Below are 48,659 nucleotides of genomic sequence, written 5' to 3' on the forward strand. Positions count from 1 at the left end.
GCTCGAAGCTCGTGTCGAAAAGGCTGTCGCTCGCGCGGGTCTTCGCGCCGAACCTTGGACCGAAGGCGGTACCAGCGAAGCCGCGCAGGCCGAAGAGCGCCGCAAGCGAACGCAGATGTGGCTGACAACCGCAAGCGGCGCATTGACGGCGCTCGGCTTTGCAGTCCACGCTTGGCTTGGGGGAGGTGTTGTCGCGGCTTTCGAGGCAGGCGAACATGCTTTGGGCTCGACTCCGTTGCCGAGCATGCTCCTTTACGCGGTCGCGGTGCTTTGTGCCGCGCGCTACGTCGCGCCCAAGGCTTGGCTCGCGGCCAAGCGATTTCGTCCCGACATGAATCTGCTGATGATGGTTGCTGTCGCGGGCGCGATCGGCATCGGCGCGTGGTTCGAGGCCGCTACTGTTTCGTTCTTTTTTGCGTTGGCGCTGGCTCTCGAGGCCTGGAGTCTTGGTCGCGCGCGCCGGGCGGTTGCTGCGCTCATGGAACTCGCGCCGCCCACAGCGCGTGTCAAGCTCGAAGACGGTTCCGAGCGCGACGCCCCCGCGGCCCAGGTTCGTGTCGGCGCGCATATCATCGTCCGGCCAGGAGACAAGGTGCCGCTCGACGGGAGGGTTGTCACCGGCGAGAGCGAGGTCAACCAAGCACCCATCACCGGTGAAAGCGTCCCCGTATTTAAGGCAGAGGGCGACGAAGTCTTTGCCGGCACCATCAATGGCGAGGGGGCGATTGAGGTCGTGACTACCAAGGCGGCGAACGACACGACACTCGCCCAGATCATCCGCATGGTCGGTTCGGCGCAGAGCCGCCGCGCGCCCAGTGAGCAATGGGTGGAGAAGTTCGCGCGCGTCTACACGCCCGTCGTCATGGGTCTCGCCATTGCGATCTTCCTCGCTCCGCCATTGCTCTTGGGGAGCGCCTGGGACGTCTGGTTCTACCGGGCTCTCGTGCTCCTCGTGATCGCTTGCCCCTGCGCGCTCGTGATTTCGACGCCTGTGACGATCGTGGCGGCACTCGCCGGCGCGGCGAAGCAGGGCGTGCTGGTGAAGGGCGGCACACACCTCGAAACACCTGCGCACCTCAAGGCAATTGCCATGGACAAGACGGGCACACTCACCGAAGGGCGGCCGCAGGTCGTCGAGATCGTGCCTCTTGGATCCCGCAGCGAAACGGAGCTTCTCGGCTTGGCCGCGGCGCTGGAGTCGCGCAGCGGGCACCCGATCGCTCGCGCCATCCTGGCGAAAGCCGCTGAGCTGAAGATTGCCGCCGAACCTGCCGAGGCTGTCCAAGCCATCACTGGGCGGGGCGTGACTGGTCAGGTAGCCGGCCGCGAGATGTGGCTCGGCTCGCGCCGCTACATCGAGGAGCAGGTCAACTCACCAGAAGTGCTGCAGAGGGCAGATGAGCTTTCGAGTGCCGGTCGTACCATCGTCGCGGTCGGAGATGGTCAGGATGTTTGGGGACTTTTCGCCGTTGCCGATGCTGTCAGGCCGGAAGCGAAGGACATTGTCTCGGCCCTTCACCGCTCCGGGATCGAGCACGTCGTGATGCTCACTGGGGACAACCGCGCGACGGCAGAGGCGATTGCGAAGCAGACGGGCATCGACGAGGTCCGGGCGGAGCTTCTGCCGGGCGACAAGGTGGCGGCGGTCGAGGATTTGGTGCGGCGCTACGGATCGGTGGCGATGGTCGGCGACGGAGTCAATGACGCTCCCGCGATGGGGCGTGCCAATCTTGGCATCGCTATGGGTGCGATAGGCAGCGATGCCGCCATCGAAACGGCCGATGTCGCCCTCATGTCCGACGATCTGTCGAAGCTTTCGTGGCTGGTGCGCCATTCGCGTGCCACGCTCGCTGTCGTCCGACAGAACGTTGCCTTTTCGATCGCCGTGAAGCTGCTGTTCACAGCGCTGACGGTGATTGGTCTCGCATCCCTTTGGGGCGCTATCGCAGCGGACGTCGGTGCGTCTCTCTTAGTTGTTCTCAATGGCCTGCGCCTGCTCAATCGCGGGCAGACTAGCACTCAGAAGGGCGGGTCCATCCGGCGGCGTTGGCGTTCCAGCGTACCAGCATAGAGCCTCGGCCATCGCCGGGCCGGCTGCAGCGTAAACTCGACATCGCCCGGATGCAACCGAGCAGAAAACGCAAAGATCCCGAAGAGTGGCCGAAGAGAAGGACTGTTTGACCGTGGCTTACCTGAAGCTGAGTCGACGAGCCACTTTGGCATCAGCTGTTTTAGGTGCGGCACTTGCATTGGATTTTGTCACGAAATGGCTGATCCTAAACGTCGTGATGGTGCCGCCGCGCATGATCGAGATCGCGCCATTTTTCAACCTGACGCTTGGCTTCAACACGGGTGTTAGCTTCGGCATGTTCCGCGAGTTCTTCCTCGATCGTCCATTGGTGCTCGCCGGGATCAAGATGGTGATCGTGGCCGGACTTCTGGTCTGGGCTGTGAGGACGCCAAAGCTATCGGAGACGATTGGTCTCAGCCTGATCGCAGGCGGCGCTCTAGGCAATGTCGTGGACCGAATAGGTCAAGGTGCCGTGACCGATTTCCTCGATTTCATGTCGGCGGCTGGCACTGGCCGGCCTTCAACATGGCGGACACGATGATAAGCATGGGCGTCGCCCTGCTGATCGCAAGTGCCATTTGGCCGGCGAGGCCAATGACTTCCGTTCAGACGAAGCTGTCGGGCGGCGTGGAGCGCTAGCGATGGTGCTCATCGATGTGTCTTTGCTTGGATTGGCGACGGCTGTGATGGCCGGAGCCATTTCCTTCCTTTCACCCTGCGTGCTGCCGCTCGTTCCTGGCTATCTGTCCTACGTTGCGGGCGGAGCTGACGGGATGGTTGGTGATGCGAAGGCACGGCAGCTTCGCGTTCTCGGGCCAGCGCTCTTCTTCGTGCTCGGCTTTACCACGGTATTTGTTCTGCTCGGCCTTAGTGCGATGGCCCTCGGCGGATTTCTACAACGTTATCAGATCGAGGCGAATCTCATCGGCGGCGGGCTGGTCGTTGTGTTCGGCCTCGCCATGACCGGGTTCGTACGCTTGCCAGTCGTGTTGATGACAGAGCGGCGCTGGCGCGGGCCTGCGCAGATTGCTGGGCCCTATGGAGCCTTCCTCCTCGGCAATGCCTTTGCCTTTGGCTGGACGCCCTGCATCGGCCCGGTACTCGCTTCTATTCTCACCGTCACGGCAACCTCCGCCGGGAATGGCGCGGTACTGCTCGGCGCTTATGGCCTCGGGCTTGGGATCCCGTTTCTCTTAACGGCGCTGTTCCTCGGCAGTGCGGCCGTGGCCTTGAAGCGCATGCGGCGCGCCGGCGCCGCGCTCAACGTGGGTGCAGGAGCGGTGATGGTTGGCTTCGGCATTTTGATGATGACCGGCCGCCTGCAGGAGATCGCTATCTGGACGCTGACGACATTTCCGGTGCTCGGCAGAATCGGTTGAGACGCAGATGCATTGGATCGCGGTTGCGATCAGTCGCCTCAGGACGGCTGACCGTGCCCAGCGTTAGCGCCAGTCTGAATGTCGCGGACATCGGCCCGATCTCGATCATATTCAGCTTGATTCTGTAGTGGCTACAGGAGGTAGGCTGACGCACGTTTGCGGACTACTCCAAGGTGCCGGGCGCTCTCCGGTGCGTCGTCGGCAGCCTTCAATTTTCTGATGCGGCCGGCCCCTGCGGCCACATCGGTGCAGGGAGCCCGGACCTAAGGAGGGAGGCAGCTTTCTGAGAATCGAACTCCGCCATCTTCGTTATGCTATTGCAGCAGCCGAGTGTGGCAGTTTCCGCCGTGCGGCGAAGGCGCTGAATATTCAGGAATCTGCCATAAGCCGCCGCATTCGAGATTTGGAAGATGAGATCGGTGCCGCGCTCTTTATCCGTCATCATGGTGGTGTTCGTCTCACGCACGCCGGCGAACGGTTCCTCGTGCGTGCACGCCGAGCATTGAGTCAGATTGGGCGCGCGGCCATCGACGCGGGTTCGTGCGGCCGTGGTGAAACAGGCATCGTCCGCATTGGGATATTTTCTTCGCTAGCTTCGGGTTTCCTTGCGGATCTACTCCGCACATACGTCGAAGCGAATCCGGCCGTCCGGCCCGATCTTATCGAGGGAGGCCCAACCGCCCACATTGCTTCTATCCAAACACATCAGCTTGATATTGCCTTTCTCACAGGCCAGCCGATTGCGGACGGGTGCGATGTCGCCCATCTGTGGAGTGAGCGGGTGTATGTGGCGCTGCCTGATGGGCACGAGCTTGCATCAAGGCCGGAGATCTCGTGGGCTGATCTGGTAGACAAGCACTTCATCATCAGCGAGACAGACCCGGGACCGGAAATACACGACTACCTGATCAAGCATCTCGCTGACCTAGGTCGCCATCCTAGCGTGGAGTCCCACCGGGTCGGCAGAGACAACCTGATGCATTTAGTGGCGATGGGGCAAGGCCTTACTCTTACGAGCGAGGCGACGACGGCAACATGCTTTCCCGACGTCGTCTATCGGCCTTTATCTGAGGAAATCCTGCCGTTCTGCGCAATATGGTCTCCGCAGAACGACAATCCAGCACTCCGCCGACTTCTTAGTCTGGCGAGGACTATGGCAAAAGCCGTATTGCCGTGCTTACTCGCGTTCGTCGGGCTACCGGACTACGAATGGTCCACCCTTTTTTCAATCAGTCGCTGAGATTAACTCACGGTTCGTCGAGCCTTGGCGAAGACACGATCCGTCGCCATGAAGCGTGCAATCATTGGAGCAATCAGTTTGACGGGGTCGCCCACAGACCGTCCCGTCTCTCTGGCGAGCACCTCGGCGTAGGCGACCAAGTCGCGGTGGACGGCAGCTGGCAATTCGAGCGTAACCTTCACCGGCTTGTCGTCGTCGAGTGCGCCAAGTTTGAGCTTCGCCATCGGTCAACCTCCATAGGGTTCGAGGACAAGATCTCGCGTGACGATGACGCGCACGGGGAATCCCGGACGGATCGTGAGTGTCGGTGCGACGTTCAGCTGGCGGCGAACGATCTGCTGGCCCGCATCGTTGATGGTGTCTTGCCCACCGTTGCGGATCGCCTGGATGAGGCGGTCGTCGTCGTTCGTGGCGAGCTCGGCCCCGATGCTCAGCAGCGTCGAGAGACCCGCTGCTTTGGCCAGATCCCACCAGTGATAATCGACGCCGTCCTGAAGCCCGGCGTAACCTTCGGAATCGGCACCGGGCTGGCGCTCAAGTACGATCGAACGGCCATTGGGGAAGATCAGCCGGTTCCAGACCAGCAGCACGCGGCTTTGGCCGAACTGAACATTGTTGTCGTACTGGCCGATGATGCGGGTGCCCTGGGGCACAAGAAGAATCCGGCCCGTGGGGCTGTCATAGATGTTCTCCGTGACCTGTGCGGTGATTTGTCCGGGAAGATCGGAGCGGATGCCGGTGATGAGTGCGGCCGAGATCACCGCGCCCGCCTGGAGGACGTTCGGTGACGCCGGAGCCGTAACGCGATCCGGAGCGACGGTGCGCCGATCAGCGGCTGCATTGAGGAAGGCGAGCTGCCGCTCTTGAGCCGTTGGTGTCGCGGGGGGCGGCGCAAGTCCGAGGCTGGTAAGATCGGGTGCTGGTGGCGGCGCGATGGCTGCCGGTCCGGGGTTTGACGGCCCGGTCTGCCGGCTCTCGGTGCCGGCGAAGAGCCTGCTCGTGCGCGCCGTATCGATCTCCTGCAGGCGGCGCTGCTCTTCGGCGCTGAGGCCGGGGTTGGGTGGCGCGACGCCTGCGGGCACCGGCTGGCCGCGATTCTGTGCGCCCAGGATCGGCCGGCCGAGGTCGCCAGGCAGTGGCGGTCCGAGCTGAGGAATGCCGCTGTAGTCGCGCGGCAGCCCGGCCAAGCCATCGGCGGTCGACCGGTTTTCGGTCGAATAGAGTTCCTCGGCGGGCTTGCCGTCATCACGGGTCTGAAGGGCGTAGATCAGCGCGCCGCCGATGCCAACGCTCGCCACGAGACCGACGCCGGCGAGCACCTTGCGCGAGAGCCGCATGACGCGTGGCGCCTCGCCGCGGAGCCGCATGGGGGCGGCCGCGTCGCCGGCTGGTCCCAGCAGCGGCGCGTCTCCTTCCTCTTTCCGGGATTCAGGCTCGCTCACGATGTTGGCCTCCCGTCGGTACGCACGATCCGCACCCGCTTCTGGCGATCGCCCGCGCCGAAACGCAGTTCGGCGGCTGCGAAGAGACGATCGACCACCATGTAATTTCCGCGGACACGGTAGTTCACGAGCTCGGAGGTGTTGCCCTCGGGGCCGACCACGAAGAGCGGCGGCATTTCCCCCTGGGCGATGCCGCGCGGAAATTCGATGAAGACCTGCCGGCCGTCGTCATAGGCCCGTAGCGGCCGCCATGGCGCGCGGTCGCCCTCGATCGCGTAGCGGAAGTTGATGTTGGCCAGGTCGACGCCGGTGGCGACGGGCCGTGCAGCTTCGGCCTGCGCATTCTGGCGGCGCAGGGCGATGAGCTGATCCTGAGGGTACTGCCAGGAGACAGACGCCATGTAGGTGCGCTCGGTCGAGCGCAGCTCCATGTGGTAGGTGCGCAGATTGGTGTTGATGACCAGATTGGTCATCAGGTCCGCGCGGGTCGGCTTCACCAGGATGTGGACTTGCTGGGTCGCTCCCGAGCCGCTCAGCGTGTCGCCGATGATCCAGCGCACCGTGTCGCCGGCGGCGACCGGCCCGGAGCCGACGAGCTGCTCGCCGGGCTGGAGGGCGATGTCGGTGATCTGACCGACGGCGGTGTAGACCTGATAGAGCGCGCCGCTGGTGTAAGGGTAGACCTGCATGGCGTTGATGAAGCCATCGCGTACCGGCTGCACACGCGCGGCCGCATTGGCCTGGTTGACACGGGCGGTCGGATCGGCGGGCTCTGGGGTTCGGCGCGACGGCTCGACAGGCTTCATCTGCCCAGGAAGCGGCAGTGGACGCGGAAGCTCCACAACCTGCACCGGTCCCGGTGGATCAGCCGTCTGCACGGCAGGCGCCGCATCGTCGTATGAGATTTCCGGCGGCGGCTGAGTTGTCGCGCAACCAGCGAGCGCCGTCGCTGAAAGCAGCAGAGCCGCAAGTGTGGAAATGCGAGAAGCCGGGTCTCCGGCTTTACGGAAAGACGGCTTCATTGCCCAAGCTCCCGTGACCAGTTGATGGCGTTGACGTAGATGCCGAGCGGGTTCGCTCGCAGCCGATCGGCGTTGCGAGGGACCTGCACGACGATGGTGAGGATTGCGGTCCAACGGGTCGTCTCGGCGAGCTGGCCGTTCTCGTAGCGGCGCTCTGTCCAGGCGACGCGAAAGCTGTCCGGCGAAGCGCGGATCACGCTCGAGACATCGACGGCGATCTGCTGCCGGCCAACCTTCGTGAAGGGATCGTTCGAGCGCGCATAGTCATTGAGCGCCATCGCGCCGCGATCCGTCGTGAAGTCGTAGGCGCGCAGCCAGTTCTGGCGAACGATGATCGGGTCAGCGGGGATCGAGCGCACCTGCTCGATGAAGCGCGCGAGATGGAACGCGATCTGCGGATCGGTCGGGCGATAGTCGGCGACCGCGGGCGCGACGGCTTGCGCCTGGCCGAGCCTGTCAACCTGCACCACCCAGGGCACGATCGTCCCGCGCGCCGATTGCCAGAGGAGCGCGGCGGCGAAGCCGGCCGAGAGGATCAGCGATCCGAAGGCCATGAAGCGCCAGTTCTTCGCCTGGACGCGGGCTGAGCCGATGCGCTCGTCCCAGACCTGGGCGGCGCGCTGGTATGGCGTCTCTGGCTCGGGAGTCTTGCCGTAGTGGGTGGAAGGTCGTTTGAACATCAGCGGTCGCTTTCGGAGAGGTTGATGGAGGAGCCGCCGCCGTGACTGTCGCCGCTGCGCACCGCGTGGGCGGCCGCCGTCACGCCGTGGCTCATGGCCTGTGAGCGTTTCATCCGTCGGGCCCAGGCCGGCGGGCCGTCAGCGGCCGGAGGCGGTGCGGTCTCGGCCGTACCTCCACCGATCGAGCCCTTGGTCGACGTGCCGCCGGTGGCTTCGAACGCGGCCTTGGCGCCTTCGGAGAAGCTAGACCGCACGCTGTCGGCAGTCCGCGACGCGGCGCGACGAAGGGGCGAACTCACCGCGCCGCCGGCGGCGCGTGCGACGCCGCTCAGACCGGACGCCACGCCCGCCGCGCCCGTCTGTCCGGCGGCGCCGAGGCTGTAGGCGGTCGAAGCACCGCCCGCGAGCGCAGCGCCACCGCGCGCGGCGGCGGCGGCTCCGCCTGCCAGGCTGGCGCCGCCAGCAGCGACAGCGCCAACCGTCGCGGCGCCGGCGGCCACCATGCCGCCCGCCGCGAGTCCCGTTCCGACAGCCGCGCCGGCGCCGAGCTGGGGCCCGCCCGAGACGAGGCCGTTCGCGATGCCAGGTCCGAAGATGCCGAGGCCGAGCAGCGATAGCGCCGCGAGCACGATCGCCATCGCCTGGTCGATGGTCGGATTGGCCCCGCCGAAGCCGGCCGTGAATTCGGAAAACAGCGTGGAGCCGATTCCGATGATCACGGCCAGCACCAGCACCTTGATCCCCGAGGAGATCACGTTGCCGAGAACGCGCTCGGCCATGAAGGCGGACTTGCCGAACAGGCCGAAGGGAATGAGCACGAATCCGGCGAGCGTCGTCAGCTTGAACTCGATCAGGGTGACGAAGAGCTGGACGGCGAGGATGAAGAAGGCGAGCAGCACCAGCGCCCAGGCGAGGAACATGCACGCGATCTGGATGAAATTCTCGAAGAAGCTCCAATAGCCCATCAGGCTGGAGATGGACTCGAGGAGCGGCCTGCCGGCGTCGAGCCCTGTCTGCGCGACCTTGCCGGGGCGCAAGAGATCGGCCGTAGTGAAACCGGTGCCGGAGGCCTTCAGGCCGAGGCCGGCGAAGCTCTCGAAGACGATGCGCGCGAGATTGTTCCAGTTGCCGATGATGTAGGCGAATACGCCGACGAACAGGGTCTTCTTGACCAGGCGCGCCATGATGTCGTCATCGGCGCCCCAGCTCCAGAACAGGGCGGCCAGCGTCACGTCGATGACAATCAGGGTGGTCGCGATGAACGCGACCTCGCCCCCGAGCAGGCCGAAGCCGGAATCGATGTACCGGGTGAAGACCTCGAGGAAATGGTCGATGACGCCGGTGCCGCCCATGATTTATCGGGCCTCATCCAGCTGCGGCGCCATCTCCTTGCGGATCGGGTCATCAAGTGTGGCGTCTTGGGCGGACGCTTCGGGCGGAGCCTCCGGCGCCTCAGGCGAGCGCGCCGTCGGCCGAGCGCCGAGCGCCAGGAACCGCTCGCGGCTCTCCGCCCAGGCGCGAAGGCAGGCTGCGTCGCGCGGTCCGGCCTCTCCGAGGCGCTGGCAGCGGATCAGCTCGGCGCGATGCGGGTCGGCCGCCGCGGCGACGGCGGGGACCGCTGACGGCCTCGCATCCCCTTGCTCCTCCCGGGTCAATTCGATCGCGGTCGCGGTGATCGCGATGGCCACGAAGGCGATGGCCCCGATCCGAGCGAGAAGCTTGCCGTCCATCACACCGCCCCTCAGTTGCCGTTCGGGAACATCCGGGCGTTGCCGGGCTGGTAGCCGACACCCGGGGTCAGGAAGCGGCGGCGCTGCTCGCGGCCTTGCTCGGCGGCGGCTGCCCGTTCGGCGTCGGAAAGCGCCTGCGCGCGGCCGTTGGCGGCGACGACAGCCGTGAGATCGGCGAGCTGTTGGGCCTGGAGCGCGAGGAGCTGGTTGCCGGCCTGTGCTGCCTGCAAAGCGCCTGTAGCGCCTTGGCTTTGGCCGATGAGGGCCGACATCTCCGCGCGGTTGGTGTCGATATTGCCGACGACGCCGGCCTGCACGCGCATGGCGTCCTGCAGGCCGCCGACGGTGTTCTGCCATCGCTCGCGCGCCTGCGACACAAGCTGCTGGTCGGTGGCGGAGAGTGACACATTGCCATAGGTGGTCGTGAACGCCTGATCGATCTGCTGGACGTCGTACGCGATGCGCTGCGCTTGGCCGAGGAGCTGCTGTGTACGCTGGACGGACTGCTGGAGCCTCTGGAGCGAAGAATAAGGCAGGCTCGCCAGATTGCGCGCCTGGTTGATCAGCATCGTCGCTTCGTTCTGAAGCGAGGTGATCTGGTTGTTGATCTGCTCGAGCGCGCGAGCGGCAGAGAGGACATTCTGCACGTAATTCGTGGGGTCGTAGACGATCCACTGCGCGGCGGCAGGCTGGACCATCACAGGCGACAGAGCCACCGGGATGGAAAGAATGGACGCGGCGAACAGCGCCGCGCGGGAACGACGGAAGATCATGGCTTGCTCTCCAGGTTGGTGAGGTCGGGGATGAGGTCGGCTGCCCAGGCGACGCCGCGAAGCCGCAGCCAGGCCGGCAGGAATCCTTCGCCGCCATGTTCGGCGATGACGCGCTCGATCGCGGCCTGGTCGGTCTTCGATGACGCCGCGCAGAGCGCGAGCGCGACGTCGGAAAGACCGAGCTCGAACAGCCGGTTTCCGCGGCGCGACTGGCAGTAATAGTCGCGCTTAGGCATCGCGCGTGCGAGGATCTCGATCTGGCGGTCGTTGAGTCCGAACCGGCGATAGATCGCGGTGATCTGCGGTTCGATCGCGCGCTCGTTCGGCAGCAGCAGCCGGGTCGGGCAGCTCTCGATGATGGCGGGCGCAATGGCTGAGCCGTCGATGTCAGACAGCGATTGGGTGGCGAAGACGACTGAGGCGTTCTTCTTGCGCAGTGTCTTCAGCCATTCGCGGAGCTGGCCGGCGAAACCCTCGTCGTCGAGCGCGAGCCAGCCTTCGTCGACGATCAGCAGCGTGGGGCGGCCATCGAGACGGTCCTCGATGCGGTGGAACAGATAGGCAAGCACGGCCGGCGCCGCGTCTGTGCCGATCAGCCCCTCGGTCTCGAACACTTGCACCGAGCCCGCGCCGAGATGCTCGCTCTCAGCGTCGAGCAGGCGGCCATAGGCGCCGCCGACGCAGTATGGCCGCAGCGCCTGCTTGAGGTCGTTCGACTGGAGGAGGACGGCGAGCCCTGTGATGGTGCGTTCAGCGACGGGCGCGCTCGCAAGCGAGGTCAGCGCCGTCCAGATGTGCTCTTTCACCTCGGGTGAGATCGTCACGCCTTCGCGCATCAGGATGGCGACGATCCAATCGGCGGCCCAGGCGCGCTCCGGTATGTGCTGGATGCCGGAGAGTGGTTGCAGCGATACGCTGTCCGCCGCACCTTCGGTCAAGCCGCCGCCGAGATCGTGCCAGTCGCCGCCCATGGCGAGCGCGGCCGCGCGGATCGATCCGCCGAAGTCGAACGCGAAGACCTGTGAGCCCGGATAGCGCCGGAACTGCAGCGCCATGAGCGCCAGCAGCACGGATTTGCCGGCTCCGGTCGGTCCGACAACCAGGGTGTGGCCCACGTCGCCGACATGAAGGGAAAACCGGAACGGGGTGGACCCTTCGGTCTTGCCGAACAGCAAGGGGGGCGCACCAAAGTGCTCATCCCGTTCCGACCCCGCCCATACCGCCGACAGCGGGATCATATGGGCGAGATTGAGCGTCGAGATCGGCGGCTGCCGGACGTTGGCGTAGACATGGCCGGGCAAGCTGCCGAGCCAGGCGTCGACAGCGTTGATCGTCTCGACCATCGCGGTGAAATCGCGACCCTGAACGACCTTCTCGACCAGGCGCAGCTTTTCCGCCGCGATGCGAGGATCCATGTCCCAGACGGCGATCGTCCCCGTGACATAGGCCTGTCCGGCATAGTCTGCGCCGAGTTCCTGCAGCGCGAGATCGGCGTCGGCCGCTTTGTTAGCTGCGTCCGTATCGACAAGCACCGACGCCTCGTTGGTCATCACCTCCTTTAGGATCGCGGCGATTGACTTGCGTTTGGAAAACCATTGCCGCCGGATCTTGGTCAGCAGTTTGGTGGCGTCGGTCTTGTCGAGAAGGATGGCGCGCGTTGACCAGCGGTAGGGGAAGGCCAGGCGGTTGAGATCATCGAGAAGCCCGGGCGTCGTCGCAGTCGGGAAGCCGACAATCGTCAAGATGCGCAAATGGGCGTCGCCGAGCCGCGGCTCGAGGCCGCCGGTCAGCGGCTGGTCCGCAAGCAACGCGTCGAGATACATGGGGGTCTCGGGAACGCGCACGCGATGGCGTTTCGTCGAGACAGTGGAGTGGAGATACGTCAGGGTCTCGCCGTCATCGAGCCAGCCGCATTCGGGCATGAAGCTCTCGATGAGCTGGAGCACGCGATCGGTGCGATCGACGAAGCCACGCAAGGCTTCCCAGGCGTCGACGCCTTTGTCGGCCTTGCCCTCATAGAGCCAGCTCTCGGCGCGGGCCGCGTCCTCCGCTGGCGGCAGATAGACGAAGGTCACGAAATAGCTCGACTCGAAGTGCGACGCTTCTTCCTCGAAGTCGGCTTTCCGCTCTGCGTCCACCAGGGCGGAGGCCGCCTCGGGGAAGCGGCTCGACGGATAGGCGCCGACGGCGTGCCGCTGCGCTTCGACAAAGATCGCCCATCCTGAGCCGAGGCGGCGGAAGGCGTTGTTGAGCCGGCCGGCGACGGCGACCAGTTCTGCCGGTACGGCGGAGTCGAGATCCGGTCCGCGAAAGCGCGCCGTGCGCTGGAAGCTGCCATCCTTGTTGAGGACGACGCCTTCACCGGCGAGCGCGGCCCAGGGTAGGAAATCGGCGAGGCGGCTCGAGGCGCGGCGATACTCGGCGAGGTTCATCATGGCCGGTGCCTCAGACGCTCAGATGGCCGGGGATGCGCAGATGCCGGCGAACCACGTCCGCGAATAGCGGATCGCGCTTGGCCGCCCACACCGCGGCGAAGTGCCCGATGGCCCAGAGCCCCAGGCCGACCAGCCAAAGGCGCAGGCCGAGGCCGAGCGCTGCGGCCAGCGTGCCGTTGAGGATGGCGATCGAGCGCGGCGCGCCGCCGAGCAGGATGGGCTCGGTCAGCGCCCGGTGGACCGGGACGCTGAAGCCGGGCACTTCACCGGCGCTGTCGCCAACGCTTGCCATCAGACCAGCGCTCCGCCGCCGAAGGAGAAGAAGGACAGGAAGAAGCTCGACGCTGCGAACGCGATCGAGAGGCCGAAGACGATCTGGATGAGGCGCCGGAATCCGCCGCTCGTGTCGCCGAAGGCGAGCGTCAGGCCGGTGATGATGATGATGATCACCGCGATGATCTTGGCGACCGGCCCCTCGATGGATTCGAGGATGGACTGTAGCGGCGCCTCCCACGGCATGGAGGAACCAGAGGCGTGGGCGGCGGGCGCCATCATCATGCTGACCAACGCGACGGCTGCGGCCGTGGAGAGATGGCGGCGGATGCGAAGGCAACGACGGATCATGCGGGATCTCCTGAGAGGGGCTGGGTTGCGAGGGTGACGCGATAGTCGCCATCGGGCTTGAGGCCTTGGACGCGCGCGAGCTCGGCGAGGCGGCGATTGGCGCCGCGGCCGCTGAGCACGGCGACGAGATCGATGGTCTCGGCGATCAGCGCCCGCGGGACGGTGACGACGGCTTCCTGGATGAGTTGTTCGAGGCGGCGCAGCGCGCCGAGCGCGGTGCCGGCGTGGATCGTGCCGATGCCGCCCGGATGGCCGGTGCCCCAGGCCTTGAGGAGATCGAGTGCCTCCGACCCGCGGACCTCGCCGATCGGAATGCGATCGGGGCGCAGGCGGAGCGAGGAACGGACCAGATCGGAGAGCGAGGCGACGCCGTCCTTGGTGCGCATCGCGACAAGGTTCGGCGCGGCGCACTGCAGCTCGCGCGTGTCCTCGATCAGGACCACGCGATCGGACGTTTTCGACACCTCGGCGAGCAGCGCGTTGGTGAGCGTGGTCTTGCCGGTCGAGGTCCCGCCGGCGACGAGGATGTTGCGCCGCTCGGCGACGGCCTGACGCAGGATCACCGCCTGGTCGGCCGACATGATCTCGGCGGCGACGTAGTCCTGCAGCGTGAAGACGGCGACGGCCGGCTTGCGGATCGCGAAGGCCGGCGCCGCGACCACGGGCGGCAACAGGCCCTCGAACCGCTCCCCCGTCGCGGGCAGCTCGGCCGAGACGCGCGGGCTGCCCGAATGAACCTCGGCGCCGACATGGTGCGCGACCAGACGCACGATGCGCTCGCCGTCGGCGGCGGACAGGCGCTCGCCCGTGTCGGAAAGCCCTTCGGACAACCGGTCGATCCAGAGCCGCCCGTCGGGATTGAGCATCACCTCGACGATCGAGGGGTCTTCCAGGAATCCGGCGATGGCGGGGCCGAGGGCGGTGCGCAGCATGCGCGCGCCTCGAAGTATCGCCTCGGATTGCTGGTGAGAAACCGCCATGTCGTCCCCGTCCTGAGCGGGACCGCAGACGTGCGGCCCTGGATCGGGGACAAGTAGAAGAGGCAGAAATTAGGGCGTGGCAACAACCGGAATGAGGTCGTAGTGCTCTGGCGTACAAAGACAGGGAAACGGCGGAACTGAAGAATACTTGCGATGCCGCGTGTGATGATTATTCCGCGCCCGCGACGCCTGAGACGTCCTCCGAAATTTCCTGACGCAACTTCGGTCCCTTCGCGAGTCGGCGGCCGAGCGCAGCGACGAAGGCATCGTAACGCTCGCCCGCCTGCGCGCGCGCGGCGGCCTGCGCCGGTTCCGGCAATGGTGGGTTGGTGGTCAGCCAGAAGCGAACGAACACGGCGAGCATCTCGACGGAAATGCCGAGGTCGCGTTCCATGCGTGTCATGCGGCGATCGAGCTGATCGAGGCGCTTCGTCGTCGCCGCTTCCTGGCGCTCGGCCGCGTCGGGCGACAGGAATAGCGCGATGGCCGCTTCGGCGATCAGAGACCGCGATTGATCGCGGCGCGCGGCATAGTCGGCCAGCGCCTTCATCACGTCCGGATCGAGATAGACTGATAGCCGCTGCTTCTTCGCTGGTTTCGTCATCAGGCGCCCTTAGAGGTCCATGCCGTCGTTGGGGTCGAGGGAGACCTGCCGTGCGATGCCTTGCATGACTCGGTTCATCCGGTTCATGCGGGCGCTGTCGTCCGCCTCGTCGTCGCCGAAATCGGCCGCGAACTCGTTGTTGATCGGCGCTTTCTTCTCGACGGCGCCCATCGTGTTTAACTCGGGCTGACGACGACGTTCCGAGCCGGTCGGATCCTCGTCACCACCGACATCGTGTCGTGCGTCGGCTGGCTCAATCTGCGGCCGCGGCGGCAACGGCAGGCGGCTCCAATCGTCGGCCTTCGCCGCGATTGGCGGCGCGGGCTCGGGCGGTGGCAGCACGCGCTCCTGAAAGCGGCGATCCTCGAAGTAGCGGGCCTTCTTCGCCCGGATCGGCGGCGTGCCCGCCACCATCACGATCTCGTCGGCGGGCGCGAGCTGCATCACCTCGCCGGGCGTCAGCAGCGGCCGCGCGGTCTCGGAGCGCGAGACCATCAGGTGCCCGAGCCAGGGGCTGAGCCGGTGCCCGGCGTAGTTCCGCATCGCGCGCATCTCGGTCGCCGTGCCAAGCGCATCCGACACGCGTTTGGCGGTCCGCTCGTCGTTGGTGGCGAAGCTGACTCGGACATGGCAGTTGTCGAGGATCGAGTTGTTGGGACCATAGGCCTTCTCGATCTGGTTCAGCGACTGCGCGATCAGGAAGCTCTTCAGGCCGTAGCCGGCCATGAAGGCGAGAGCGGATTCGAAGAAGTCGAGGCGCCCGAGCGCGGGAAACTCATCCAGCATGAGGAGCAGCCGGTGGCGGCGGCCCTTCGCGTGCAGATCCTCGGTCAAACGCCGGCCGACCTGGTTGAGGATCAGCCGGATCAGGGGCTTGGTGCGCGCGATGTCGGAGGGCGGCACGACGAGATAGAGCGTCGATGGCCGCGCCCCGCCCACGATGTCGGTGATGCGCCAATCGCAGCGTCGTGTAACCGCGGCGACGACGGGATCGCGGTAGAGACCGAGAAATGACATGGCGGTCGAGAGCACGCCCGAGCGCTCGTTGTCCGATTTGTTCAGCAGCTCGCGGGCGGCGGAGGCGATGACGGGATGCGGTCCGGTCTCGCCGAGGTGCGCGGTCTTCATCATGGCGGCGAGCGTCGATTCGATCGGGCGTTTCGGGTCGGACAGGAAGGCGGCGACGCCGGCGAGCGTCTTGTCAGGCTCGGCGTAGAGCACGTGCAGGATGGCGCCGACGAGGAGCGCGTGGCTGGTCTTCTCCCAGTGATTCCGCTTCTCAAGGCTCCCTTCGGGATCGACCAGTATGTCGGCGATGTTCTGGACATCGCGGACCTCCCACTCGCCCCGGCGGACTTCGAGGAGCGGGTTGTAGGCGGCGGACTTCGCGTTGGTGGGATCGAAGAGCAGCACCCGGCCATGCCGCGCGCGGAAGCCCGCGGTGAGTTGCCAGTTCTCGCCTTTGATGTCGTGGACGATCGCGGAGCCCGGCCAGGTCAGCAGCGACGGCACGACGAGGCCGACGCCCTTGCCGGAGCGCGTCGGCGCGAAGCAGAGCACATGCTCGGGGCCGTCGTGGCGCAGAAAGGCGCCTTCGAACTTGCCTAGCACCACTCCGTCGGGCCCGAGCAGACCGGCGGCCTTCACTTCATCCGCTCGCGCCCATCGCGCCGAGCCGTAGGTCTCGACATCCTTGGCTTCGCGTGCTCGCCAGACCGACATGCCGATCGCGACCGCGATCGCGATGAAGCCGCCGGATGCGGCTATGTATGCGCCCTCGACGAAGATGTGTGGCGCATAGGCATCGTAGAAGTACCACCACCAGAAGAAGGCTGGCGGATAGTAGATCGGCCAGCCGAACAGCTCGAACCATGGGCGGCCAAGCTGCGGCTGGAAGCCGAGCTGCCACGCCGTCCACTGCGTCGCGGACCAGGTCGTGGTGAGCACGATCAGGAAGACGATGAAGATCTGGCCCCAGAGGATCTTGGTTGCGGACATCGCGGGGTTCCTTCGTGATGAGGATGTCTGATCACAGGCCGAGCCCCCGCTTGCGGCCAAAGCTCCAGTCAACACCCCCGTCGCTTCGCGCGAGGCCGGACACGTGGCGGCCGAGCTGCTTTTCGAGTGACGGCGACCAGGGCACGAGCTGGAAGCCGAGCCCGTCGTCGATCATCGCGAAACGGCCGGAGGCTAGCGCGAAACGCTGACGATAGGTGCCGGCCACATATTCGCCGGTTGAAGTACGGGTCAGCGGCCGCCCACTCTCCGCCGTGAGCTTCTCGGCGAGCGCATCCAGCTCGCGGCGGCGGAGCGTCTCGATGAGGTTTCGGCTGAAGCTGACGCCACGAGTCTGACGCTCCGCCAGGCCCTGCGCGATCAGGTGTTCGGCGCGGCGGTCCAGCGCGTCGCGGACCTCCGCGCCGAAGCCGCCGCCGCCGAGCGGCACCGTTTCGCGGGCGATCGCCTGGCGATCGAGCCAGGTTGCGCCGGTCGCGGTGATCTGCTGTTCGATCGAGAGGTCAGAGCGGACGGCCAGCGCCACGCGCCGTCGTCCCTGGGCGTCGTCGAACTTGCGCAGCTCGACGACGGAGCCCGGCGCGCCGTCGCCGGCGGCGTCGAGATCGGGGAGCTTGATATGATGGGTGCGCCCGTCGGCGCCGTCGACCACGGCATAGGCGGTGGCCTTCAGTTCGTCGTCGAGGCCGCGGGCGACCAGCCGGCCGACGACGGGGTCGTCCAGACTCTCACCGGCCAGCACATAGTTCGCCGCGCCTCGTTCGATGCCGCGCTCGGTCAGACCGCGATGGATGCGCTTGATGATGTCGCCGCGTTCGCCAAGCTCGCGCAACGTCGCCTCAGCGGTCTCGGACATGGCCCACTGGCCGGGGCCGATCTGGTCGGCGAGACCGAGGGACTCCAGCTTGCGCAGACGACCCACCTTGATGGCATGGAATTCGTCGGGCTGGCGGCTGGGATGCGGCGCCAGGTCGATGACGCCGGTGCGGTAGCTGTCGCGCGCGAGCTGCCGGTCGAGGCTGGTCCAGCGTTCCGCGCCGATCTGCCGTTCGAGCGTGCGGCGGATGTCCTGATCGGTGCGCGGCCCGAGCTCCTGGGTGATCAGGTCGCGCGCGCGATCGCGCATGCCTTCCTTGATGTAGTCGCGTGAGATGACGAGGTTCTCGCCATCGCCGCGCACGCCGCGGACGATGAGATGGACGTGGGGATGCTCGGTGTTCCAGTGGTCGACGCCGACCCAATCGAGCTTCGTGCCGAGGTCCTTCTCCATCTGCCCGACCAGATCGCGGGCGAAGGTCTTGAGGTCGGACATCTCCACGGCGTCATCGGGCGAGACGATGAAGCGGAAGTGATGCCGGTCGTCCTCGCACTGCTCCGCAAACGCCTTCGGGTCGGCGTCGTCGGTGCCGGGGCCGAACAGCCGGGCCTTCTCCCCGTCCCGGGTGACGCCCTCGCGGCGCAAATAATTGAGGTGGGTTGCGAGCGGCGCGCCACGTCCGCTGTGGCGGACCACGCGCGCCTTGACCACGGCGCCGCGCGAGCGGGCTGTGATGAGCCGATTGGCCTGGACCGAAGCGCGCTGGCCCCGGCCGAAGCGGGAGCGATGGTTCGGCCCGATCGCTCCCTTGCGGGAGACCGATCCACCGGCGCGCTGGGCGGCGGCTAGCGCCTGCGCGATGAAGGGCCTGGCGCGCTGCGCGCTGGTTGAGCGGATGCGGCCGGGCCGGATGCGGAAATCGTCCTCGGCGCTCATGGCGGCGAGTCCGCACATCGCACGATCATGCTGATTTGCTTAAGGATTTTCCAGAGCCGCAGGCCGCGCCGATCAGGCGCACCTCGCGAATTCTCAACGTAAGCCCTTGAAAAAGCACGACCGAACTCAGGCGCACATCGCGCCCCTTTATCCTGCCATCGTGCGGTCGTGTTGCCTGGCTCCCCCGTCGGCGTTCTCCATGATCCGCTGGGGCACGCCATAGCGCGATCCGGTCCAGGCGCCGTCATCGCGACTCTCCACCGTCCGATCGCGCGACGAACAGGCCGGAAGACTGCGGCAAGGTCGTGGGAACCTCGCGCTCCGGAGCCGCAGCCCGAGCGCTGTCCGGACGGGCCTCGGTCCGCACAAGATCGGCAGAAGGCGGACCTTCGGTGCGCGCGATGAACAGCGGCGCGCGCGTCCACGCTAGCGGGTCGGCGGCCGCAACGGTGACGGGACCGGTGATCTCGCCGCCGCCGACAAGGGGTGCGAGGGCCGCGACATAGGCCCGCGTTTCGGCCGGCAATGCTCGGCCGCCCGCGAGATATTCATCGTAGCGGCCGGGGCCGGCGTTATACGCCGCGAGGAAGCCCGGGGAACCGTATCGGTCGTGCATTTCCCGCAGATAGGCCGCGCCCGCTAGAATGTTGTCGCGCGGCTCATAGGGATCACTTCCGAGCCGGTGGCGAGCGCGCAGCTCGGCCCAAGTGTTGGGCATGATCTGCATCAGCCCCATGGCGCCGGCCCGCGAGATCGCGCGCACATCGCCCGCGCTCTCGGCGTTCATGACGGCGCGAATCCAGGCCTCTGGAATGCCAAAGCGTTGCGACGCCTCGGCGATGAAGGCGGCAAACGGATGGGCAGGATGCGGCTGCACGACCGGCGCGCTCTGCGCCAGCGTGGATCCAGTCGGTCCGGCGACGAACAGCAGGCCGGAAAGGAGGAGGATGGAGAGACGCTGGGCGGCGCGTGTCCGCCCGGTCTCCACGGATTGCCGGCGCGATGAGCGAAGCGTCCGCATCGCCTCAGTCCCGCTCGCCGGGCTTCGGCGGACGGCTCCAGTGCAGGCCCCAGGCCGATTTGTTGTCGCCGGACTGGAATAGATTGGCGCGCAGCGGCCGCGCGAACATGGGATCGTCGAGAAGCAGTGAGACATACTCGCCGGCTTTCTCGCCGGTGCGCTTCCAGCCGGCGCCGATCTCCGGACCATCCTCGCTGCCGAGATGCACGCGGAAGTCCGGCGCGTTCTCGGCATCGGAAAGTTCAGCCGGAAGGAGGGAGAGCGCGACATCGAGTGTGAGCGTCCGGACGTGGCCGGAATAGCCGGATTTCGTGCGCGTGAATTGACCGATCTGTGGCATGGGAAGGCTCCTTCTGGTGTTTGTGCGGGAGAGGTTCGGCGCGCCGTTCATCGTGTTGGGGCGCGCCATTCGAAGCGGCCGCTGCCGTCCTCGTCGGTCCACACCGGCGTCGCGCGGCCGATAATCGAGCCGGTGGAAATCGGACCGAAGTAGCGACCGTCCAGACTGTCGCGGACGGACCAGTTCATGAGGAAGATCTCGCCGTCCCCTATGCGGTGGCAGCCTTGCCAGACCGGCAGGAGACGGCCGAGCCGGTCGCGGTCGAGCGCCTCGCCCATGGCGATGCCGTCGACGGTGATGCGCGCGCCGATGCGGCAGACCTGTTGCCCCGGAAGCCCGGCGACGCGCTTCATGAGGGGTACGCCGCGCGGCAGGTAGCCGCGGTCGGCCAGGAACGACGCGAGCGGCTCCGGGGCGTCCACGGCGACGAGGTCGGTCACCTCAAGACGTGGCGACCGATCGATCGAATAGAGTCCGATCGGCGTGCTGGCCGAGGCGTTCCAGACGAGCTTGGGCGCGATGTGGACGAACGACAGGCCGCCGATCACCATCACGGTGAAGTAGGTCGTCATGACGTAGCCGAACCGCGTCATGGCTCGACCCTTCGACGCAGAAGGATCGCGCGATGCTGCTCGGCCGTGTAGCTGCGCGGCTCCTGGCCGGCAGCGAGACGATTGTGGACGTGCCGCCAATGATGCGGCGAGACTTCGGCGGGATTGATGCCGATCGACTCGATCGCGTCGACGATCTGCAAGACGCGCTCAACTTTCGGCCAGCTCTCAGCCTTCAGCAGGATGTCACCGCCGGGGCGAACGAACGGCAGCGTCTGATAGGGTTCGCCGGGCGAGATCGCGCGCACGATGTCGATGCGCGAGATGATCGTCCCAAAGTCATTGGCCGCCCACCGGACAAAGGCGAAAACGCTGTGAGGCGGGAAGCTGACGACGCGCCGACGTCGATCGAGGACCTGCTCGTGGACGTCTTGGCCGAACCGAATCCAATACTCGATCTTCTTTTCAATCCAAGTCAGTTCGACGTGGGTCAGACCAACGACCGTCGGCGTCGCAGCGCGACGCAAGTCGAGAGCGCCGTTCATGGCGTACCTCCTTCGGCTGGGGGAAATTCGCGGGCGAGCAGCTCGCGGAGCATGTCGGCGACGGTGACGCCGCGCTGGAACGCGGCGATCTTGATCCGGCCGCGCATGTCGGCAGTGACGTCTATCGTCAGCCGTGCCGTGAAGGCCGCGTCGTTGTCGCGTAGCGGTTGCGGATCGCACGCTTTGACCCAGCTCTCGGGATCGGCGGGACGCGCGGCGAAGGCGCGCTTCTGCGACCGTTCGGTCATGGCGCGATGCTTCCGATCTCGGCGCAGAAAGCGGCGATCTCGCGCGTCGCCGGGCTGTCCTCGTCAATTTCCGAGACGAGGCGTCCAGACCGCGCCGTGTCCGCGAAGACGACGCGCTGGCCGATGGTGGATGCGAGCACTGGCGGATCGTGATCGGGGAGCGACTCGGCCGTCTCGCGGGCGATGACAGTGCGCGCGCCGCATCGGTTGAGCAGGAAGCGGGCCGCGAGATTCGGGCGGTAAATCCGCGCTTCGCCGAGCAGCGACAGCATCTCCGCCGAGGCCCAGCCGTCGAACGGCGATGGCTGCACGGGGATCAGGACCAGGTCGGCGGCGAGCAAGGCGGACCGCATCAGCGAGGCGACGCGGGGCGGTCCGTCGATGACGATGTGATCGGCATCCCGCGCCAGCTCCGGCGCTTCGCGATGGAGCGTGTCCCGCGCCAGGCCGACGACTCCGAAGAGGCGCGGCAAGCACTCGCGTGCGCGTTGCTGCGACCAGTCGAGTGCAGAGCCTTGCGGGTCCGCGTCGATGACAGTGACGCGCTGGCCGTGGCGCGCCCATTCACCGGCGAGATGCAGCGCGAGCGTCGTCTTGCCGACGCCACCCTTCTGATTGAGGAGCGCGACGATCATGCCGCGCTCCCGGCCGCTGCCTGCCGGTTATTCGCAGGCAGGCAAGACGCGGCGCGCGTTAGAAAGATTCCGTAGGAATCTAGGTTAGAGAAGTTACGGGAGCCGCAAGCATCTGAGTTCGCGCGGCAAATCGACGATTCCGGTCCCCGATAGCACGAGGATGGGGTCCCCGATGGCACGATAGGGGCGGTCCCCGATAGCACGAGGCAATTCACAGCTTATCCCCAGTGCGAGTGTTGGAACGGCGACGTCGCGGCGCGCCGAGGGACGCGGGGTCGGTCGGAACGAAGGAAAGACGTTCGGGTCCGTTGGCCGGCTGCTCGATGGTCAGCCGGTAGCCCGGCAGCGCTTGGCGTCGGACGATGTCGCGTAGGTCGTAGGCGAAGTGCTTGAGGGGAGAGAGCGAACCGGACTTGGCGTGTAGATGGACGAAGTCGAAGCTCCAGCCGAACTCCTGCCGTCCGCCATGCTTGCGCACCAATCGGTAGAGCCAGCGTTCCAGGCCGCCGGTCAGATCGAAATACGCTCGGTCGATGGTGAGGACGAGCGCGTCGTCCAGCACGGCGGCGTAGAACCAGTCGGGCACGATCAGCTCGAGGCCGAGCGGCCGGCCGTGAGGATCGGCCTTCTCCTTCCACTCGTTGATCCAGGAGAAGCGATGCATCCGCCGCTCAGTGGGCTGGCGGATCGAGGTCGCGACGGTGGTGGATTGCAGCCGGTCGAGCGCGGCCTTGAGTCGGTCGTAGTCGCGCAGCGACACGCCGCGGCCAATGAAGTTTAGGATCTCGTACGGCGTTGCGCCCATGAGCCGGGATGGCTGCAGGCCGGCGTCACGCGCCTCGACGATCTGGCTGGCGGCCCAGATCAGCACGTCGGCATCCCAGATGGTGGCCATCCCATGCTCGGGCACGGCCTCGACGCGGATGACGATCGATCCTGCCTTGAAGTTAATCGGCGCCAGGCGCTTCGACTTGGCCAGGGAGAAGAATGGATAGGCCATCAGGTCCTGCGCATCTCGTGGCGCGAGATCGCCCGGCAGCGCTCGGAAGAGATCGAGCTGCTCGCGTTCGCTGCTGTGACGGCGGGACGACATGCGGCCACGTCTCAGCGCGCGTGGCGGAAGGGACGAGTCTGCGTCGTCCCGTCATGGCGCTTGGCGGGGAGGACCGCACCGCGCGGGTCGGAGGTGGAGGTGACGGCGCCGCGATCGGCCCAGGCCTGCAGATCATCGATGGCGTAGACCACGCGACCGCCCAGCTTGCGATAGGCCGGGCCGGTCCCGTAGGTCCGGTGCTTCTCAAGCGTTCGACCGGAAAGGCCTAGGAATCGTGCGGCTTCGGGGGTGCGAAGAAAGCGCGGCGGCAAGCCGGCTATGTTGGCGGACATGATGCGACCTCCGGGGCGTTCGTTGGGGCCGCTGGCGATCAGCGGCGGGCGAAGGCCACGGTGGCGAAGAGTTGCCGCGCGGAGGGATGGCGAAGATGAGAAGGCCTAAATCGCACCCCTAGCGAGATGCGAAGCCCGTTATGAGCGCCGGCGGTGGCGAAGCAGCTTGCGATAGCCGCCGGCGATCAGCGCGAAGCCGTCCTTGACGAGGTCGATCGTGCTGTCTCGAAGAGCCGAGGTCTTCCATGGACTTTCGGCGACACGAGACGCCCCGTAGATCGTGTCGGCGATCGCTCGATAGCTCGCCCCGTCCATGCGTCCGTCGACCGCTTGCAGCATGTGGCGCAGGCGGCGGCGTTGCTGGGCGGTGAGCCGGGAGTCCGGCGGCACGGGCCGATTGTTGAAAGCGCGCCAGAGCCTGGTGACGGCTTCGATGCGGTCGAGGCCGTCGGCGCCGAGCGGAACAAGTGCAGCGACAGGCTTATCAGGAGCGACGTCGCCGGTGAGGAGCAGGGGCACAATGCTGGCCCCGTGGCCGTGGATGATGCTCAGCCCATCGGGCGAATTGCGCGCGGTGTCGGGATCGAGGTCAGGCGGTGCAACACTCTCCAAGCCCGGGATCGGCGGGAGCGCCGTGAGGATGACGGTGCCCGGATCCGCCTCGGGTGCCCAGAAGACCGTGGTTTCGGCAGCGTTGAGCTCTGGAGGGACTTCGAAATTGCAACCCCCATCGAGCACGCACAGTATCTCTGTAAGTTTGCGGGTCGACTGCTCCGCGTTCGATGTCAGCGTAATCGCGCTGGTAGTCCGCATTCCGCCGCAGCCATTCCCATGCGAGGTCGGCAGCTGCGAGACCGTCGACGAAATCGTAGGTCGATGAAGATCGCCACTGGCCTGTGTCGAGAGTCATCCGCATCCTCCTGATCTCACCTCGCGTGCATGCGCGGGCGGACACGATTCCCGGTTGAGTGTGCTGCGTGAAGTACGGCCGACGGCAACGGGTGATGCCGGAGCGGCACCACAAACAGTCAGTGCTGGCTTTCGCGGACGAGGTGGCGGTAGCCGTGCTCGGTCATCCAGCGCGCGCGGGCGAGATGAGTGCGGTGAACGCGCTGGGCGCGTTCCGGCTCACGTTCCGGGTCGATGCCGAACAGCACGGAGACGGCCTCTCGCCAATCAGCGCCGTCGTTTTCAGCGTCGAGCAGTCGCAGGTAAAGCTTCATATGCGTGCGGTCGTAGCTGGTCAGCGCTGGGCTCTGCGGCGGCTCGTCGAGAAATTGTTCGTGAGTCATCTTGATCCCCCAGCAGCCGGTGTGACCGCCTCTGAATCAATTGTTAACCATACTCGTTTTGCGACGATGTGCGAGGGGGGCGGTGCGGCATCGCGTGATGTGGGGAGGCATCGCCGCCCAAGCGTGCAGCTGGACTAGGAAGCCGGAGAGGTAATCTTAGCTCGGACAAGCATGACTCCTTCGCCCTGGTCGGACGTCAGGAAGACGATGCCGTTTCGCTCAAGCGCCCGTCGGACTTGGTCGCGCGTGCTCTCATACACCTCGAGTCCATTTAGGGATTCGAGGCGCTTGAGCGCGGTCAGCGAGACCTGGGCCTTGTCAGCGAGCGTCTCCTGATTCCATCCAAGTAACGCGCGTGCGGCCCGTGATTGCCGGGCGGTGATCATGCATGACCACCTCCCACCGGCACGGGCGCACACACCAGAACTACGACTATAATAGTCGTTCTAGCGAGTTGGGGCCAGTATTTAGGGACCTGTGTAGCCGGGCAAACCGGATGCAAGCGTCGGACTGATTCGGTCGCCCTCTAGTCAGGCCGAAGGCCCCGCCCGGACCATCCGGGCGGGGCCTGGTCGGCCTCAGTCGCCATTGCGGCGGCTGGGCCGGGACCAGATCAGGCTGTAGCCGTCGCCATCCTCGTCGTCGAAGAGGTTGGCGAAGATCGGAGCAGTGAAGCTCGGGTCGTCGAGCTTGAGGCCCAGATAGTCGCGGCCCTCGTTGGAGCGCTTGGCCCAGGCGGCTCCGATCTCAGCCCGGCCCACGAAGACGCGGTGGCTGGGAGCGTTCTCGCTGGAGCGGCCGGCTTCGGGAACGATGCGGACGTTCTTGGCCTGAACCGAGAGTGTGACGATCTCGCCAGTGTACTCGTTGTTGCCGGACTTCTTGAAGGTGCCGATGGTCGCCATGATAGTTCTCCTTGAACTCTGTTCCGAGCCCGCACCATTGCGGCCTCGATGGCGATCGGCAGGGCGGAGGCGATCGACGCGGCATCGCTTGCGACCGCAGCGTCAGCGGAGGATGGCAGCCGGGCGACTTTCTTGTCTCGCGAGGAATGACGGCGCAGCCGGAAGGGGAAGAAAGTCGGTCGGCGCCATTGCGGCAAGGCGATCGAGGCGTAGCCGACCTTCGGCCAGATCAGCCCATGGAAGAGGCCGTTTGGAGCGGTCGACCGACAGACCAATCAAGGAGAAGGCAGCGAGCGTCGGCTGCCGCTCGGCCATCCCGGCAACAACGTTACGGCGAACGACACGGCGATAGCAGGCTGGCCGATTCCGATTCCGATGCCGCTCCCGCGACGAAAGCCGCCACCTTCGATGTATCGGTGGCTGGACCGAACGGCGCGGCCCTGATGCAGTTCGACGGCCGGTGAAGACATGCGGTTGGGCCGAGCCACGCGCATGCCGCGCCAACCCTCGGCTACCCCGATGATGAGAGCGGCGTTGCGGAGGGCAGCGGTTGGTCGCGCCCCAATGCGGATGGTATCATGCGCGCGCCATGTGCCGCCCGGATGGTCCGGGCGCGGTCATGGCCGCCACCCGCACGAACGCCGTGACGCCCACTGCGATCGCGCCGACTGCGGAAAAGATGATCTGCCATGTGTCGGATGGCATGGTGTGCTTCACGATGCCATGGGTCGCGTGATAGCCGGCGAGCGCCGCGGGAGCCACGAAGACGAGCGCAATCGCGAGGCGCAGCCAGAGTGGTCGCGCGAAGGCGAGCAGGAATTGGCCAATGCCGAGCGTCACCGCAGCCGCGACAAGGCCGATGATGATGCTGCCCGGCCAGCCCGCGCCAGTCTGAAACGCCCAAGCGCCGGCGGTCGCCCCCGCGAAGACCGGCAATGCGAAGACGGCAAGCGTGAACAGCAGCCAGCAGAGGACGCCGATGGCAGCGATGCTGAAGAGGATGCCGATGAACATCATGGTGGCAGTCTCCGTGAGAAAAGGTCTGACGGTCGCGCCTTCCACCACCACCACGGCGCTGATTGAGAATAGCTCAAGTTGAGCGAGAGTTGGAGCGGAAAACCGGCAAGGTCTCCGTCGGCGCGAGCGAGACGCTCGCCCCAGTCAAGGGGCGAAGGGATCGATTTCATGGACGATGTCGGCGTCGTCGCCGTCGTATTCGGCGGCGGGAACGACCGAGAGACTGCCGTCGCCGGCCTGGAAGATGACGATGGCGACCATCAGGGTCGCTGCGAGGCTGAAGGCGAAGGCGTGCGCGTCGTTGACGGACATTGTTCCGGCTCCTGTCTTGGAGGCGGGGGACCAACCCCCGCGTGACAGGCGCCCGACGTGTCCGGACGAAGGCTGCAATCACCGCGAGGCGTAGCCGGAGCGGCGGCATGCTCGCATAGCCGACCCTTTACGGGTTGATGGCATCAGGCCTGCGGCCGGACCAAGGATCAGCGCCAAGGAAGCGGGGTGGTGCTGCGCCTCTCGCAGGTGGTAGAGGACAAATTCCTTAGACAGCGCTGCCGCTCAGGACATTGAGCCGAGACCCGGCCCGCCTCGCGCAGCGGGGCGAGAACGAGAATGGCGGTGAGAGTGGCTGACGGATTTTACATACCGGACGGCAATGAGGCGTTGCGGGACGACATCCCGGCGGTCGTCGAGCTGATCGAGCGAACGGCGCGATGGGTGCATCCGGCGACCTTTCGGGCCTTGCCGGTATGGGCGCCGCATACCGCTCGCGGACGGCCACTTTATGATGCGGGATGGGCCCGTCGATACACGAACACACGGAAGGCGACTGGCGTCACTGCTGAGAAGTTTGAAGGCAATGTCGCTGCGCTCAACGCACTGGTGGCCGCGCTCGACGTGGCGTCGCCGAAGCCGAAGAATTGGACCGTCTGCCACATCTGGGGATATGACGATCCCTCCTTCGCGCAACAGAGCAGCGTCGTTCAGGATCCCCGCTACTTCTCCTGCGTGGCCAACATGGCGTGGCTGCCGACGCCACTGAAGGGCTTCACCGACACATTGCCCGAGATCAAAGCCATGCTGCGCGTGTGTGCGTTCCACCTTATGGATGGGCCTGCGAGCATCTTTAGGTTGCCGAGCAGGCGGCCAAGGTGAGGTCTGGCTGGATTCCGGATGGATATCCAAAGAGCTGGCCGAGCTCCGATCGGCCAGGTGTTCTCCGTCCAGGCACAGCCCCTTTCACCCCTCGCGTCGAGCGCGAGATCGCCAAGCGCAAGCGAAGGATCAAGGCCGACCTCGAGAACGCGGCTTTCCTCCATTATCCGAAGGGCGAGGTTCTCGACGTGTTGAGATTCTGGAAAGTTGAGCTGGGCTAGGCGGCGCTTACGCGCCGCCATTGCCGAACTTCCAGACGGGGATGCCAAGCTTACGGGCCTTGTCGGCGAGGTTGTCCTGAATGCCCGTTCCAGGAAAGTGCATGACGCCGATCGGCAGCACCTGAAGGATCTCGTCGTTTCGCTTGAACGGCGCGGCCTTGGCGTGCTTCGTCCAGTTCGGCTTGAAGGCTACCTGCGGGACCTTGCGATGATCGGCCCAGCGGGACGCGATGCGTTCGGCACCTTTGGGGCTTCCGCCGTGCAACAGCACCATGTCGGGATGCTTGGCGTGGACCTGATCGAGCTTTGCCCAGATCAGCCGATGATCGTTGAAATCGAGTCCACCCGTGAGGGCGATCCTCGAACCGCTGGGAAGCAGTACCTCGGTCTCGGCGCGTTTTTTTGCGGCGAGGAAATCGCGGCTGTCGATCATAGCCGAAGTCAGATTGCGATGATTGACCATTGATCCGTTGCGCGGCCGCCAGGGTGACCCGGTGTGTCGCTCGAAGTGTTCGGCAGCCTGGTCGCGCATCAGCTCGAAGGCGTCCCGCCGTTCGATCAGCGTCCGTCCCTCGGCGATGAGGGTTTCCAGCTCGACTGATTTCACCTCGCTGCCGTCCTGTTCTCGCTGGGCGCGGCGCTGCGCCTGCTCGTTGTCGTCGAGCTCGCGCTCGATCCGGTCGGTGGCGCGATGGAAGAGGTTGACGGCCGACCACAGGAGATCGTCGAGGTCGGGCTCGAGACGCGTATCTTCGAGCGTGGTGATCAGGGCATCGAAGATGTCGGAGATGGCGCCGGCGACGATGCGCCCTTCGGGCAGCGGCCGCGGATCGGGTTCGTCCTGGAACGGGCGATAGCCGTAGAGCTGGAGTTCAGCGAGGACGTGGTCAGTGGGCGATGAGCTGTGGTGCGGTTCGTAGCTTTCGTCATGATCGCTCGTCATGGGGTGCTCCTTCGTCGGTTCGACCGCGACCCTCGCGGCCTTCATGGCGACGAAAGCCGTCGGGCAGCCCGGACCTGCACCCGGAGCGGAGCGAGAGGGCCGGAGCGTCAGCGGAGGATGGCGGAGGCCGGCTATTTTGCTTCGCGATGGAAAGCGCTCCCTCAGGAGCGCGCCGGAAAATAGTCGGCCGCAGCCATTGCCGGTCCGGGCTGCTTGACGGCCGATCGCCCTCTCGAAGGCCGGGTCGCGGCTCTCGCCGGCGAGAATGGGAACCCGTGCGGCGCAAGACGGTGCTGCCGCCGCTGCCCCGCGCCGACGCAGTCAGGCGGCCTCCGGGCTCATGAAGCGGGCGACGTCGTCCGGTGCGAGCTGGATTCGAACCTGCGCCTGAAGTGCGATGAGACCCAAGGTGCGGAGATCCTCGTTGAAGTCCCCGAGCGCGGGCGACAGCACGATCGGCTCGATCCCCGCCGCATGCGCGCGTTCGGTCAGCCTATCCCGCGCTCCATCGCCGGCCGGATCGTCGTCGCGCACGATGTAGAGCCTCCCGACTGTCGCCGGAAAGAGGATGGCGGCGAGGTGAGCTGCTGAGAGCGCCGCGACCATGGGCATCGACGGAAGCGCGCATCGGAGCGACAGGATCGTCTCGATGCCTTCGCCGGCTGCCAGGACGTCATGTGCAACACCGAATCTGACGGCGTGGCCGAGGAGATAACCCATCGCCCGTCGCGGCGTGTCGATCGGCGCCTTGCATGATCCGTCCGGAGCGAGCCAGGTGCGGTGCGCGCCCGTGAGCCTGCCGCCGAGATCGGTGACGGAGGCGATCATCGCCGGCCAGGTCTCGGTCGGCGAATATTCGTCGGGCCGATAGTAGCAGCGAGGGTGGAAACGTAGCGAGCCGGTCCCGTGCAAAGTCGTGATCCCGCGTCTGCGGAGATACGTTTCCACGAGAGTGCCCGAAATCGGCTGTGACATGGCGAACAGCCGTCGCGCCGCCTCCGGCGATCCTGCCGGCGCTGCTGATGCTCGCGGCCGCGGCCGTTGCAGCTCCGGGCGTGGCAGGCTGAGGAAGGTGCGCGCCTCCTCGGTAATGTCCTTGAAGTCGGCGAGGCCGCAGCTTTCGCGGATGACGTCGAGCAGATCGCCATGTTCGCCGGTGGCGGCGTCGGTCCATTTCCCCGCGGCGCCCTTGCCGGATTCGCCGCCCTTGAGCCGCACGAACATGGAGCGGCCGGGCGTGTTTCGGACATCACCGACAAGCCAGTATCGGCCTTCACGATGACCGGCAGAAAGATAGTGCCGACAAACCGCTTCCGCCCGGTCGGCAAGGCGGCGCGCCAGATCATGCGGCGTTTCCGACATGATGGTCTCCTCAATGAAAAAGGCCCGCCGTCGCCGGCGGGCCAGTCTCGCAAGTCGATTGACGGTTACTCAGCCGCGATCGTGTGGAGTGCGTCGTCGGCTTCGTCATTCTCAGCCGGCGCGTCCTCCTCGACCATGGCCGTTTCGCCGCCGTTCTCCGCCGATACTTCGACGGCCGACTCCGACGCTGTCGCGCCGCCGCTCTCAGCGGTATCGCGAGCCACTGCCTGGCCGCGACCCGGCGTGCGCAACGGCTCCGGCAACCAGCCGGCATCCGCCAGCAGCGTCTCGGCCTCGGCGGCCATTTCGCCCTTCTTCAGATGCTCGATGCGATCGGCGGCTCGCTGACCTTTCGCCTCAGCGACCGCCTGGAGAATGCGAGCCTTGGTCACGCGACCGAGGAAAGCATCCACCGTCGGCCGCCAGCCTGCTGCCGCCATGTCGAGCTCGACGGCCTGCGCCAGCCGGTCGGCGTGAGCAAGCGCGCGTGGCCTCCGGTTCCAGGTTTCATGCACCGCGTTGACCGACAGGCTGACGACATGGGCGAAGAGCGCGGAACGGCTGTCGCCATCCCAGTCCTGGAGCGCATCCCAGAGGTCGGCGGACTCCTTCGGCAAGGCCTTGGTCCAGCCCTCATGCCGGACGCGGATCGCTTCGGCCGAGGCGCTGTCGTTCAATCCCACCGCCTGCGTGCCGAAGCCGACGCTCTTCAGGTCCAGCTCCAGGCAGCTGTCGGAGCCATAGTGATAGAAGACCTTGAGCGTCAGCGCGTGGAGCGCGGCGAGGAAAGCGATGTCGGGGTGCTCGCCGAGCGCCTGGCGCAGGCCGAGCGTCCGATGCGCGGTGAGCTCGGTCATGAGACGGTCGGAGATTGGCGACAGGCCTTCGTCTTCATCCGGCTCGGACGGCGCAGTGGGTGGCTCGATCGCGGAGGCGTCATCACCTTCCGCGCTCGCCGACGTGATACCGACCTGATCCGCCTCGTCGGGGTCGGCTTCTGGCTCGATCGGCAATTCGTCCTCGGGACGGACATAGCCGCGCTCGACGCGGACGCAGCCATCTTGGGCGATGCTGACGAAGGCGCCGGCACGGCTGATCTCTTCCGGATCGAACGACAGGGGCCGATCCTCGAATGCTTCGAGTGCCGTCTCAAGTTCGCCGAGGCGCTCGTCGACTTCATCCGGCAGCTCGTCAGCGTCGGCGTACTCCTCCGACAGACGGTCGAACTCCGCCTGGAAGGCATCGCGTGTCGCTTCTTCCTCGGCCGTCAGCGGCACGGGCTCGCCGCGAAGCTGGCGCAGGCCGAAGCTGTGGCCATAGGCGAAGTCAGGCGCGACCTCGATCCACTTCCAGCCCTCGGCCGCGATCTTCGCCGCTTCCTCCTTCAGTTTCTCGGCCACCATCAGGTCGACCAGGGCCACATCCTGCAGCCAGCCGCCATCGTCGCCCTGGAAAAGGTCGCGCAGCACGGTGCCACCGGCTTCGACATAGGCATCGACGCCGATGAACTGCGCCCGCTTGTCGGAGGCGCGGACTGCACCCTCGGTCAGCATCCGGCGGATGACATAGGGCTGCTTGTCATAGGAATGCTGCAGCCGGTCGAACACCTGCTCTTGGCGCTCGTGATCGCCTGAGACGGTGAAGGCCATGAGCTGATCGAGCGTCATGCCGTCGTCGGCATAGACGTCGAGCAGCTTCGGCGAGACGGACGCCAGCTTCAGCCGCTGTTTGACGACATTGACCGAGACGAAGAAGGCGGCAGCGATCTCCTCCTCGGACTGGCCCTTCTCGCGGAGCGCGAGGAAGGCCCGGAACTGATCGAGCGGATGTAGCGGCGCGCGCTGGACATTCTCGGCCAGCGAGTCCTCCTCCGCAATTCCGCCCTCGCGCACGACGCAGGGCACGGGCGCGGTCTTGGCAAGGCGCTTGCGCTTCACCAGCAGTTCCAGCGCCCGATAGCGCCGCCCCCCGGCCGGGATTTCGAACATACCGGTTTCGATGCCATCGGCATCGACAACGGCCCGAACGCTGAGACCCTGCAGCAGGCCGCGGCGAGCGATGTCCTCCGCCAGCTCGTCGATCGAGACGCCCGCCTTCACATGCCGGACGTTCGACTGGCTGAGCACGAGCTTGTTGAAGGGGATGTCGCGCGAGGACGACAGGGTGATCTTCTTAGCAGCAGTAGCCATGGGGGTGTACTCCGCGACGGGCGGCCGAAAGCCTCTCTCTCGGCCTCCAACCCGTCACGAAGATCCCCTCAGGCCTCTTCCTCTCTGGGTCTTCGCGCAGCAGTCGACGGCGAAGACGTAGCGGCGCGGACGTCGTCGAGGAGCCGCTCCGTCGCCTGCAATGTCCGCTCCGGCTCAAGCGGCTTGGGCGTCTGAGCCGCCAGCTCGGCTGTCGCATGGCTCCGGTAAAAGGGAGACAGGACGGCGACGATCCGCGCCAAGTCCGGATCGCTCGGGCGAAAGCCAAGCTTCCTTGCTGCGGTCAGTGCCTTCGCCAAGTCGTGCCGTAGCTCAACCCGGCATCGTTGGTCGCTCCAGCCATGGCATTGCAGGAACGACTTCAGCGAGAGTTCGATCGCGATCCCCAAATGCTGGAGCATGATCGCGTGGATGTCGCGGTGCCGGGAGGCGGCGCTGCGGGCGCCAGCGGCGAACTCGAGCGCGTTCTCGAGGAGGTGGCTACCGCGAGGGTGCGGTGTCATCACGCAGCCTCCCGTTCGTTGGCGGCCGGCGCGACTTCCGCCGGCAGGAAACCGAGAAGGAAATCGGCCGCCTTGCTCGCCTGACTGGCCGCGCGGACGATCGCGCGGTTATCCTCCCGCAGAACCTCCAACCAAGAGCCGATATAGTCGGCGTGGCGGACAGTCGGGATGATGCCGAGCGATGCGCAGCAGAACGCGGCGTTCATCTCCGCGACGAGCTCCTCGAAGGCATATTTCTTCGAGCCGAAGGAGCCGGACAGATCGCGGTTCAGCCGATGCGGCGCGCCGGAGGCGTGACCCAGCTCGTGCAGCGCGGTCCGATGCCAGTTGATGGGCTCGAAGTAGGCCTGGGGCGGCGGGACCTGCACGTAGTCATGGGTCGGCACATAGAAGGCGCGATTGCCTTCTATGCGGAAGTCGACCCCGGTCGCTTTGATCAGCGCCTCGACCTTCGGCTCGATCAGGCCAGGCGGCGGTGGTGGCGCGACGGCGGCAATCTGTTCAGGGAGGCCGTCGCATTGGGCGGCATTGAAGACGGTGAAGCGCTTGAGGAACGGGATGGCTTGAGCTTCTTCGCCGGTCTCGCGGGCGCGCTTCTTCTCGTCGTCCGGAATGAACCGGTCGGCATAGACAACGGTCGTGCCGCGCTCGCCCTTGCGCACATTGCCGCCGAGCGACAGCGCCTGGCGGAAGGTCAGCCAGCTCTGGCAAGGAAAGCCATGCTCGACAACGGCGCCCCATAGGATCAGCACGTTGATACCGGAATAGCCACGGCCGGTGGCGGCGTTCTTCGGCATGGCGAGCGGAGCCTTTGCCGCCGCCGTTCCCCAGGGCTGGACCCAGGGCACGCGTCCCGCCTCCAGCTCGGCGATGATTTTCGAGGTGATCTCGTCATAGAGGCTCGCTCTGTCGGAGCGGGCATTGGTGCGGTGTCTGGACATCGCGGTTCTCCGCGACGGGCGCCGGGAGCCTCTCTCCCGATCCTCAACCCGTCACGGCAAACCGGTCCGCACTCTCGCTCTCGGGGCGTTGCGGGGTGTCCCCGCAGAAGGGGTCGGCCGAGACCCCCGGGGGCTCGGCCGCAGGGGAAGGCGTTCCCCTTTCGACGATCAAATTGAGCGCAACAGCGTCTGAAGATTGGTCCGAACCGCCTTGACGATCGCATCGCCGGCCAGGTTCCGAGCGCGGGCAACGGCCTCGATCGCGATGCGCGCGTCCGCCGGTTCGGTGGGGCGTCCGTCAATCTGGGTGAAGGGGCCATCGGTTTCGGTGAGAAGTCGATCCATCGGCAGCTCGGCGACAAGCGCGCGGCCGCGGTCTGAACGTGTCATCTCGGCGTTGACTGAGAAGTAGCAGCCGAGAGCCGCTGCGCGCCGCGCCTCGGCCTTGCTTCCCGTAAACCAGTGCAACACGACGGCGCCACGATCGCGCGGCAGGTGGTGTTCGATCATGTCGAGCACCATCGGCACAGTGCGGATGCTGTGTACCGTGAGGATCTTGCCGCCGGCTTCCGCGCATCGTTCGAGCACGGTACGAAACACCCGCTTCTGAGTTTCGAGGGATTTGTAAAAGCGCGGACCGGCGTCGAGACCGACCTCGCCGACGTAGCGCGTTTCCGGCAGGTGGCGTTCCCATAGCGGCAATTCGCCGGCTCGCTCCGCAACCAGCTGCGGATGCAGGCCGAGCGCCGCCCGCACGTAACGGGTGCCCCGGGTGAGCTCATGGTTTCGCGGCCATGCCTTTGGAGTCGTGGTGACGGTCAACGTGTAGATGCGCGCCGCCTCCGCTCGTGCGATTGCGCCCTCCAGGTCCGGATAGAGATCGAGATGGCAATGAAAATCCACACCGCCGATCGGAAGATCATTGGTCATCCGGGACGCGTCCTGACTCCGGCCAGCAGCACGCCCACCTCCTCGAGGCCACGGCGATAGACCTCGGCGAGCGCGGCTTGGCGGGCCGGCGACTCATCGAAGAGCGGACCGGGCTTGTGGATCAGTATCGGCGCCAGTGCGGGCCGGGCGCGAAGCCGCTCGATCGCGAGCTGGAACGATCGGATCTGAACGCCCTCAGACTGGCGAGTATCAAGAGCACGCTCGGTGAGATCCTCGACGGTATAGACGGTCGGATCGGGATCGGGGCGCAATCCGGTGACGAGAGCCGCGCGTCGAATGAGGCATGGCAGGCAATAGCCGCAATGCTGGGTGCCGAGACCCTGCCAGCGGCCCTTGCTCGGGGACGCGCACGATAGTGAGGTAGGGGTGAGGCGGCGCAGCAACGCGCCGTTGGCGCACGCGGCCACCATCTCGCCTTTCGTCTTGTCCCAGTACGGATTCTCGATTCGTCCGTTCACGCCTAGGGTTGCGAGCGCGTCGTTCCAACGCGCGATGTAGAATGGGTGCGTCGTGCGCGTGCTCAATGCACCGAGGCGGAGGGGGTCGAGCGGAACATTTACCGCGATCAGGCCATTCTCGGGCACCTTCAGGGTGAATGCCCCATCGAGGCCGCTGCCGGCGAATACGCCCAGCGCGAAGAAGAGGAAGGAGCGCCCGCGGGTGGTGTTCTCTCCGGCTGATCCACGAACGAAGCCGTCCGGGAATGCCATCCAGAGCCGCAGACGTTCAAAGGCGCGGCCACGATAATGCGCCTTCAGCGCGTCGAAGATCGTGGACTGTGCATCACTCGTCGCACCCTCGCCGGCGTGACTGATGAAAAGCGGCGTGCGGCCCGCTTCGAGCGCATCGATGGCGCCGATCAGGCTATCGAGACCGCCGGAGAAGAGCGCCAGGTCGTCGAAGGGAGGACCGATGAGCCTACCTGCAGGGATCGGAGCGACTCGTGCGAAGCGGCGCGGTCGAGCGCGAAAGGCGATCGACCAGCGATCGCCGGTGAGGAAATTGAGCATCCGAACGAAAGTCGGCGCGGCGGCCGTCCAGCGCTCGGGATCGGAGACCGGTACGGCCAAGCGGATTTCGCGCGTCCAGCCATCCTGAGATTCGCTGGCGCGGGAGATGCGTGTGTCGGCGGCATGGACATGTGCGGCCAGCACAAGGAGATCCACACCGGTCTCGGACGGATGAACGCCAAGCTTCGCCAAATCTCGAAGGGCACGACCGATGCCGTGATCAAGCGCGCGCTCACCGACGACCAGGTCGAGGCGGGTTTCGACTTCTCCGTCGCCGAACGACAGCCGGCTGCGATCACCCGGGCCGTAGCGGCCGATTATGACGTGCCGTCTCATGCTGCCTCCGCTTCCGCATCGCCCATGATCTGCAGGATGCCGAACGCTTGCTCGTAGATGCGTCCGACGAATCCGAGCACGCGATCAGGCGTCAGCGCCGCGGCCGCGGCGCGAGCGGAAGTGAGCGCATCCGCGACCCCGCGCCGGATGAAGTCGTTCAATTGTGCCTGCACGCGCGCGGCCGCGCGGCTGTCAGAGGGCAGCGTCACCGTCTTGGCGCCGATGTCATTGCACAGCCGAGCCTCGATCGCGTTGGTCGCGTAGAGCTCAAATACCGTCTGCATCTGGTCGGCGGTCAGGCCGTCGAGATCAGTGATCCCGGCCCCGGCGAGATCGGTGATCGTCTCGATGAAGGCCTCACGTGCGATACCTTCATCGATCGAGCCGCCGTCCGGGCATACGTAGTCGGTGAGTCCCAAGAAGATTTCTTCAATGGGCCGACCGGCGAGAGCGCCGAGATTCAGCGAGCGGAGAGCTTCAGTCGCGCCGCGTGCGACCGCGTCCGACAGGAAACCGAGGAGGCGACTGCCTGCGCCCCGCGCAGATCCCATTCTGGCCGCGGCGGTGCGTGCGCCGCCCGAGGATGAGCCGACATAGTGCGACACGGCCCGGCCGAGGCTTCTGCGGTCGTCGCCGCCGGAGCCGGCGAAGCGGGAGAAGTTGTTGCGGGCCGCCGAGAATCGCGTCGGATCGGCGATCGGCGGGATCGGTGGTCTCGCCGGCGGCGCTGGCGGCGCGCCGGGCGGGTTCGTGCCATCTGCTGGAGCGTCCGGCGGGGTCCTATCAGGGGGCACTCCATCCGGTGCTGCTGGTGGTGCGCCGTCATCGCCAAGCCAGCTCGGGACGAGCGGTGTACCTCCTCCTTGGCCACCGAACGCACTGGAGGTGCCCATCAGCGAGATCCCTGCCGCGTACGGAGCACCCCGGTGGCGGCGGCCTTCAGCATCGCGCCGCCATCCTTGCCCCAGGCCTGAAGCAGGCGGTCAAATCGCTGAGCCGCGTCAGGGTCTTTGAGAACGCCTTCCCAGCCGCTGCAAACCCACGGACCCAACCGGTCCCGCGGAAGCGCATCGAGGAAGTCGACGAGGTTCCCCTGAAGGGTGGGATGCGCCTTGACGAGGATCGCCAGGCCGGCTGTGCCGGGCGGCTCGGTATCGAAGCTGTCTCCTCCGACGATGCGGCCGCGCACAGCTTCGAACACTTGGGCGGCTTCGGGTGGGGCAAGCCGCTTGAGGTCGGGCTCGAGCCCCTGCACCGCAAACTTCCCGCCGAAGAGCTGTTCGACGACGGCGGCCAAGTGACCGAGCACCGAGGCGGCGCCGAAGTAGTCTTTTCGATCCTTGGCGACGAAGAGGTAGGGGCGGAGGTCCTCGTCTCCGATCGCGGTCGGAACTGCGGCCCAGGCCTTGATGGCAGGCGATGAGAGCCACTCGCTCAGCAGCGCGCTCTCGGTCGCTTTCACAGCCTCCAGCTTCGGCGCGGCCTTGGCCGTATCGCCGCTCTTCCCGCCGGAGGGCGCCTTATCCGCCTTGGCCGCGCGCTTGGTCTCTTCCTTTGCGGTGGCGGCCGCTTCGAGCGCGGCCAGGTCAGGACACTTCCCATCCGGCGCCGCCGCGGCGGCAGCCGCGATCTGGTCGAACAGCCGCGGGATAAAACGCTCGGCGAGCATCAGCTTGGCGAGAACCGGCAGCTTGACGTCATCGCCGAATCCGCGCGCTTCGGCCGTGCGCTGGCGCAAAACAAGCGTATTGAGGAATCGTTTGATCTGGCGAGGGTTTCCCTTTGTGCCGCTGGTCAAGATCGGCCCGATCTGATCGCTGAGCGCCAAGGCGTTGTTGGCGCGTGAGGCCTTGTCGCCGAGCGCAGTTCTCACCGACGCGGCATCGAGCGCGCCGGATGTCCACGGTCGCTTTAGCCGCTCCCGGGCGACGCCGATTAGGGTGTTGAAGGCCGGATCGTTGTCGCCCAACTCGGCCCCCACGAGGAGGAGCGTCACATAGATGCGCGTTTCGGTGTCACCGAGGGCCGGAATGCGGAAGGGCACCTGGATCAGCTTCTCTAGATAATTGCGCGCATAGGTCTGCGGCCCGGTCGTGTCCGGCAGGTCGGGAAAATGCTTGCGCACCGCGTATTCGATCATCGCCTCATCGGCGGCGACGACGAAGGCCGTTCGCGAGGTGAAGACGAAGAGGCGCACCGCTTCCAGCGTTTCGATCGCGGTGTCGGGCAGGCAGCGATCGAGATCGTCGATGAGAACGACCAGTTGCCCGACGCCTGCTTTTTCTAGCAGATCGTCGAAGGCCTTTCGAAAAGCGTTGATCTGCTCGGGCACGTTGGTGGAGTCGCCTTCACCTTTGGGTTTCAGCAGACCTTTCACGCCGTCGATGGCCGCTTCGACATTGTCCTTGGTGGCGAGTTTTGCCGGATCGGCGACAAAGCTTTCCAGCGTGCTGACGACGGCTTGGATCTGGTCGGGGGTCGGGATTCCGGTAAACGCCGTGAAGGCGAGACCGCCCCCCTTCTTGGCCAGCTTGAGCCAGTCGATCCGGCGGAAAATATCTTTGACGGTCTCGCCCGCCCTGGTGAGCGCCGGGCGCTTTTCGATCAGACCGGTGACGATCCCCTCGATGAGCGCGATCTTGGCGTCTTCAAACCCCTGAAAGCGCCAGCCATTGAATTTCAGGCACAGGACCTTGGCTTCACCTTCGAAGCCGGCCTCGATCATCTCCAGCACGCTCGACTTGCCGGCACCCCAGTCCCCGTGGACGCCGACGGTCACTGGCTGATCGGGCCGGTCGCGGAGGAGCTTGATGATCGTCGCCGCGATCGCCTCATTGTTGAGGAGGTCGACCTTGGTTTCGTTGTCGGCCAGAATCATCCGTATCCCCCCGCGGTCTGTTGGCCGAAGAGGTCCCTCACGGTGATGAAGGGTTGTCCTGTTTCGGCGGCGCGCCGCACTTTGCGTTCGAGAACGGCCTTTAACGGAATCTGACGCTCGAGCGCGTCATATATGTCGCGACCGTCCATGCAGATGAGCCGCTTGCCGGGTCCGAAGGCCGCCAGCCCTTCGGTCGTAAACCCGTTGTAGCTGACGAACAGTCCACGAGCCCAGGCCGCCTTCTGTTCGAGTTTGCCGTGGAACACGTGCAAGTCAGCCACGCCCGTTGGAAGCGAATGCCATTTTGCCTCCAGCAGATAGGTCTCATCGCCCAGCAAAAAGCTTCCGTCGATCTGCTCGCCAATATTGCGGAATGGCTCGCGCGCCGTCAGACCGGCCATATCGAAGGATCGTTTGAGGAACGCCTCGAAGGCGTAACCTCGCTCGTGCGGCTGAAGCGACGCGATCTGGACCAGCTGTTCGCGCAGTTCGGTGAGCAGTCGCCAATCGGACGCTGGACGGGGCGGCTCTCCGCCGGAAGCCGCTTGACCAGACAGTTTTGCCATGAGGGAGAGATATCGGCCTTCCGCGTTCGGCACGGGATCGGGCTGTCCGGTCTGGGCCAAGTATTGGGCACGATGGTCCCAGAGTGCTTGGAGGGTTCGGACCGCCGTGGCGTCGTCGACCTTCTGGAGAAAGCAGCGTAGACGCTTGCCTTTGGAGCCTCCATGCTCGGCATAGATCGGATCATCGATATCGACGTCGAGTTCGGTCGCGAAGAACTCGGCAAAGCTCGGATCGGAAAAGTCCAGCACATAGCCGCGGCCTCGGATGAAATCGACGAGGTCGTCTACGAGCTTGAGATCGATGGATCGGATCGAACTAATGGTGAGGTCCCTTCCTCGATGCGGCCGGTGTACCGGCGACGTTTCGGGTTTGCGTTGCCCTCGTCTTGACCGCGGTCACTCCGCGGCTCTCAGCGGATTGATCACCGCGACCCCTGCGAAGTCTTTTTCATTGTCGGTGACGACCACGCAGCCGTTGGCCTCGGCGACTGCGGCAATGATCGTGTCGAGCGCGCTGCGTGGTCGGCCGGTGGCTGTGCCTTCGGCCATCAGCCTCGCCCAAGCGAGACCCGCCTTCTCGTCGAAGGGGAGGACACGGCCGGCGAAAAGGGCCGATGGTCCTTCCGGACCAGCAAACCACGTTTCGAGCTGATCGCGTTTGCGGCCCGCCGGCTTCTCCAAAACGCCGCGCCAGATTTCCGCAATGGTGAGTGAGGTGATGAAGAGGTTCTCGTCGACTTGTTCAGCCATCCACACGAGCAGCGATTCCGATGGGACCGGCTTCGTGATGTTGCTGATGATGTTTGTGTCGAGAAGATATCGGCTCACAGGTCAACCTTGCGGCCCGGCTCGAATGGACGGGCGGGGATGACGTTGGCGCCTACCATAGGCGAGCGCCGCAACGCTTCGAGGATGCCGCCCTTTCGCGGCGGCTGACCGGCGATGCCTTGGCTGACAGCCGCCCGCAAGCGCTCGGCTTCGGGGCCGTCCTCGGCCAAGCGCTTTGCAAACGAGCGGATCAGCTCGCGATCGGAATCTCGCCCGAGGACCTCGAAGCGCGCCATGCCGCGTTCGACCAAGCGGTTCCGGTAGTTCTTGATGGCGCGCCTCTGAGACGTGTCGCCCATGATTGACCTCCGCGCTATTGCCAGTAATATATCCAGTGACAGGCCGAACGGCAAGATGGGCTAGAGCAAGGCTTCGTTCCGGAAGGGAGGCGATGGATGGCCGATGTCATCGAACACCGCGCGCGATCGCATCCCTCGGCCGCCGATCATAGGTATTTGCGCTTCGCTGCGACGCGCCGCACTTCGCCAACGGCGCCAGGCGTCGCCGGGAGTATCCGAGATTGCGCTTCAGGTTGGCCCCATAACCAGATGATACTGTTCAATATTGCAGGGTGGGATGCAACAATGGCGGCATGTCCGCCAAGGTGCTCCGGTTTCCAGCGTCGCAGGACGACGCCGATCTCTACGACTACGTCCGCCCGGTCCGGTCGGCGGCGCCCGAACCGCGAGCCCGCGGTGGGAGGGAGATCAACCTATGGAGCCTCAAGGTCTCCGACGACTGGCCCGATCTGGTGCCGGTCAGTGAGGCCGAGCTCGACTTATTCGAGGCCCATCTCGGTCCGCTCCTCGATGAGCTGCTGGGCCCGAAAGACTGATTCAGTGAACGGAGGCTCCGCATGAACGCCAAAGCGACCCCCGCCTTGGCGTCGCCGGGGCGTGCTGCGCTCTACCTGCGTGTTTCGACCGGCCGGCAGGCCGAACACGACCTTTCGATTCCGGACCAGCGCCGCCAGCTCCAAGCCTACTGTCAAGCGAAGGGCATCGCAGTCGTCGCTGAGTTTGTCGAGCCGGGCGCATCGGCGACCGATGATCGGCGGCCCGAATTTCAGCGGATGATGGACGCCGCGGCACAGAAGCCTGCGCCCTTTGACTTCATCATCGTGCATTCCTTCTCGCGCTTCTTCCGCGATCAATTTCAACTCGAATTCTACGTCCGGCGGCTGGCGAAGAGCGGTATCCGTCTGACTTCCATCACGCAGGATCTCGGCGACGATCCGATGAGCGTGATGATGCGTCAGATCATGGCGCTGTTCGACGAGTACCAGTCGAAGGAGAACGCCAAACACACGCTGAGGGCGATGCGTGAGAACGCCCGTCAGGGTTATTGGAATGGCTCGAGGCCGCCGTTTGGCTACAGGATCGTAGCGGCCGAGCAGCGGGGCGCGCGGACCAAGAAGAAAATCGAACCCGATCCGAACCAGGTTGAGACGGTCCGGCTCATGTTCCGTCTCGCACGGATCGGCTCCGATGACGGTCCAATGGGCTCTCGGCAGATCGCCGATTACCTGAACACGCGTGGCATCCGGACGCAGACCGGCGGACGCTGGGGCGTTGGGGCCGTCCACCAGATCCTGACCAGGGAGACCTACGTCGGCCGCCATCGCTTCAACGTCTCGGGCAAGCGTAAGGGAGAGAAGAAGTCGGAAGAAGAGATCGTCGAAGTGGCGGTCGAGCCGATCATCGACGAGGAAGAGTTCGTTGAGGTCCAGGCGGTGATGCGCTCGCGCAGCCCGCAACTGAAGGCCCCGCGGTTCGTGACGGCCGGTACGCTCTTAGGCGGCGTGTGCTTCTGCGCCGATTGTGGGGGAGCCATGACGCTCCGCACTTCGGGAAAGGGCGACCAATACCGCTACTATACCTGCTGTACCACGGCGCGGCAGGGGAAGACGGCATGCCGCGGCCGTACGATCCCGATGGACGAGCTGGACACGATGGTTGTCTCGCATCTGGAGGAACGACTGCTTGTGCCTGAGCGGCTGGAGGAGCTGCTCGCTGGCTTGCTTAGGCGCAGAGAGGAACACGCCCAGCGCCTGAAGGGCCGGGTTGCCGAACTCAGGAAGCAGGCCGCGGACGCGGAAGCCAAGCTGACTAGGCTATATGAGGCGATTGAGAATGGTCTCGCCGAAATGGACGACTCCAACCTTAAGGGCCGAATTGTTGAGTTGAAGCGAATCCGCGACGCGGCGCGGGCCGACGCGGACCGGGCAGAAAGCCGTGGTGAGGGCGAGGACAATCGCGTGACGCCGGAGCTGCTGCGTCGGTTCGGCGTCGAGGCCCGTAGGAAGATCAGGGATCGGGACGGCGGTTTCCGGCGCCATCACCTCCAGGCACTAGTCCAGCGGGTGGAGGTCGGAGCCGACGAAATTCGTATCAAGGGATCGAAGCCACGGCTCCTCCAGACGCTCGTAGCGTCTGGAGGAAACTGTGGAGTGGAAACGGCGACGCACGGCGTTCGCAGTTTCGTTCCGAAATGGCTCCCCGGGCCGGATTCGAACCAGCGACCAACCGGTTAACAGCCGGTTGCTCTACCGCTGAGCTACCGGGGAACACCGCCTCACGGCTCAGGCTCGTGGCGTATACATAACCCGCGCCGGGTTGCCAAGTCGAATTCGGCCGGCGGCCGAGCGCCGGCCCCGCGCCTGGCCCCCTCGTGTCCTCATCGAGCGATCGCGGCCGCACCGGCCCAAAGAAAAAGCGGCCGGAAGGCCGGCCGCTCGGGGTGTGTCGGGTTCTGACGTTGCGTGCTGCGCGCGTCCGCGGCGGACGCAGTCGGCCGATCTCAGCGCGTCCAGCCCTGCACGGTGACGCGCGGCAGATCCTCGCGCGACAGGCCGAGAGCGGCCAGCTCGCGGTCGGACTTCACGGAGAGCGTACGATAGCGGGAGGCGAGCTCCAGCCCTTCGCGCACCGCCGCCGCGACATGGCGCAGGAACGTGAAGGCACCCCGCCGGGCGGTATGCTCGGCGGACAAACTGACGGACATGGTCGATAACCTCTGGATATGCTTTCTACGTGCCTGGATATAGATCGCGGCCGAGCACCCACCAGAGGCTTTGCTGCATGGCGGCATTGCCGGGGCCGTGGTCCGGCGAGCCGCGGCCGTCGCGCCTCCGGGGCAGGGCTGCGGTCCCGGGACGACCTCAAGGCGACACCCAAAAAGAGAAGCCCCGGCGCACGGCCGGGGCTTCGACGAGGGACCGTCGTGCGGGCTGGCGACGGCCGGCCCGGATCGGCCGGCTCAGTAGCGCGCCATCACCGGGGCGGCCCCGCCGATCGGGAAGCGGTAGTTGGCGCCGATGCGCGCGATGTGGTCGGTGAAGCGCGACTCGAGCGCGAGCGCCGGGGTGCCCAGGAACGCCACCGAGGCTTCCTCGCGGCCGAGGTCGAGATACAGGTACTCGGCCTTGATGCTCCAGTTCGGCGCCATCGCCCATTCCATGCCGCCGCCGACCGTCCAGCCGAAGCGAGTGTTCTTGGTGTCCAGTGAGGCGACCGGGAAGCCGCCGACGCCGAGGTCGTAGGTGGAGCGGACCTGGCCGTAGGCGGCGCCGCCGGTCACGTAGAACAGCATCTGGTTGTTCCAGGTGGTGACGCCGAGGCGGCTGCGCGACGTGCCGAACCAGCGCAGCTCGTGGTTGGCCGCCAGGGTGGGGCCGACCGGGCCGCCCGGAAAGCCGAAGCCGAGCGAGTAGAGCGTGTCGCCCTCCTGGCCGGAGAACTGGATGTCGTTCTCGATGCCGAGCACGAACTGGCCGACCTGCCAGTTGAAGCCGCCCTGCACGCCGCCGAACACGCCGTCGACGTCCTGGCGCTCCTCGGCGCCAAAGCCGAGTCCACCGAAGCCGGCGTTGAACTCAGTGCGCTGGCGGCCCCAGCCATAGCCGACGTTGACGCCGAAATAGGAGCCGGTCCAGCTGAAGGCGGGAACCGGCGCGAGCGGCGGGGCCTTCACCGGCATCCGGGCCGCCATGTCGGCCGCGAGGGCCGGGCCGGTGACCAGCGAGGCCAGAAGGGCGGCAGTGCCGAGGGTGAGCTTCATAACCATCCCCTATGTTTCATCTCAATTCAAAATAACAATCATGAAGTGCCACAATGTGCTGCTTATGGCTGTAGCGGACGGGCAACACTCTTAAGAGGAGCGAATTAGGTGGCTAAGTACAACACCTTAGCCACGCCACATTTGCAAGAATTGGCAGTTTTGGAGGTAACGAGTGGCCACCAAAAGCGGCTGGTGGTGCTGGGTCAGGTCCACCACCGCACGGGGCCTGAGCGGCCAGCGGCCCGCGGAGCTTCTCGCACCATCGTTCCGGGTGGGAGGCCATGGCCGGTGTGTGCGGGGCGGCGCGGCGTCTCTGCCTCGGTCAGCCGGTCGCGACCGGACACTAATCGGCAACGGGGCCGGAGACGACCCACAGCAAAGAGCCTGAACCGAACGGCCTGAAACGGCAGGCTGGAGGTTCGAGACGACAGATTTGAGAGGAGAGAGTGGAGGCCACGGCCGGAATTGAACCGGCGTAAACGGTTTTGCAGACCGCTGCGTAACCACTCCGCCACGTGGCCTTGGTCGCCCCGGCGGGCCGGAGTCGACGCGGCATGTTTACCCCTGCGGCCGCCGAACATGCAACCGCAATCACCACGGTCCGGCCCGGCGCATCGTCGCTGGCCGGCCGCGAGAGCGGCACGCGACATCGCGCGGCGACGAGCCCCGAGGGCGCACCCTTGACCGTGTCGACGGGCACGGGCCACACTTTGCCGGCTCCGGACACGGCCGACCTGCCGCCGCGCCTCCACACAAGGCGCCGCACGGTCGAGACGCCGCGCCAGGCCCACATGGTGCCCGGCCCCGGACGCCGGAGCAGCCGCGAGCCCGAGGGAGACGCCATGCCTGTCGTGTCGATGACGGTGAACGGAAAGCCGGTGCGCGCCGAGGTCGAATCCCGCACCCTCCTGGTGCAGTTCCTGCGCGAGCAGCTGCGCCTCACCGGCACCCATGTGGGCTGCGACACCTCCCAGTGCGGCGCCTGCGTGGTGCATCTCGACGGCGAGGCGGTGAAGAGCTGCGCGGTGCTGGCCGTCCAGGCCGACGGCGCCGAGGTGCTGACCATCGAGGGGGTGGCGCCGGGCGACACGCTACATCCGATGCAGGAGGCGTTCCGCGACAACCACGGCCTCCAGTGCGGCTACTGCACGCCCGGGATGATCATGACGGCGCTCGATCTCGTCCGCCGCAAGGGCCACGAGCTCGACGACCACACCATCCGCGAGGAGCTGGAAGGCAATCTCTGCCGCTGCACCGGCTACCACAACATCGTCAAGTCGATCGCGGCCGGCGCCCGCGCCATGGCGCCGGGGGGCGATCCGGCCCGCCAGGCGGCCGAGTAGCCGACCCGGCCCGCTCTCGATGCGGCGCGCCGCCGCGGGGCGCCGCCACCGAAAAACGTCGTTCGACACCACGCCAGCCTTCGGGAGGACTGCGGGAATGAGTGCGACCGGCACGACTGCGACCGGCACCATGGCGACTGGAGCGACCGCCACGGCCGCGAAGCCGGCGGGCGTCGGCGCTCCGGTGCGCCGCAAGGAGGACTTCCGCTTCCTCACCGGCAACGGCCGCTACACCGCCGATATCGGTCGCCCCGGCCTGGCGTGTCTGCATGTCCTGCGCTCCACCCACGCGCATGCCCGCATCGTCCGCATCCAGGCCGGCCACGCCTCCCGCATGCCCGGTGTGCTGGCGGTGATCACCGGGGCGGATCTCGCCGCCGACAAGCTCGGGCCCCTGGTGTGCGGCTGGATGATCCACTCCACCGACGGCTCGCCGATGCGGATGGCGCCGCATCCGGCGCTGCCGGCCGATACCGTGCGCCACGTCGGCGAGCCCGTGGTGGCGATCGTGGCGGAGACGCCCGAGGCGGCGCGCGACGCCGCCGAGGCGGTGGTGATCGACTACGAGGAGCTGCCCGCCGTCGTCGATCCCGCCGCGGCGCAGGCCGAGGACGCTCCGCAGATCCACGCGGTGGCGCCACGCAACACCATCTTTCATTGGCAGCTCGGCGATGCCGCCGCGGTCGACGCCGCCTTTGCGCGCGCCGCCAGTGTCACCCGGCTCGATCTCGTCAACAACCGGCTGGTGCCGAACGCCATGGAGCCGCGTGCCGCGCTCGCCGAGTACGACCCCGGCAACGACAGCTTCACGCTGTGGAACACCTCGCAGAACCCCCATGTGGCGCGCCTGGTGCTCTCGGCCTTCGTGGGTGTCGCGCCGGAGCACCGGCTGCGCGTCGTGGCGCCCGATGTGGGCGGCGGCTTCGGCTCCAAGATCTTCATCTATCCGGAGGAGGTGGTGGCGCTGGTGGCGGCCCGCCGGGTGCGCCGGCCGGTGCGCTGGGTGGCGGACCGCTCCGAGGCGTTCGTCGCCGACGCGCACGGCCGCGACCATGTGACCACCGCCGAGATGGCGTTCGACCCGCACGGCAAGATTCTCGGGCTTCGCGTGAAGACCGTGGCCAATCTCGGCGCCTACATGTCGACCTTCTCGTCGTCGGTGCCGACCTATCTGTACGCGACGCTCCTGTCCGGCCAGTACGCCATCCCGGCGATCCACTGCACGGTCGATGCGGTCTATACCAACACGGTGCCGGTCGATGCCTATCGCGGGGCGGGGCGGCCGGAGGCGACCTTCGTGGTCGAGCGGCTGATGGAGGTGTCGGCGCGCCGCCTCGGGATCGATCCGGCGGAGCTGCGCCGGCGCAACTTCGTCACGTCGTTCCCGCACCAGACGCCGGTGATTATGACCTACGACTGCGGCGACTACGCCGCCTCGCTCGACAAGGCGCTGGCGCTCGCCGACGTGGCCGGCTTCCCGGCCCGCCGGCGCGAGGCCGAAGCGCGCGGAAGGCTGCGCGGCCTCGGCTTCTCCACCTATATCGAGGCGTGCGGTCTGGCGCCCAGCCAGGCCGCCGGCTCGCTCGGCGCCGGGGTCGGCCTGTGGGAGTCGGCCGAGGTGCGGGTCAACCCGACCGGCACCGTCGAGGTGCTGACCGGCAGCCACAGCCACGGGCAGGGGCACGAGACCACCTTCGCGCAGCTCGTCGCCGACCGGCTCGGCATCCCGATCGACAATGTCGCGGTCGTGCACGGCGACACCGACAAGGTGCAGTTCGGCATGGGCACCTACGGGTCGCGCTCCGGCGCCGTCGGCATGTCGGCGATCGTCAAGGCGCTCGACAAGGTCGAGGCCAAGGCCAGGAAGGTGGCGGCGCATCTCATGGAGGCGTCGGAGGCCGACATCGTGTTCGAGAACGGCACCTTCACGGTGGCCGGCACCGACAAGCGGGCGAGCTTCGCCGAGGTGGCGCTCAACGCCTACACGGCGCACCGCTTCGCCGGCGGCGCGCTGGAGCCCGGCCTCAAGGAAGGCGCCTTCTACGATCCGGTGAACTTCACGTTCCCGGCCGGCTGTCATGTCTGCGAGGTGGAGATCGACCCCGAGACCGGCCGTGTCACCGTCGAGCGGTTCACCGCCGTCGACGACTTCGGCAATGTCATCAACCCGATGATCGTCGAGGGTCAAGTCCATGGCGGCATCGTGCAGGGCATCGGCCAGGCCCTGATGGAGCAGGCCGTCTACGACGAGAGCGGCCAGCTCGTCACCGGCTCCTACAACGACTATGTGATGCCGCGCGCCGCCGACGTGCCGCCGCTGGCGGTCGACACCACGGTGACGCCGTGCCCGGGCAATCCGCTCGGCATCAAGGGCTGCGGCGAGGCGGGCGCCATCGCGGCGCCGGCCGCGGTGATGAATGCCGTCACCGACGCGCTCGGTACCGAGGACGTGCCGATGCCGGCGAACGCGCTGACGGTGTGGCGGGCGCTGCAACGGACGCGGCCGCAGGTGGCGGCGGAGTAGGGCGGTTCGAGGCGTCGGGCAGGGCGCTCGGCGAGGCGCCGGCGCCAGGACGGGGTGCCGCTGTTCCCTCTCCCCGCGGGCGGGGAGAGGGTGGCTCGGACCAAAGGTCCGAGCCGGGTGAGGGGGCTCTCGGATCGTGAGGCGAG

At 66.3% G+C, this 48,659-nt stretch carries 51 protein-coding genes, 2 tRNA genes and 2 pseudogenes (1 of these 55 running past the window's edge); 9 read left to right on the forward strand and 46 right to left on the reverse strand.

Annotated features, from left to right (window positions below; translation table 11 throughout):
* The 4 genes and pseudogenes from ACFQUV_RS08405 to ACFQUV_RS08420 all read left to right on the forward strand — a co-directional run.
* On the forward strand, positions 1-2,071 hold the 3' portion of the coding sequence (locus ACFQUV_RS08405) for a cation-translocating P-type ATPase (protein WP_244601472.1). It extends 959 nt beyond the left edge of the window; only the last 2,071 of its 3,030 coding nucleotides appear in the window; its start codon lies beyond the left edge, outside the window; it ends in the stop codon at positions 2,069-2,071.
* A gap of 217 nt (positions 2,072-2,288) precedes the next feature.
* A pseudogene (gene lspA, locus ACFQUV_RS08410) lies at positions 2,289-2,710 on the forward strand (signal peptidase II).
* Positions 2,711-2,712: 2 nt separating this feature from the next.
* Entirely contained in the window at positions 2,713-3,450 is a 738-nt protein-coding gene (locus ACFQUV_RS08415) for a cytochrome c biogenesis CcdA family protein (RefSeq protein ID WP_129607961.1), read from the forward strand.
* Between the two features lie 289 nt (positions 3,451-3,739).
* Positions 3,740-4,690, forward strand: a complete 951-nt coding sequence (locus tag ACFQUV_RS08420; protein ID WP_207211381.1) for a LysR family transcriptional regulator — start codon at positions 3,740-3,742, stop codon at positions 4,688-4,690.
* A 2-nt stretch (positions 4,691-4,692) separates the two neighbouring features.
* Here ACFQUV_RS08420 and ACFQUV_RS08425 read toward each other — a convergent pair whose 3' ends face one another.
* The 29 genes from ACFQUV_RS08425 to ACFQUV_RS08565 form a co-directional block, all read right to left on the reverse strand.
* On the reverse strand, positions 4,693-4,914 hold the full coding sequence (locus tag ACFQUV_RS08425) for a DUF2274 domain-containing protein (RefSeq protein WP_129607963.1): 222 nt from the start codon (positions 4,912-4,914) through the stop codon (positions 4,693-4,695).
* A 3-nt stretch (positions 4,915-4,917) separates the two neighbouring features.
* Positions 4,918-6,132: a TrbI/VirB10 family protein gene (locus tag ACFQUV_RS08430; protein WP_207211379.1), complete on the reverse strand. Its 1,215-nt coding sequence runs from the start codon at positions 6,130-6,132 to the stop codon at positions 4,918-4,920.
* Positions 6,129-7,154, reverse strand: a complete 1,026-nt coding sequence (trbG, locus tag ACFQUV_RS08435; protein WP_129607964.1) for a P-type conjugative transfer protein TrbG — start codon at positions 7,152-7,154, stop codon at positions 6,129-6,131. Before trbG ends, ACFQUV_RS08430 begins: the two co-directional genes overlap by 4 nt.
* Complete coding sequence (gene trbF / locus ACFQUV_RS08440; protein WP_129607965.1) at positions 7,151-7,834, reverse strand: conjugal transfer protein TrbF; 684 nt, start codon at positions 7,832-7,834, stop codon at positions 7,151-7,153. The genes trbG and trbF overlap by 4 nt, the downstream gene beginning before the upstream one ends.
* On the reverse strand, positions 7,834-9,186 hold the full coding sequence (trbL, locus tag ACFQUV_RS08445) for a P-type conjugative transfer protein TrbL (RefSeq protein WP_129607966.1): 1,353 nt from the start codon (positions 9,184-9,186) through the stop codon (positions 7,834-7,836). Before trbL ends, trbF begins: the two co-directional genes overlap by 1 nt.
* Positions 9,187-9,189: 3 nt before the next feature.
* Complete coding sequence (trbK-alt, locus tag ACFQUV_RS08450) at positions 9,190-9,564, reverse strand: putative entry exclusion protein TrbK-alt (RefSeq protein ID WP_129607967.1); 375 nt, start codon at positions 9,562-9,564, stop codon at positions 9,190-9,192.
* Positions 9,565-9,575: 11 nt separating this feature from the next.
* The gene (trbJ, locus tag ACFQUV_RS08455; RefSeq protein WP_129607968.1) at positions 9,576-10,337 is read right to left on the reverse strand and encodes a P-type conjugative transfer protein TrbJ; all 762 of its coding nucleotides are present in this window, start codon (positions 10,335-10,337) and stop codon (positions 9,576-9,578) included.
* A complete protein-coding gene (gene trbE / locus ACFQUV_RS08460; RefSeq protein WP_129607969.1) occupies positions 10,334-12,772 on the reverse strand; it encodes a conjugal transfer protein TrbE in 2,439 nt (812 codons plus the stop codon). The genes trbJ and trbE overlap by 4 nt, the downstream gene beginning before the upstream one ends.
* 10 nt (positions 12,773-12,782) lie before the next feature.
* Positions 12,783-13,064, reverse strand: coding sequence for a VirB3 family type IV secretion system protein (locus tag ACFQUV_RS08465; RefSeq protein WP_129607970.1), 282 nt, complete (start codon positions 13,062-13,064; stop codon positions 12,783-12,785).
* A complete protein-coding gene (locus ACFQUV_RS08470; RefSeq protein WP_111383575.1) occupies positions 13,064-13,396 on the reverse strand; it encodes a TrbC/VirB2 family protein in 333 nt (110 codons plus the stop codon). Before ACFQUV_RS08470 ends, ACFQUV_RS08465 begins: the two co-directional genes overlap by 1 nt.
* Positions 13,393-14,376, reverse strand: coding sequence for a P-type conjugative transfer ATPase TrbB (trbB, locus tag ACFQUV_RS08475; protein ID WP_129607971.1), 984 nt, complete (start codon positions 14,374-14,376; stop codon positions 13,393-13,395). The genes ACFQUV_RS08470 and trbB overlap by 4 nt, the downstream gene beginning before the upstream one ends.
* A gap of 169 nt (positions 14,377-14,545) precedes the next feature.
* Positions 14,546-14,980, reverse strand: coding sequence for a ribbon-helix-helix protein, CopG family (locus ACFQUV_RS08480; protein WP_129607972.1), 435 nt, complete (start codon positions 14,978-14,980; stop codon positions 14,546-14,548).
* A 9-nt stretch (positions 14,981-14,989) separates the two neighbouring features.
* Positions 14,990-16,978, reverse strand: coding sequence for a conjugal transfer protein TraG (locus ACFQUV_RS08485; protein WP_129608003.1), 1,989 nt, complete (start codon positions 16,976-16,978; stop codon positions 14,990-14,992).
* Positions 16,979-17,009: 31 nt separating this feature from the next.
* The gene (locus tag ACFQUV_RS08490; protein ID WP_129607973.1) at positions 17,010-18,749 is read right to left on the reverse strand and encodes a VirD2 family relaxase/mobilization nuclease; all 1,740 of its coding nucleotides are present in this window, start codon (positions 18,747-18,749) and stop codon (positions 17,010-17,012) included.
* Between the two features lie 244 nt (positions 18,750-18,993).
* Positions 18,994-19,770 (reverse strand): lytic transglycosylase domain-containing protein, encoded by a 777-nt coding sequence (locus ACFQUV_RS08495; protein ID WP_129607974.1) that lies wholly within the window; start codon positions 19,768-19,770, stop codon positions 18,994-18,996.
* 4 nt (positions 19,771-19,774) lie between these two features.
* A complete protein-coding gene (locus ACFQUV_RS08500; RefSeq protein ID WP_129607975.1) occupies positions 19,775-20,110 on the reverse strand; it encodes a DUF736 domain-containing protein in 336 nt (111 codons plus the stop codon).
* Positions 20,111-20,157: 47 nt separating this feature from the next.
* Positions 20,158-20,703: a S26 family signal peptidase gene (locus ACFQUV_RS08505; RefSeq protein WP_129607976.1), complete on the reverse strand. Its 546-nt coding sequence runs from the start codon at positions 20,701-20,703 to the stop codon at positions 20,158-20,160.
* Positions 20,700-21,206, reverse strand: a complete 507-nt coding sequence (locus ACFQUV_RS08510) for a DUF2840 domain-containing protein (protein ID WP_129607977.1) — start codon at positions 21,204-21,206, stop codon at positions 20,700-20,702. The genes ACFQUV_RS08505 and ACFQUV_RS08510 overlap by 4 nt, the downstream gene beginning before the upstream one ends.
* Positions 21,203-21,454 carry a hypothetical protein gene (locus ACFQUV_RS08515; protein ID WP_129607978.1) on the reverse strand — a complete coding sequence of 84 codons (252 nt, stop codon included), beginning with the start codon at positions 21,452-21,454 and terminating at the stop codon, positions 21,203-21,205. The genes ACFQUV_RS08510 and ACFQUV_RS08515 overlap by 4 nt, the downstream gene beginning before the upstream one ends.
* Positions 21,451-22,089, reverse strand: a complete 639-nt coding sequence (gene parA / locus ACFQUV_RS08520; RefSeq protein WP_129607979.1) for a ParA family partition ATPase — start codon at positions 22,087-22,089, stop codon at positions 21,451-21,453. The genes ACFQUV_RS08515 and parA overlap by 4 nt, the downstream gene beginning before the upstream one ends.
* 211 nt (positions 22,090-22,300) lie before the next feature.
* Complete coding sequence (locus tag ACFQUV_RS08525; protein ID WP_129607980.1) at positions 22,301-23,182, reverse strand: replication initiator protein A; 882 nt, start codon at positions 23,180-23,182, stop codon at positions 22,301-22,303.
* Positions 23,183-23,193: 11 nt separating this feature from the next.
* The gene (locus tag ACFQUV_RS08530) at positions 23,194-23,475 is read right to left on the reverse strand and encodes an AlpA family transcriptional regulator (RefSeq protein WP_129607981.1); all 282 of its coding nucleotides are present in this window, start codon (positions 23,473-23,475) and stop codon (positions 23,194-23,196) included.
* Positions 23,476-23,613: 138 nt separating this feature from the next.
* A complete protein-coding gene (locus ACFQUV_RS08535; RefSeq protein ID WP_371851675.1) occupies positions 23,614-24,087 on the reverse strand; it encodes a DUF2285 domain-containing protein in 474 nt (157 codons plus the stop codon).
* Positions 24,065-24,391 (reverse strand): transcriptional regulator domain-containing protein, encoded by a 327-nt coding sequence (locus ACFQUV_RS08540; protein WP_307719439.1) that lies wholly within the window; start codon positions 24,389-24,391, stop codon positions 24,065-24,067. Before ACFQUV_RS08540 ends, ACFQUV_RS08535 begins: the two co-directional genes overlap by 23 nt.
* Before the next feature lie 112 nt (positions 24,392-24,503).
* Positions 24,504-24,767 carry a DNA -binding domain-containing protein gene (locus tag ACFQUV_RS08545; RefSeq protein ID WP_129607983.1) on the reverse strand — a complete coding sequence of 88 codons (264 nt, stop codon included), beginning with the start codon at positions 24,765-24,767 and terminating at the stop codon, positions 24,504-24,506.
* A gap of 134 nt (positions 24,768-24,901) precedes the next feature.
* Positions 24,902-25,153, reverse strand: coding sequence for a hypothetical protein (locus ACFQUV_RS08550; RefSeq protein WP_127645350.1), 252 nt, complete (start codon positions 25,151-25,153; stop codon positions 24,902-24,904).
* Between the two features lie 192 nt (positions 25,154-25,345).
* Entirely contained in the window at positions 25,346-25,672 is a 327-nt protein-coding gene (locus tag ACFQUV_RS08555) for a DUF736 domain-containing protein (RefSeq protein WP_129607984.1), read from the reverse strand.
* A 576-nt stretch (positions 25,673-26,248) separates the two neighbouring features.
* Entirely contained in the window at positions 26,249-26,689 is a 441-nt protein-coding gene (locus ACFQUV_RS08560; protein WP_129607985.1) for a hypothetical protein, read from the reverse strand.
* A gap of 144 nt (positions 26,690-26,833) precedes the next feature.
* A complete protein-coding gene (locus tag ACFQUV_RS08565) occupies positions 26,834-27,001 on the reverse strand; it encodes a hypothetical protein (protein WP_165363786.1) in 168 nt (55 codons plus the stop codon).
* A 297-nt stretch (positions 27,002-27,298) separates the two neighbouring features.
* Here ACFQUV_RS08565 and ACFQUV_RS08570 point away from each other — a divergent pair, with 297 nt between their 5' ends.
* Positions 27,299-27,841 carry a hypothetical protein gene (locus ACFQUV_RS08570; RefSeq protein ID WP_129607986.1) on the forward strand — a complete coding sequence of 181 codons (543 nt, stop codon included), beginning with the start codon at positions 27,299-27,301 and terminating at the stop codon, positions 27,839-27,841.
* A 228-nt stretch (positions 27,842-28,069) separates the two neighbouring features.
* Here ACFQUV_RS08570 and ACFQUV_RS08575 read toward each other — a convergent pair whose 3' ends face one another.
* From ACFQUV_RS08575 to ACFQUV_RS08630, 12 genes are all read right to left on the reverse strand, one after another.
* Positions 28,070-29,005, reverse strand: a complete 936-nt coding sequence (locus ACFQUV_RS08575) for a DUF2493 domain-containing protein (RefSeq protein WP_129607987.1) — start codon at positions 29,003-29,005, stop codon at positions 28,070-28,072.
* A gap of 321 nt (positions 29,006-29,326) precedes the next feature.
* Entirely contained in the window at positions 29,327-30,367 is a 1,041-nt protein-coding gene (locus tag ACFQUV_RS08580; protein ID WP_129607988.1) for a toprim domain-containing protein, read from the reverse strand.
* Positions 30,368-30,432: 65 nt separating this feature from the next.
* Positions 30,433-32,556 carry a ParB/RepB/Spo0J family partition protein gene (locus tag ACFQUV_RS08585; RefSeq protein WP_129607989.1) on the reverse strand — a complete coding sequence of 708 codons (2,124 nt, stop codon included), beginning with the start codon at positions 32,554-32,556 and terminating at the stop codon, positions 30,433-30,435.
* A 68-nt stretch (positions 32,557-32,624) separates the two neighbouring features.
* Positions 32,625-33,077 (reverse strand): hypothetical protein, encoded by a 453-nt coding sequence (locus tag ACFQUV_RS08590; protein ID WP_129607990.1) that lies wholly within the window; start codon positions 33,075-33,077, stop codon positions 32,625-32,627.
* Entirely contained in the window at positions 33,077-34,018 is a 942-nt protein-coding gene (locus ACFQUV_RS08595) for an ArdC family protein (RefSeq protein ID WP_129607991.1), read from the reverse strand. Before ACFQUV_RS08595 ends, ACFQUV_RS08590 begins: the two co-directional genes overlap by 1 nt.
* Positions 34,019-34,186: 168 nt before the next feature.
* Positions 34,187-34,948, reverse strand: coding sequence for a Qat anti-phage system TatD family nuclease QatD (gene qatD / locus ACFQUV_RS08600; RefSeq protein ID WP_129607992.1), 762 nt, complete (start codon positions 34,946-34,948; stop codon positions 34,187-34,189).
* Positions 34,945-36,315, reverse strand: a complete 1,371-nt coding sequence (gene qatC / locus ACFQUV_RS08605; RefSeq protein WP_129607993.1) for a Qat anti-phage system QueC-like protein QatC — start codon at positions 36,313-36,315, stop codon at positions 34,945-34,947. The genes qatD and qatC overlap by 4 nt, the downstream gene beginning before the upstream one ends.
* Positions 36,312-37,208, reverse strand: coding sequence for a Qat anti-phage system associated protein QatB (qatB, locus tag ACFQUV_RS08610; protein WP_165363787.1), 897 nt, complete (start codon positions 37,206-37,208; stop codon positions 36,312-36,314). The genes qatC and qatB overlap by 4 nt, the downstream gene beginning before the upstream one ends.
* Positions 37,208-39,193, reverse strand: coding sequence for a Qat anti-phage system ATPase QatA (gene qatA / locus ACFQUV_RS08615; RefSeq protein ID WP_129607994.1), 1,986 nt, complete (start codon positions 39,191-39,193; stop codon positions 37,208-37,210). Before qatA ends, qatB begins: the two co-directional genes overlap by 1 nt.
* The gene (locus ACFQUV_RS08620) at positions 39,190-40,008 is read right to left on the reverse strand and encodes a restriction endonuclease (protein ID WP_207211380.1); all 819 of its coding nucleotides are present in this window, start codon (positions 40,006-40,008) and stop codon (positions 39,190-39,192) included. Before ACFQUV_RS08620 ends, qatA begins: the two co-directional genes overlap by 4 nt.
* A gap of 147 nt (positions 40,009-40,155) precedes the next feature.
* The gene (locus ACFQUV_RS08625) at positions 40,156-40,587 is read right to left on the reverse strand and encodes a PIN domain-containing protein (RefSeq protein WP_129607996.1); all 432 of its coding nucleotides are present in this window, start codon (positions 40,585-40,587) and stop codon (positions 40,156-40,158) included.
* The gene (locus ACFQUV_RS08630) at positions 40,584-40,886 is read right to left on the reverse strand and encodes a hypothetical protein (protein ID WP_129607997.1); all 303 of its coding nucleotides are present in this window, start codon (positions 40,884-40,886) and stop codon (positions 40,584-40,586) included. The genes ACFQUV_RS08625 and ACFQUV_RS08630 overlap by 4 nt, the downstream gene beginning before the upstream one ends.
* A 293-nt stretch (positions 40,887-41,179) precedes the next feature.
* Here ACFQUV_RS08630 and ACFQUV_RS08635 point away from each other — a divergent pair, with 293 nt between their 5' ends.
* Together ACFQUV_RS08635 and ACFQUV_RS08640 are read left to right on the forward strand one after the other, a co-directional pair.
* Positions 41,180-41,422 carry a hypothetical protein gene (locus tag ACFQUV_RS08635; RefSeq protein ID WP_129607998.1) on the forward strand — a complete coding sequence of 81 codons (243 nt, stop codon included), beginning with the start codon at positions 41,180-41,182 and terminating at the stop codon, positions 41,420-41,422.
* Positions 41,423-41,443: 21 nt separating this feature from the next.
* Positions 41,444-42,544 (forward strand): annotated as a pseudogene (locus ACFQUV_RS08640) (recombinase family protein); the annotation flags it as partial.
* 156 nt (positions 42,545-42,700) lie between these two features.
* Here ACFQUV_RS08640 and ACFQUV_RS08645 read toward each other — a convergent pair.
* The 5 genes from ACFQUV_RS08645 to ACFQUV_RS08665 form a co-directional block, all read right to left on the reverse strand.
* The gene (locus ACFQUV_RS08645) at positions 42,701-42,925 is read right to left on the reverse strand and encodes a hypothetical protein (protein ID WP_244601474.1); all 225 of its coding nucleotides are present in this window, start codon (positions 42,923-42,925) and stop codon (positions 42,701-42,703) included.
* 153 nt (positions 42,926-43,078) lie between these two features.
* Positions 43,079-43,153: transfer RNA gene (locus ACFQUV_RS08650), tRNA-Asn, on the reverse strand.
* Between the two features lie 233 nt (positions 43,154-43,386).
* Complete coding sequence (locus ACFQUV_RS08655; RefSeq protein WP_129607999.1) at positions 43,387-43,590, reverse strand: hypothetical protein; 204 nt, start codon at positions 43,588-43,590, stop codon at positions 43,387-43,389.
* Between the two features lie 255 nt (positions 43,591-43,845).
* Entirely contained in the window at positions 43,846-44,646 is an 801-nt protein-coding gene (locus tag ACFQUV_RS08660) for an outer membrane protein (RefSeq protein ID WP_165363788.1), read from the reverse strand.
* Positions 44,647-45,093: 447 nt separating this feature from the next.
* Positions 45,094-45,167: transfer RNA gene (locus ACFQUV_RS08665), tRNA-Cys, on the reverse strand.
* Positions 45,168-45,488: 321 nt separating this feature from the next.
* On the opposite strand from ACFQUV_RS08665, the gene ACFQUV_RS08670 reads away from it, so the two are divergent.
* Together ACFQUV_RS08670 and ACFQUV_RS08675 are read left to right on the forward strand one after the other, a co-directional pair.
* Entirely contained in the window at positions 45,489-45,989 is a 501-nt protein-coding gene (locus ACFQUV_RS08670; protein WP_129608001.1) for a (2Fe-2S)-binding protein, read from the forward strand.
* Between the two features lie 130 nt (positions 45,990-46,119).
* A complete protein-coding gene (locus tag ACFQUV_RS08675) occupies positions 46,120-48,513 on the forward strand; it encodes a xanthine dehydrogenase family protein molybdopterin-binding subunit (protein WP_129608006.1) in 2,394 nt (797 codons plus the stop codon).
* Positions 48,514-48,659: the final 146 nt, after the last annotated feature.

This window comes from Rhodoplanes sp. P11, assembly GCF_964266735.1.
GTDB lineage: Bacteria > Pseudomonadota > Alphaproteobacteria > Rhizobiales > Xanthobacteraceae > Rhodoplanes > Rhodoplanes serenus.

Excerpts from the sequence above, each read along its gene's own strand:
- ACFQUV_RS08415 (WP_129607961.1), top strand. The coding sequence starts at position 2,713 with ATGGTGCTCATCGATGTGTCTTTGCTTGGATTGGCGACGGCTGTGATG.
- ACFQUV_RS08425 (WP_129607963.1), bottom strand. The coding sequence starts at position 4,914 with ATGGCGAAGCTCAAACTTGGCGCACTCGACGACGACAAGCCGGTGAAG.
- trbG (WP_129607964.1), bottom strand. The coding sequence starts at position 7,154 with ATGAAGCCGTCTTTCCGTAAAGCCGGAGACCCGGCTTCTCGCATTTCC.
- trbF (WP_129607965.1), bottom strand. The coding sequence starts at position 7,834 with ATGTTCAAACGACCTTCCACCCACTACGGCAAGACTCCCGAGCCAGAG.
- trbL (WP_129607966.1), bottom strand. The coding sequence starts at position 9,186 with ATGGGCGGCACCGGCGTCATCGACCATTTCCTCGAGGTCTTCACCCGG.
- trbK-alt (WP_129607967.1), bottom strand. The coding sequence starts at position 9,564 with ATGGACGGCAAGCTTCTCGCTCGGATCGGGGCCATCGCCTTCGTGGCC.
- trbJ (WP_129607968.1), bottom strand. The coding sequence starts at position 10,337 with ATGATCTTCCGTCGTTCCCGCGCGGCGCTGTTCGCCGCGTCCATTCTT.
- trbE (WP_129607969.1), bottom strand. The coding sequence starts at position 12,772 with ATGATGAACCTCGCCGAGTATCGCCGCGCCTCGAGCCGCCTCGCCGAT.
- ACFQUV_RS08465 (WP_129607970.1), bottom strand. The coding sequence starts at position 13,064 with ATGGCAAGCGTTGGCGACAGCGCCGGTGAAGTGCCCGGCTTCAGCGTC.
- ACFQUV_RS08470 (WP_111383575.1), bottom strand. The coding sequence starts at position 13,396 with ATGATCCGTCGTTGCCTTCGCATCCGCCGCCATCTCTCCACGGCCGCA.
- trbB (WP_129607971.1), bottom strand. The coding sequence starts at position 14,376 with ATGGCGGTTTCTCACCAGCAATCCGAGGCGATACTTCGAGGCGCGCGC.
- ACFQUV_RS08480 (WP_129607972.1), bottom strand. The coding sequence starts at position 14,980 with ATGACGAAACCAGCGAAGAAGCAGCGGCTATCAGTCTATCTCGATCCG.
- ACFQUV_RS08485 (WP_129608003.1), bottom strand. The coding sequence starts at position 16,978 with ATGTCCGCAACCAAGATCCTCTGGGGCCAGATCTTCATCGTCTTCCTG.
- ACFQUV_RS08490 (WP_129607973.1), bottom strand. The coding sequence starts at position 18,749 with ATGAGCGCCGAGGACGATTTCCGCATCCGGCCCGGCCGCATCCGCTCA.
- ACFQUV_RS08495 (WP_129607974.1), bottom strand. The coding sequence starts at position 19,770 with ATGCGGACGCTTCGCTCATCGCGCCGGCAATCCGTGGAGACCGGGCGG.
- ACFQUV_RS08500 (WP_129607975.1), bottom strand. The coding sequence starts at position 20,110 with ATGCCACAGATCGGTCAATTCACGCGCACGAAATCCGGCTATTCCGGC.
- ACFQUV_RS08505 (WP_129607976.1), bottom strand. The coding sequence starts at position 20,703 with ATGACGCGGTTCGGCTACGTCATGACGACCTACTTCACCGTGATGGTG.
- ACFQUV_RS08510 (WP_129607977.1), bottom strand. The coding sequence starts at position 21,206 with ATGAACGGCGCTCTCGACTTGCGTCGCGCTGCGACGCCGACGGTCGTT.
- ACFQUV_RS08515 (WP_129607978.1), bottom strand. The coding sequence starts at position 21,454 with ATGACCGAACGGTCGCAGAAGCGCGCCTTCGCCGCGCGTCCCGCCGAT.
- parA (WP_129607979.1), bottom strand. The coding sequence starts at position 22,089 with ATGATCGTCGCGCTCCTCAATCAGAAGGGTGGCGTCGGCAAGACGACG.
- ACFQUV_RS08525 (WP_129607980.1), bottom strand. The coding sequence starts at position 23,182 with ATGTCGTCCCGCCGTCACAGCAGCGAACGCGAGCAGCTCGATCTCTTC.
- ACFQUV_RS08530 (WP_129607981.1), bottom strand. The coding sequence starts at position 23,475 with ATGTCCGCCAACATAGCCGGCTTGCCGCCGCGCTTTCTTCGCACCCCC.
- ACFQUV_RS08540 (WP_307719439.1), bottom strand. The coding sequence starts at position 24,391 with ATGCGGATGACTCTCGACACAGGCCAGTGGCGATCTTCATCGACCTAC.
- ACFQUV_RS08545 (WP_129607983.1), bottom strand. The coding sequence starts at position 24,767 with ATGACTCACGAACAATTTCTCGACGAGCCGCCGCAGAGCCCAGCGCTG.
- ACFQUV_RS08550 (WP_127645350.1), bottom strand. The coding sequence starts at position 25,153 with ATGATCACCGCCCGGCAATCACGGGCCGCACGCGCGTTACTTGGATGG.
- ACFQUV_RS08555 (WP_129607984.1), bottom strand. The coding sequence starts at position 25,672 with ATGGCGACCATCGGCACCTTCAAGAAGTCCGGCAACAACGAGTACACT.
- ACFQUV_RS08560 (WP_129607985.1), bottom strand. The coding sequence starts at position 26,689 with ATGATGTTCATCGGCATCCTCTTCAGCATCGCTGCCATCGGCGTCCTC.
- ACFQUV_RS08565 (WP_165363786.1), bottom strand. The coding sequence starts at position 27,001 with ATGTCCGTCAACGACGCGCACGCCTTCGCCTTCAGCCTCGCAGCGACC.
- ACFQUV_RS08570 (WP_129607986.1), top strand. The coding sequence starts at position 27,299 with ATGGCGGTGAGAGTGGCTGACGGATTTTACATACCGGACGGCAATGAG.
- ACFQUV_RS08575 (WP_129607987.1), bottom strand. The coding sequence starts at position 29,005 with ATGACGAGCGATCATGACGAAAGCTACGAACCGCACCACAGCTCATCG.
- ACFQUV_RS08580 (WP_129607988.1), bottom strand. The coding sequence starts at position 30,367 with ATGTCGGAAACGCCGCATGATCTGGCGCGCCGCCTTGCCGACCGGGCG.
- ACFQUV_RS08585 (WP_129607989.1), bottom strand. The coding sequence starts at position 32,556 with ATGGCTACTGCTGCTAAGAAGATCACCCTGTCGTCCTCGCGCGACATC.
- ACFQUV_RS08590 (WP_129607990.1), bottom strand. The coding sequence starts at position 33,077 with ATGACACCGCACCCTCGCGGTAGCCACCTCCTCGAGAACGCGCTCGAG.
- ACFQUV_RS08595 (WP_129607991.1), bottom strand. The coding sequence starts at position 34,018 with ATGTCCAGACACCGCACCAATGCCCGCTCCGACAGAGCGAGCCTCTAT.
- qatD (WP_129607992.1), bottom strand. The coding sequence starts at position 34,948 with ATGACCAATGATCTTCCGATCGGCGGTGTGGATTTTCATTGCCATCTC.
- qatC (WP_129607993.1), bottom strand. The coding sequence starts at position 36,315 with ATGAGACGGCACGTCATAATCGGCCGCTACGGCCCGGGTGATCGCAGC.
- qatB (WP_165363787.1), bottom strand. The coding sequence starts at position 37,208 with ATGGGCACCTCCAGTGCGTTCGGTGGCCAAGGAGGAGGTACACCGCTC.
- qatA (WP_129607994.1), bottom strand. The coding sequence starts at position 39,193 with ATGATTCTGGCCGACAACGAAACCAAGGTCGACCTCCTCAACAATGAG.
- ACFQUV_RS08630 (WP_129607997.1), bottom strand. The coding sequence starts at position 40,886 with ATGGGCGACACGTCTCAGAGGCGCGCCATCAAGAACTACCGGAACCGC.
- ACFQUV_RS08635 (WP_129607998.1), top strand. The coding sequence starts at position 41,180 with ATGTCCGCCAAGGTGCTCCGGTTTCCAGCGTCGCAGGACGACGCCGAT.
- ACFQUV_RS08645 (WP_244601474.1), bottom strand. The coding sequence starts at position 42,925 with ATGGCGCCGGAAACCGCCGTCCCGATCCCTGATCTTCCTACGGGCCTC.
- ACFQUV_RS08655 (WP_129607999.1), bottom strand. The coding sequence starts at position 43,590 with ATGTCCGTCAGTTTGTCCGCCGAGCATACCGCCCGGCGGGGTGCCTTC.
- ACFQUV_RS08660 (WP_165363788.1), bottom strand. The coding sequence starts at position 44,646 with ATGAAGCTCACCCTCGGCACTGCCGCCCTTCTGGCCTCGCTGGTCACC.
- ACFQUV_RS08670 (WP_129608001.1), top strand. The coding sequence starts at position 45,489 with ATGCCTGTCGTGTCGATGACGGTGAACGGAAAGCCGGTGCGCGCCGAG.
- ACFQUV_RS08675 (WP_129608006.1), top strand. The coding sequence starts at position 46,120 with ATGGCGACTGGAGCGACCGCCACGGCCGCGAAGCCGGCGGGCGTCGGC.